Source organism: Streptomyces sp. NPDC058653 (assembly GCF_042716895.1).
Lineage (GTDB): Bacteria > Actinomycetota > Actinomycetes > Streptomycetales > Streptomycetaceae > Streptomyces.
The window spans coordinates 91,285-148,955 of record NZ_JBHXRM010000002.1 but is presented as its reverse complement, the minus strand read 5'-3'; the positions used below and the strand labels follow the sequence as shown (position 1 = coordinate 148,955).

Here is a 57,671-nt window from a genome sequence, read left to right as displayed (position 1 = left end):
CGGAGCATTCGCGCATTCCACGGACCTAATTCCGCAGGCGACGTTGGTCAACATCTTTGGCAGGACATGCAGGCTGGCCGACTTGCAATCGTCGACCTCTCTAGCGGAAATGACAAGGTCGCCAAGGTAATGTCCGAACGCGTAGTAACTCACCTTCTGAACAAGGCAAGCGAGCGATTTCGCGCCGACCACGAGCCAGTTGAAATGCAGATCATCGTGGAAGAGGCGCACAACCTCTTCGAACGCGGCGGACGCGAAGTGACCGAGGATCCCTGGGTTCGCCTATCCAAGGAAGCGGCCAAATATCGAATGGGACTCATCTACGCAACACAAGAGGTCACATCCGTCGACAAGCGAATGCTCTCCAACACCTCGAATTGGCTGATCTCCCATCTCAACTCAGACCATGAGACGCGCGAGTTGGCACATTACTACGATTTCAAAGTCTGGACTCCGAGTATTATCCGTGCAGAAGATGTCGGATTCGTGCGAATGAAAACCTATTCGGGTAAGTACATCATCCCGGTTCAGATTTCCAAGTTCGATCACGCCATGGTCAATGGGGCCCGAAATGCTGCCGGACTGGCAAGCATCGACGCAGCCATCGAGGGGGAGTAAACCGTGCCCTACGAAGGGGAAAAAGCTTCCAGGCTTGGCCATGTAGGGACAGTAAGAAACGAGGCAGTCAAGGCTGCTCTTCAGCGCTGGACCATCACTAGTGCTCGCCCCGATGGGAATGAAGGTATCGTCGATCTATGCTCTCCCCTCGAAGAACTGCCGCTTGTCGGCAAACTAGAGGAGGTAGATTTTTCGATCACAGTCGATGGCTCAGACACCGAGGTGGACACTACTCGCGATCACCCAACCGTGAAGGTTGGCTATCTCCGAGTTGCAGGATCTGTAGTAAAACTCGACGTCTTTCGCAGCCTTTCACGAGTGAAGCACATTGACCCGCGCGAGGTTCGCAAGTCTCACTCTGAATACGCCTTCGACGTTGCCCTTCCTGGGTCCCAACTGGCCCGACCAGGCATGAGCGGCGTTGAAACCTGGCGCACAGAACTCGAAGATTTTCTAAAGAGTTCACGCTTCGACTCCAACACTGAAATGACCCTCGCAGATGGACTCCTTGCGCTGCATGGCACTCGTGGCAATCCTGCGACCGAAATCGACCTACGCGTCTGCCCGGACTGCGGCCAGAAAGCGAGCAGTAGCTTCGCACTTCCCGCCGGCAAAGAGGGCGGCTCGTGCTCATCTTGCAACGCACGTCTCTATCTGGCAGACGTTCTGCGCACTCACGAGGAATATAACGTCGAAGGTTCCAACTTCACCCCGCTCGGGCGTGTCATGACTGTCGCCGAGCGGCTAATGTCCGTATGTTACTTGAACTTCTTTGCCGATACTGCGCCAGAAGTTCTCCGCCACACCCTATTCATAACGGATGGCCCGCTCGCATTGTTCGGCCCACTCGCTCCGCTAAAACGACGGTTTGAAGAACACCTCGGAGACCTAAGCAACTGGTGCGCCAAACAAAACATTGCCGCACCTCTAGTCGTTGGTATCGAGAAATCAGGTGCCTTCGTCGAGCATGCGGAAATGATCAAGGACCTGATTCCTCCGGGTCACGTCATGCGGCTTACGAACGCATATATCAATAGAATTTCAGGACGCCCGGAGAATAATCACTATGGCGTGGATGAATTCTATGGACGACGCTTCTTCTATCGCACTCGAACCGGAGACCCCCTAGTCATCACAGTGCTCCCTGCAAGTGGTGGATCGCCATATGATGGCGGCAGTCCCGAAGCCGAGGGATGGGAGGCATATCCAACACTTCGCCTGATATGTGAGGTTCTGGACTCCCTGAGAACTCGCATGTACCAGCACGCTGTCGTACCCATCGCTCTAGCGCACTCGGCGGCCGCACTGCCTCTCGGTGTGGGGCGTTCAGTCTTGACGATGATGGCACAGCAGAACATCCCTGGGCTGAAACCCCACCTTCAAGCGGTGCAACCACCAAAGTATTTCAAGGGGTAAGCACAGTCATGTTCCGGATCACTCGCTCATCCGGCAAGATAAGATGGTGAACCCTGTGACCTTGTCAGCGACTGCTACCGCCGCAAGCGGCCTTGTCCGGATTGCCACGCCCCTCGGTACCGACGAAGCAATCCATACCCAGACTCGCCCTCTGGTTGGCCAGCTTGAACCTATCTCGCACGCGCTCTCTCATGGTCGCTGGCAATCTCCGTTGCGCTATCCAGGAGCGAAGTCTTCACTATCTCCCATAATCTCACGAGTGATTACTACGGCGAAAAAGTCTCGGGAAGTTCCCGAGGTGAACCTTTTGGTCGAACCGTTCGCCGGGGGGGCATCTGCGTCACTACGGGCAATCGGCGAAGGTATTGTTGATCGCATCCTGCTCGCAGATGCCGACCCCCTTGTTACAGCCTTTTGGCAAGCAGCTGCTGCAGACACCGAGCAACTCATCGACCGAATGTATGAGGAATGGAAAAATTATGTTCGTGATGGCGGAAGCTCAGCCGTAGATCGATGGGACTATTGGCGCTTTTGGAGTCCTCTTCCGAACGCAACAGCACGCGATCGCCGCCTGAGCATCGCTACGCAATGCTTGTTCCTTAATCGAACCACCTTCTCGGGGATTTTGCACGGCAAAGCTGGCCCTATTGGCGGGCGCGCCCAGGCAAGTAATTATCCGATCGGATGCCGCTGGAATCCAGAGGCGCTCGCCGAGCGGCTCAGATATATTGGCCATCTCTACGAGATTGGGCGCCTCGTCGACGTATGGTGCAAGGATTGGCGACAAACGCTCGACGACGTCCCCGAGCATTATCCACAGCTCCTGCCCTCTCGAGTTGTCGCCTACCTTGACCCCCCATACATTGAAAAGTCATCTCTCCTGTACCGGACCTCATTCGACCCCCGTGGCGGTTATGGCGGCGACGGGCGCGGCTCGGCCACTTGGGCATCTGCAGATGCACTCCACCTAAGCCTTGCCGGCTATCTCCGAACAAAGGCCCAATTCAGGTGGCTACTTAGCTACGACAATCATCCCATGCTCATGCGAAGCAAATGGCTGTATGCGCAATCCAGAATGACCCCGTCAGAGGTTGACCGTGAGACTCTCGGCGTACGCCAGTGGCGCATTACTAAGCGGCTGGTCGCTACACGTTATTCGGCAGGTGGGCGGTCTGGAAAAAGATCTGCTGAGGAATTGCTAATCACGACACTCCCTCCCACGACCGTGCCACTGGACGAACAGCTACGCTTGCCCTAAGGGCTTGCAGATCATTGGCAATCGAAGCTCGCGCCAACCGTCGAGCGATACCTGGGGCCAATGGGTGAGGTACCGGTGGAGCGCACTCGCGGCGGTGTCCACGAACTCGCCGGGGATGGCATCGGCCCCAGCGCAGCAGACCTGGGCGTGCTTACGTAGCTCGCGGTTCTCGGGTCCGCCGGTCCACTCGTGGGGGGGCGAAGACGACGGTGAGGAAGCCGTTGGGGGCTTCGACGCCCCAGGCTCCGTGGATGATGTGGGCGACCTTCAATGACTCAGGTTTCACGGTCAGGCCGGTCTCTTCGTAAAGCTCGCGCATTGCCGTCTCGGTGACGGGCCCGCCAGGCTCACTCTTACCAACGGGAAGATCCCACGTCCAATGAGCGAACTTGGCGTTCTGGCTCCGCTGGACGAGCACAACCCGGTGATTGGCCTTGTCGTGGGCGATGACGGCGGCAGCCAGCAGGGTCATGGATCGAGGGCGGGCAATAGAGCTTTGGGCTTCGTCGGTGGCCCGCCGAGCCACGGCTAGTTTCCCCTTGGCCGGTTGGTGGGCGGCTTAAGCCAGTACTTCGCGTGCGCGGCGGGCGAGTTCGGCTGCTCCGCGCACTTTGCGGCGCTGGTAGATGGAGAGGGTGGAGCGGAGGGAGGTGATGGCCTTGCGGGTGCGGTCGGAGGTCATGCCCTCCATGAGGGTCATGGCCTGCGCCAGGGCGGCAACAGCCTGGTCGGCTTGAGTCTGCGTGCGCCCAGGCTGTCGCCCAGTCGGCGTAGGTGAGAGCGTGAACTCGCTTGTACTTGTCGGGGTCCCAGCGGATCAGGGCGTCTCGGTACTGTTGCTCGGTGCCGATGTGGTCGGCGAGGGTGCGGGCGGTGTTGCTACGACGGTGTCAGCGGCGGGTCCGCTGACACGGGAGTAAGTGGGCTGAGGAAGGTCGTCACGCAGGAGGGCGTCTTCGGCGGCGCGCAGGGCACGGACCGCTGCGGGTCTCTCGACTTCGTCGCCCCAGACGGGTTGTACGCCATGTGGCACCTGATCGCCTTCCGCGGCCTCCGACGCGGGCGAAGCATGCGGACAGCCCTGGTCGGAGACCAACCTCGACCGGCACACCCTCACCGTCTCCGGCCAACTCGTCCAGGACGGATGGGACGTCGAGGCGTCCGAACCGAAGACCGACAGCGGCTTCCGCGTCGTAGCCCTGGACGACGACACCGCCAACGTGCTCGAACGCCACCGCAAGCAGCAGAGGGCCGACCGCGCGGAATGGGGACCAGCCTGGGTCGAGACCGGCCTCCTCTTCACCCAGGAAGACGGCTCCTGGCTCCACCCCAGCAAGTCACCGACCGCTTCGAACGGCCCGTCGCCGCCTCCGGCCTCCCCCCGATCCGGCTGCACGACCTCCGCCACGGCGCCGCCACCCTCATGCTCGCCGCCGGCATCGACATCAAGATCGTGTCCGACACCCTAGGGCACAGCGACACCCGCATCACGCGCGACATCTACCAGAGCGTTCTGCCCCACGTCGGCAAGAACGCCGCCGAGGCCACCGCCAAGCTGGTCCCCCTCCAGCGCAAGACCGAGGCGAAGGAAGCCGCCCGCAAGGCGGAGAAGGCCCGGAAGGAGGCCCAGCGCCGTGCCAGGAGGAGTCAGGGTGAGGGCGCGAAGGAGACCGAACGCAAGAGGCCCAAGAAGTAGACGCTCACGCAGCTCCGCCCCTCACCATGGCTTCAGCTGCTTTTATTGACGTACATGCCGTTGCGACGGCATGTACGTCCGAGGGGGCTCACCCACGCAAGACTTCAGCGGCGCCGGCGACGTGCGCTGTTACGCGCAGATTGTGGTTGTTCCGGGCCGGTGAGGACTCCGGCCGTGAGCAGTCGGCCCTCTCGGACACTCCGCATAATCTGCTGTCGCACCAGCTCCGTGCTCGCCCCGGCGGTGCCGATCATGCCTGTCTCTACCAGCCGGGTGAACATGGTGTTGTCCAAGTAGCTGGGAACGTTCGAGTATCCGAAGCGCAACGCTCCGCCCCGGCCGTCTCTCAGCCTTGAGTCGTCGCGCAAACGCTGGAAGTGCTGGCGGGAAAAATACATTCCCGGCACCATGACGTCTGCCTGCGGGATCAGTCCTTCGGGCGGGCACAACTTGATCCAGCTTGGATCGGGATGCAGTCTGTGGTCGTCGTCCGCTTGCCGGAGACTGGCAGCAAAGGCATCCACATCTTGCATACGCTCCAATTCATCCGCCAAGTTGCCGTCGCTGTCCGGGTAATAATATCCACCCACTCTCTCCAGCTTCTTATACTGGACGAGAATGAGACTTCCGCGGCTCTGATGGTAGTAGAGAAGATCAGCACCGGAATTCCGCTCAACTGCGGTGCGGTTGACGTTGGCGATCAACAACGCCTGATCGTCCTGCCGGAAGTGCCGCCAGGCGACATGTCCGGTGAGCTCACCGATCCAGCCCAGGAATACCTCGGCATCCCGGCCAATTTGGTGATCTTCGATTGCGATGTCGTGCTGCAGAGGCACGGGACTTGCGCTCCCCGAAGGCGTCCCTGCCCTGCTCACGAGGTCTAGATACGCTGGCGGCGGCCTGTCGTCGTACAGTTCCTCGGCTGGCGGATCCCACCGAGCGAGCTGAGGGAGGGACATCCCTGCCATGCGCCCGATTCCCAGGACCGCATCGCGCTGGGTGGCCAGGGCCTGCCCCGCTTTCGAGTGCACGGCATAACCGGCAGATGCTGCCGTGAGTCGGCCGATCACGTGATCCGCGTGGGGCTGCAACTCAATCAACGCGGCGAGCAGAGCCTTGCCCGTCGCCTCTGTCTGCTGCCCTTCCTCAACTAGGTGCGTGCGATGCCGAGCGGCCAACAGCGCAATGATTTTGTCCAATTCGGCAGGATCTGGGAGCAAGGTGACGTGGGAGATCTCTAGCTTCTGCTGCAAGTCGGCGACCTGGCGCAGTCGTTTTGTGTAACCGAGCCTTCTCACCTGCAAGAGGCCATGCCTATCGGGAGTCGCAACCAACGTGATGTGGCTGCCCTTGGTCCAGAACCTCTTGAGCCGCGTGGTCGTCCATGTCCACTCACGACGTCCGGAGGCCGGGAACAGTCCCTCTTGCCATTCGAGGTGAGCCGCCTCGTCCCTCGTGCACCTGATGATCGCAACCATGTCGATCATTCTGTCTGTCGGGCTCACCGGCTGACGGCCTTCGGCAAAACAGGCATCTGGGCCCGACGCGAGCAGCACCTGCCACACCAGCGCCGGCTCGGGGCTGGATCACGCCGACCCGGAGGGCGCTGCACGCTGAGTTTGCTGGGCGATACAACAACCGAGCAGGCCGTTCCCAGCGACGAGTGCATGAGGCACTGGCCGGTCGGCCGACGCGCGGCTTCCCTCCACCGGCTCGGGTGACCAGAGAGAGGAGGCCCAAGAGCAGCAGCCGTCGACAGTCCGCTCACGCAAGCGAGCCCCTGCCGTCCCAGGCACATCCACGCCACACCCCCGGGCAGCACAAAACCCCAGGTCACGGGCTAAGTGACCTGGGGTTCGTCGGAGCCCCCTGTCGGATTCGAACCGACGACCTACGCATTACAAGTGCGTTGCTCTGGCCAACTGAGCTAAGGAGGCGCGCGGGAAAACTATAACCGGCGCGGATCACCGGGCAGACGGGAATTTCAGGGCGCCCAGCTACTGACAGATCTTGGATCGGGGGGGTAGCGTCACCTCAAGTTCATCCAGGTGGACTAGACCCTTCCTCCGTCCTACGGCGGAGGAGCCATTCCTTTACTCGGATCGTCCGGCACGTTCCTGCCGGTGAAGGGACCACATCACCATGGCCACTGTCTCGTTCGACAAGGCGACCCGTGTCTACCCGGGTTCCACCAAGCCCGCCGTCGACCAGCTGGAGCTCGACGTCGCGGACGGCGAGTTCCTCGTACTGGTCGGGCCCTCCGGCTGCGGCAAGTCGACCTCCCTGCGCATGCTCGCGGGTCTCGAGGACGTCAACGGCGGATCGATCCGCATCGGTGACCGCGACGTCACGCACCTGCCGCCCAAGGACCGGGACATCGCGATGGTGTTCCAGAACTACGCCCTCTACCCGCACATGTCCGTCGCGGACAACATGGGCTTCGCGCTGAAGATCGCGGGCGTCAACAAGGCCGACATCCGTAAGAAGGTCGAGGAGGCCGCGAAGATCCTCGACCTCACCGAGTACCTGGACCGCAAGCCGAAGGCGCTCTCCGGTGGTCAGCGCCAGCGTGTGGCGATGGGCCGCGCGATCGTGCGTGAGCCGCAGGTGTTCCTCATGGACGAGCCGCTGTCGAACCTCGACGCCAAGCTCCGTGTCTCGACCCGTACGCAGATCGCCTCGCTCCAGCGCCGTCTGGGCATCACGACCGTGTACGTCACGCACGACCAGGTCGAGGCCATGACCATGGGCGACCGGGTCGCCGTCCTCAAGGACGGTCTGCTCCAGCAGGTGGACTCGCCGCGCAACATGTACGACCGTCCCGCCAACCTCTTCGTCGCCGGCTTCATCGGCTCCCCGGCCATGAACCTGGTCGAGGTCCCGATCACCGACGGCGGTGTGAAGTTCGGCAACAGCGTCGTCCCCGTCTCCCGCGAGGCGCTCTCGGCCGCGGCCGACCGCGGTGACAGCACCGTCACCGTCGGTGTCCGCCCGGAGCACTTCGACATCGTGGAGCAGGGTGGCGGCGACGCCGCGAAGTCGCTCTCCAAGGACACCGACGACGCGCCGGCCGGTCTGGCCGTCACCGTCAACGTCGTCGAGGAGCTGGGCGCCGACGGTTACGTCTACGGCGACGCACAGGTCGGCGGCGAGCACAAGGACCTGGTGGTCCGCGTCAACGGCCGCGCCGTTCCCGAGAAGGGCGCCAAGCTGCACGTCGTGCCGCGTCCGGGCGAGACGCACGTGTTCGCGTCCTCCACGGGCGAGCGCCTCAGCGACTGACCTGAAGAACGTACCAACGGCCCCGCACTTCGGTGCGGGGCCGTTTGCCTTTGAACGCCCCCGCGCCCAAATACCCCGGCACTCCGGCCATTTCGAATCGTGTGCGTCAACACCCGATTCGAAAAGACCTGTCGAACCATCCCTCTGCCGAGTGACTAAATGTCGCCAAATCATCACTGACCGCTACGCTCGCCTGCGTGACCCACACAGCCCGCCGCATCGGCCGAACTCTCGCCCTCGTCCTGCCCGTCGTCCTCGTACTCTCCGGAACCCTCGCGGTCGCGACCGTCCCGTGGGCGGCGAAGAACTCCGAGGCACAGATTCTCACCGCTTCTTCGGACAAGGCGTCCGTACGCGCCAAGTCCCGCGCGCCGCAGGACGTTCTCCGCGACAAGCTGCTCGTGGAGCTCCAGGAGAAGGACCCGGGCATCGCCCTGACCCATCTCCAGCGCCAGATCGAGGAGCGCCCCTCGCTCGCCAAGCACTGCATGTCCCTGGCCCGCGCGCTCGGCCGCGCCGCTGTCGCGCACTACGGCCCCACCCGCGCGCAGTCGTTCTCCCGCCCCGTCTGCGACACCTCGTTCGCCTACGGGGTCTCCCAGCAGACCGCGGGGCACTGAGCGCCGGCTCCCCGACCGGCCCGCCTATCGTTCACGGCATGCAAACGTTTCCGACGCAGGCCGTGGTCCTCGCGGGCGGCCAGGGGTCGCGACTGCGCCCGTACACCGACGACCGTCCCAAGCCGATGGTCGAGATCCCCGGGACGGGGACCCCGATCATCGGCCATCAGCTCGCCTGGCTGGCCGCCGAGGGCGTCACCGACGCCGTGATCTCGTGCGGCCATCTCGCCGAGGTCCTCCAGGAGTGGCTGGACGACTCGGAACTCCCGCTGCGTGTCACGACCGTGGTGGAGAAGGAACCCCTGGGGCGCGGCGGAGGCCTCAACTACGCCGCCGCCCGGCTCCCCCACCCCGGCCTCCCCTGGTACGCCACCAACGGCGACATCTGGACCCGCTTCTCGCTGCGCGAGATGGCCGCGTTCCACGCCGAGCGCGATGCCATCGCGACCCTCGCCCTCGCCCGGCCGCGGATTCCCTGGGGGGCCGTGGAGACCGACGAGTTCGGCCATGTGCTGGACTTCATCGAGTCGCCGCCGTCGCCGTATCTGATCAACGCGGGTGTGTACGTGTTCTCTTCGGAGTTCGCGAGTCTGCTGCCCGAGCGCGGCGACCACGAGCGGACGACCTTTCCCCGGCTGGCGCGCGAACGGCGGCTGGCGGGCTTCCCGCTGCCGCAGGGCGCGTACTGGCGGGCCATCGACACCGCCAAGGACCTGACCGAGGCGGCCAAGGAGCTGGCGGCCCCCGCGCGTTGACCCCCGCGCGCTGACTCCTGCACGTCGACCCCCACGCGCTGGCCCCGTCGTCGAGGCGGCGTCGGCAGAGGCGCCAGTTTCCGCTCAGAGCGCTTCGGGCGGTCCCCCGCGCCCATCGGCGCCGTACCGGGCCCCCGGGCCCGCAGAGGGACGCACAGCGCGCGTACGAGGGCGGCCACCCGATCCCGCCGGGTGGCCGCCCTCGTACATGCTCCGGCTTCGCGGCCGGTCTTCGCTCCAGTCTTCGCGACCCGTCTTCGCGGCCGGTCTTCGCTCCAGTCTTCGCGACCCGTCTTCGCGGCCGGTCTGCGCTCCGCCTACACCGCCTGTCTTCGCGCCGCGCGTCAGCCGAGCAGGCCGCCGATCGGGTTCCTGGCGCCGCCTCCGCCGGTGCCGCCACCGCCGCCGGTCGACGAGCCGCCTCCGCCGCCCGTGGTGCCGCCGCCGTCGCCTCCGCCTCCGCCGGTCGTGCCGCCGCCCGAACCGCCGCCCGTCGAACCACCGCTCGTGGCCGGACCCTGGCTGCTGGAGGGCGGGGGCGCCTGCTGCGACGTCTGCGGGGGTGCCTGACCGGTGCCCTGGGACTGGCTGGGCTGCCCGCCCGTCCCGGTCCGGCCGGTCTGGCCGGCCGGCTGTTCCTCACCGGGCGCCGACCGCTCGGCCTCGGGACCGCTGGTCTGTCCGGCCGTCGGGGCCGCGCTGCTGTCCTTCTTCGGGGCCTCGCCGGTGGGCGAGCCGGACGCGCTGCTCTTGCCGGACTTCTGCGGGAGCGGCGATCCGGGCAGTTGGTTGACCGGGTTGTTCGGTCCGGGCACGGTCACCATGTCCGTGGACCGTACGGCTCCGCCGAGGATCGAGCCGATGAGCAGCGTCAGACCGATCACGACGGTCGCGACGACCGCGCCCCGGCGCAGGACGCGCCGCCGCAGGTCCCTGATGTGGGACCGGGGCCCGAGCTTGCGCCAGGCCTCGCCCGCGAGCCGGCCGTCCATCGAGTAGACCGGGGCGCCCGCGATGATCAGCGGGGACCAGGCGGCCAGATAGATGATGTCGGGCGCGTCGTAGGCGGGGACGGTGCGCCAGCTGACGGTGAGGATCAGCGCGGCCGAGAGCAGCGCGCCGAAGCAGGCGGCGAGCCGCTGCCAGAGGCCGAGGACGGTGAGGACACCGGCGACGACCTGGAGGAACGCGACGCTGAGCCCGGCGCCCACGGGGTGCGAGAGGGCGAAGTCGCGCAGCGGCTCGGCGAGGGCCCAGGGCTGGAGCGAGGTGAGCCAGGTGACCATGGAGCCGCGCTTGCCGCCGTCGAAGTAGACGGGGTCGCAGAGCTTGCCCATGCCGGCGTAGATGGAGATGAGACCGAGGAAGACGCGGAGCGGCAGGAGCACCACCCCGAGGTTCATGCGCCGGCCCGGGTAGTACGCGTGCCGTACGGCGGCGTCGGCGGCGGACTGCGCGCCCGGGGTGTCGTGCCGCCGCCCGCGCGGGTCGTCGTCGTAGTCACTCCCGTCGCGCCCGTCGCGGCCGAAGTCGCGCTCGTACTCGCGGTCGTCCCGGTCGTCGTGTTCGCCGCGGTGGCGCGCGCCGCCCGTGCCGTACAGGTCGACCGTGTCGCCGTACGTGTCGTACTCCGGCGCGTCGTACGCGCCCACGGCCCGTCGCATGGGGGGCAGCAGCGGTGTGTCGACTCCCGGGCCGCCGCCGTGGCGCGGCACGCGGGGCGTCGGCATGGTGTCCTCGCCGAGGTCGATCCGCGGGATGACCTGGGTGGAGCCGGCGGCCCCCCTGTCGTAGGAGCCGCCCGAGGTCTCGGCGAGGCTCGCGCCGGCCGCCGATGCCGAGGAGTTCCGTACGGCCTGGAGGAGCCCGGTGGCTCCCAGGTCGCCCGGTGCCGATCTGCCGCTCCAGACGACGGGGGCCCGGCGGCGTGCCGCACCGGTGCCGCCGCTCATCGCGGGGATCCGCGCGGTGTCCGCCGTGGCGCGTGCGGGGCTGGGGCGCTGGCTCGGTGAGAGCTTCACCCGAAAGCTGGCGTGGTTCACGATGACCTGCGCGGGATCGCAGTCCACCTTGACCATGCTCAGCGGGGGCTGTTCGTCGAACCCGGGCCGGGGCTTTCTGGTGTCCACACTCATCTAACCGAGTGACTTGTGTTTAGGACACTGCTTTGACGGGCCGTAAATGTCCGAGACCCGTCAAGAGTGGCGGGATAGGGACATTCGTACGAAGGCCGGGCCATCCGGCCCACACGCGGCCCTCGGCCCGGACGCCCCGCGCCGGGCGCACGCCCGGCCCGGGGCCCTCTCCGGCCCGGGGCCCCGCTCAGGCGCGGCGGCGCGCCGCCTCGTACAGCACCACTCCGGTCGCGACGCCCGCGTTCAGCGACTCGGCGCCGCCGGGCATCGGGATCCGCACCCGGAAGTCGCACGTCTCGCCGACGAGCCGGGACAGGCCCTTGCCCTCGCTGCCGACCACGATCACGACGGGTCCGCCGAGCGCCGGGAGGTCGCCGACCTCGGTCTCGCCGTCGGCGGCGAGACCGACGACGGTCAGCCCCGCCTTCCGGTAACTCTCCAGCGCGCGGGTCAGGTTGGTGGCACGCGCGACGGGCGTACGCGCGGCGGTGCCGGCCGAGGTCTTCCACGCGCCGGCGGTCATCCCGGCGGCACGCCGCTCGGGCACGACGACGCCGTGACCGCCGAAGGCGGCGACGGAGCGGACGACCGCGCCGAGGTTGCGCGGGTCGGTGATGCCGTCGAGCGCGACGATCAGCGGGTCCTCGCCCTCGTCGAAGGCGGCGGCGGCCAGATCGTCGGGGTGCGCGTACTCGTACGGCGGGACCTGGAGCACCATGCCCTGGTGGTTGAGGCCGTTCGTCATACGGTCGAGCTCGGGCCTGGGGGCCTCCATCAGATGGATGCCACCGCGGTCGGCGGCGAGCTGGAGGGCCTCGCGCACGCGCTCGTCGTTCTCGATGTACTGCTGTACGTAGAGCATCGTCGCCGGTACGCCGTCGCGCAGCGCCTCGAAGACCGGGTTGCGGCCGACGACCATCTCGCTCGTGCCCTTGCCGCCGCGGCGGGCCACCTGGCGGCGGGCGGTCAGCTTGGCCTTGGCGTTGGCGACACGGTTCTGCACATGGCCCTTGCGGGCGGACGCGGGCGGCGTGGGGCCCTTGCCCTCAAGTCCGCGGCGTCGCTTGCCACCGCTGCCGACCTGCGCGCCCTTCTTGTTGGACGTGCGGCGGTTCCTGCGTTGGCTGTTCCCGGCCATGACCTACCTGTTTCGTTGCTTTCGTCGGTTCGTGCGAACGTCACTTCGTTCACGCGAGTGTGCCGTCCGGCGGCCGGACAGCACAATCGGGGCCCTCTCAGGGCCCTTCGGCCTGCCCGCGACTCCGCCTCTTCAGGAGGTCGCGGCCTCGCTCCCGCTCAGCGCGGGCCGAGTGTCCACCGCGGGCCCGTCGGGCTGTCCTCGATGACGAGCCCGGACTGCTGGAGCTGGTCGCGGATGGCGTCGGCGGTGGCCCAGTCCTTGCGGCCGCGCGCGGCCTCGCGCTGGTCGAGCACGAGTCGTACGAGATTGTCGACGACCCCGTTCAGGGTCCCGACCTGCCCCTCGGGGCCCTCGTCGCCCGCGCCCGCCCCTGTCCAGTGTGCGTCCAGCGGGTCCAGACCGAGGACACCGAGCATCGCGCGGACCTCCGCGAGACGGGCGACCGCGGCTTCCTTGTCGTCGGCGCCCAGGGCCGAGTTCCCCTGCCGGACCGTGGTGTGGATGATCGCGAGGGCACCCGGGACACCCAGGTCGTCGTCCATCGCCTCGGCGAAGGCGGGCGGCACCTCGCCGGCGGGCTCGACGGTGTGCCCGGCCAGCTCGGTGGCGCGCTGGACGAAGCCCTCGATCCGCCCGAAGGCCGACTCGGCCTCGCGCAGGGCCTCCTCGCTGTACTCGATCATCGACCGGTAGTGCGGGGTGCCGAGGTAGTAGCGCAGCACGATGGGCCGCCAGTGCTTGACCATCTCGCTGACCAGCACCGAGTTGCCGAGCGACTTGGACATCTTCTCGCCGCTCATGGTGACCCAGGCGTTGTGCACCCAGTACTGGGCGAAGTCGTCGCCGTACGCCTTGGCCTGCGCGATCTCGTTCTCGTGGTGCGGGAAGACCAGGTCGAGACCGCCGCCGTGGACGTCGAAGGCGGTGCCGAGGTACTTGTGCGCCATCGCGGAGCACTCCAGGTGCCAGCCGGGCCGGCCGGGACCCCACGGGGTCTCCCAGAAGGGCTCGCCGGGCTTGGCCGCCTTCCACATGGCGAAGTCGCGCTGGTCGCGCTTGCCGGTCTCGCCCTCGGCGGAGGGCTGGCGCAGATCGTCGATGTCCTGGTTGGAGAGCTGGAGGTAGTCGGGGAAGGAGCGCACGTCGAAGTAGACGTTGCCCTCGCTCGCGTAGGCGTGGCCGCCCGCGATGAGGCCGCGCATCATCTCGATCATCTCGGGGATGTGGCCGGTGGCGCGCGGCTCGTAGGTGGGCGGCAGGCAGCCGAGGACGTCGTAACCGCTGTTGAAGGCGCGCTCGTTCTCGTATCCGATGGCCCACCAGGGGCGGTCCTGCACGGCCGACTTGGCGATGATCTTGTCGTCGATGTCCGTGACGTTCCGTACGAAGGTCACGTCGTAGCCGCGGTAGGCGAACCAGCGCCGCAGGATGTCGAAGTTGAGCCCCGACCGGATGTGGCCGATGTGCGGTGCGGCCTGCACGGTGGCGCCACAGAGGTAGATCGAGACGTGGCCCGCGACGAGCGGGATGAAGTCACGGGTCTGCCGGGCGCCGGTGTCGTACAGCCGAATGGTCACGCGACAAGGGTAGTGCGCCGGAGGCGGTGCCCCGGGCCTCTTGGGGCCACGGGACACCTAAGCGTGACGTTGGGCGCGCCGGACGGCCCTCGTCAGGGGCGGTCGGGGCGCCGCCGCGTGGCCACCGGGGCGCTGGCCGTCATCGGACAGCCGCGACGCGCCGTACGCGGGGGCGGGTGCCCGGTGGCGTCAGATGCGGCCGACGATCTTGCGCGGTGTGATCCGTATGGTGACGCGCTCGCCCTCGCGCGGGCCGTCGGGGTTGAAGTCGGCGTAGAGCTTGCCGGTGTACTTCACCGACAGCTCGTCGATGAGCTCCTGTCCGCCCTCCGTACTGAGGGTGGCCGAGCCGCGTATCTCGGCGTACGCGTAGGGGGCGTCGAAGGGCTGGAGCATGAGCGTCACTCTCGGGTCGCGGCGCAGGTTCTCCGCCTTGCGGCGGCCGAGGGCGGTCGAGACGAGGATGTCCTCGCCGTCACGTTTCACCCATACCGGCGAGACCTGAGGGCTGCCGTCGGGCTGGATGGTGGCTATCGCGACGAAGACGGGGCCGTCGAGAAGCTCCTTGAGCTGCTCGGAGAGAACGGCGGATGCCATGGGTGCTGCCTTCCTACGGAGGGATCACTTCGGTACGCCGGAACGCCGGTGTGCCGGTACACGGATCCGGCGATGCTCCGTCAACCGGCAGCGGGCGCGCGGTATTTCGGGGCGCGGGCCCGGGTGGACGTCTCGGCACGCGGACCGGTCCGGGCGGGTCGTACGAGCGGCACGCACACGTCGGCGGGCACACAACGACCGGCGCGAGGGGCGCTCCCCTCGCGCCCAGCCCTCCGTCGCGCCCAGCCCCCGTCGGGTCTCAGCCCGCGCGCACCAGCAGCGCCGTCGCGATCGCCGCCAGACCCTCGCCGCGCCCGGTGAGCCCGAGCCCGTCGGTGGTCGTGCCGGAGACGGAGACGGGCGCGCCGACGGCCTCCGACAGCGCCTTCATCGCCTCCGCCCGCCGCTTGCCGATCTTCGGCCGTACGCCGATGACCTGGACGGCCACGTTGCCGATGACGAAGCCCTCCGCGCGGACGATCCTGGCCGCCTCCGTAAGGAGGGTGACACCCGAGGCGCCGGACCACTCGGGCCGTGAGGTCCCGAAGTGCGCGCCGAGGTCACCCGCGCCGGCGGCGGAGAACAGCGCGTCGCAGGCGGCATGGGCGGCGACGTCGCCGTCGGAGTGCCCGGCGAGGCCGTAGCCGTCGTTCCCGGGCCCGTCCCACAGCAGACCGGCGCACCACAGCTCGCGCCCGGCCTCGAAGGCGTGCACGTCCGTACCGATGCCGATCAGCGGCAGACCGGCGAGCGGCGGAGCGGCCGGGGACGGCATGGCCCCCGGCCGGGAGACGGACTCAGAACCCATCGGTGGCCCTCCTGCGGGCGAGTACGGCCTCGGCGAGCAGCAGATCCAGCGGCCGGGTCACCTTGAAGGCCTCCTCGTGGCCCGGGACGACCACGACGGGCTCTCCGAGCCGTTCGACGAGCCCGGCGTCGTCCGTCGCGCCCTGGCCCTCCAGGGGCACGGTCAGATGCGCGCGTACGAGCGTCTCCCGGTCGAAGCCCTGCGGGGTCTGCACGGCCCGCAGCCTGGCGCGCTCGGGAGTGGCCACGACGGGCTCGGGCTCGTCCCGCCCGCCGGGCTCCACCTCCTTGACGGTGTCCGCGAGCGGCAGGGCCGGTACGACGGCGACCGCGCCGGCCCGTACGGCGTCGACCACCGCGTCCACCGTGTCGACCGGTACGAGCGGCCGGGCGGCGTCATGGACGAGAACGGTGGTGATGTCCTCCGGCAGGGCCTCCACACCGAGCCGTACGGACTCCTGGCGGGTCCCGCCGCCGGGCACGACGAGATAGTCGGTCCGCGCGGGCAGTGAGTGCTCACCGAGGAGCAGCTTGACCGCCGCCGTGTCCTCGGGCGGGGCCACCAGGACCACCAGGGAGACCGCGCGGGAGGCGGCCATGGCCCGTACGGCGTGGACCAGCATCGGGGTGCCCCCCAGGGCACGCAGCGCCTTGGGGGCGCCGGGGCCGAGCCGTATGCCACGGCCCGCCGCGGGGATCACGGCGGCGGTGCGGTGTCGGCTCGATTCGTCTGACATCGGTTGCACTCCGGCAGGTTTGTTTCCTCGGCCGACATGGGTATGGCCCCAACGTGCCGGGCGCGGCACCTTGACCGGACCCTTCCGTGACACTGGTTGAGACCAGCTGCGCCAGCTGCCCCGGGCCCGGCACACCAGGAACCGGCACAGGCGTATGTGCCGGATGTGAGTACGGACACGGGGACTGCGGGAAAATCGGTTGGTGTGACGGGGTGTCACAGCCGAGAGTAGATCTTAGGGCCAGAAGAGGCCGCCGAATGAGTTCGGAAACAAGATCCCGCTCATGTCCCGGCGGACGGGTCTCCCAGGGCATGCCGCAGTGCCCGGCGACGCAACGTGGAAATCACTGCTGGTGAAGTCACTGCTGGTCAGCGGGCACCGCGGCATTCGTGCATGGTCCTGTTCACGCCCGGCTGCTGGTCGGGGCAGGTGCGCACTGACGCGCATCGACCGTGTGGAACAGCCGGGACATCCGGGTCAGGCCCCGGTCAGGACGCGAGAACCTCGTCGAGCAGGGCCTCGGCCTTGTCCTCGTTCGTGTTCTCCGCGAGAGCCAGCTCGCTCACCAGAATCTGGCGCGCCTTGGCGAGCATGCGCTTCTCACCTGCGGAGAGTCCACGCTCTCGTTCCCGACGCCAGAGGTCGCGGACCACTTCGGCGACCTTGATGACATCGCCGGAGGCGAGCTTCTCAAGATTTGCCTTGTAGCGCCGGGACCAGTTCGTCGGCTCTTCTGCGTACGGCGCCCTGAGCACCTCGAAGACTCGGTCCAGCCCATCCTGACCGACCACATCGCGTACTCCGACGAACTCCGCATTGTCCGCGGGCACACGAACCGTCAGGTCGCCCTGGGCGACCTTGAGCACCAAGTAGGTCTTGTCCACGCCTTTGATCTGACGAGTTTCGATAGCCTCGATCAGCGCGGCCCCGTGATGGGGATAGACCACGGTGTCGCCAACCTTGAACGTCATGTGACAGGTACCCCTTCCGTGGCTATCCAGGGTAACACGGGAACGGCTTCTTCTGAATGGCGTTTTCGCAGGTCAGGACGGTTCTCGGGGCTTGACAACAGCAATAGGAACGTGCTGCGAGCGGCTTCCGGAAGCGGGTATTCGCAGGTGGGAGCGGCTGCGAAGCCGGACGGAAACACACGCGTTCCACCACCCGGAACCCCGTCCGGAGGGGGTGAACATCCCCATTTGTCTGGTTCCAAGGGCGGAACTTCCCATACTCCGTTCGGATGCCGGTCGCGCGTACGGGCAGAAGTGTGAACCCAATCCGAATTTGATCACCCGCGTCCTCAGGAGCGGCGTATCGGGTGGGTGGGAAGTGGCGTATCGCACTGCGTATGACGCGTGTTTCCGATGCGACGGGTCGCTAGTCGGGCGCTATTCGTAAGGAATGTGTGTCGGGTCGGGGAATTGATCACCGGACTTATGTGAACGCCGTACTAAACATGGACTCAACACTCACTTCCGTACGGCGCCGAGAAGAACGGGCGGCCCGGACCGCCCCGTGCCGGGCGCCGTTGAGGGCGGGTCGGGTGCGAAGGCGTGAGGCGGGCTCGGTAACCTGAGCCCGCTGAACCATCGTTGACCCGTCATTAGCCTGTCCGTACGTCCAAGGAGTTGCCGCCGCCGTGAGCCGCAGCCTTCGACGCGGCACCCTCGCCGCGTCTGCCATCGCGTTCTCGATCGCCTCGCTCGCCGCGTGCGGTGCCGGCAACGACGCGCAGACGCTCGGCGTCCGACCTGACAACGCCGCGACCTCGATCGGCGACATCACCGTCCAGAACGCCAACGTCGTCACCCAGCCGGAGGCCAGTGACGAGGGTCCCGCCATCGTCACGGCGAAGGTCTTCAACAACGGCCGCAGCCGGCAGACGCTCGACGCGATCACGCTGCCGGACAGCGGCGCCACGGTGAAGATCACCCCCGCAGAGGGCAAGGGGCCGCTCACCATCCCCGCGGGCGGCTCGGTCCTGATCGGCGGCGCGGGCAACGCGTCGGCCGTGATCGAGAGCGGCGACGAGGGCGCGCGCAACGGCGACGCCCAGCGGGTCGTCTTCCAGTTCAGCGACACCGGCGACGTCGCGCTCGACGCCTTCGTGGTGCCCGCGACCGGACCCTTCACCGACTTCGGGCCGAGCGCGCTGCCCTCGCCGACGGCCGGGGGCTCGGAACAGCCCGGCGGATCCCCTTCGGAGAGCCCCTCGGGCGCCGCCGCCGAGGGCGCGTCCGGCGCTCCCTCGGACGGGGAGACGGACGGGCCCGCCGACGGCGGGACGGACGAGGAGAGCGGTGCGCCCGGCGGCAACGCCGACGAGGAGGGCACCGTCGAAGGCGCGGACGAGGGCACCGAGCAGGACGACACCCCGGCGACGGACGCCGCGTCGGCGTCGAGCGACACCGAGCACTGACAGCGGGCCGGCGGTCGCGGCCCGGCCGTCGTACGCCAAAGGGCGCCGCACCGGGCATCCCGGTGCGGCGCCCTTGTACGCCTGACGTACGTACCCTGCGTGCTCGGCGCACGCGTGCGGACCGCATGGCCGGTTCAGTCCGGCGCATGGCGTGCCGCGTGCCCGGCCGACTCGTACCTACGACGCTCTACGGATACGGCCCCGCGCGTGACTCCGGGACCCGCGCTCGTGCCCGCGAGACACGCGGGTGACAGCGGGGCCCGGTCGGCAGGCAGGGGGAGGCAGGGTCGGTTTACGGCTCGAACTTGTAGCCGAGACCGCGCACCGTCACCAGATACCGGGGCGCCCCCGGGTCGGGCTCGATCTTGGCGCGCAGCCGCTTGACGTGGACGTCGAGGGTCTTGGTGTCCCCCACGTAGTCCGCGCCCCAGACCCGGTCGATCAGCTGCATACGGGTCAGCACACGGCCCGCGTTGCGCAGCAGCATCTCCAGGAGGTCGAACTCCTTGAGCGGCAGGTCGACCTTGCCGCCGGAGACCGTCACGACGTGACGGTCCACATCCATCCGGACCGGACCCGCCTCCAGGGCGGCCGGCGCGACCTCCTCCGGCTCGCCCCTGCGGCGCAGGACGGCGCGGATGCGCGCCACCAGCTCCCGCGAGGAGAAGGGCTTGGTCACATAGTCGTCGGCTCCTATTTCCAGGCCGACGACCTTGTCGATCTCACTGTCCTTGGCGGTCACCATGATCACCGGGACATTGGACTTGCCACGCAGCTGCCGGCACACCTCGGTGCCGGGCAGTCCGGGCAGCATCAGGTCGAGGAGGACGAGATCGGCGCCGTTGCGTTCGAACTCGTCGAGCCCCGCGGGCCCGGTGGTCGCGATGGCGACCTCGAAGCCTTCCTTGCGGAGCATGTAGGAAAGGGCGTCGCTGAAGGATTCCTCATCCTCGACGACGAGCACTCGGGTCACGGAAGGACCTCCGGGGCAGGGATCTCAGTCGATTGGTCAAGATCGTTGACGTCGTGAAAGCGGCGCTGGGCGACATCGTCCGGGCCGGTGGGTGTGCGGTCCCGTCCGGCGCCCGCCTCGGGGAGCCTCAGGGTGAAGGTGGAGCCCTGGCCTTCGGAGCTCCACATCGTGACCTCCCCGCCGTGCGAGGCGGCCACGTGCTTGACGATGGCCAGGCCGAGGCCCGTACCACCGGTGGCTCGGGAGCGGGCCGGATCGACGCGGTAGAACCGCTCGAAGACCCGCTCACGGTCTTTCTCGGAGATGCCGATCCCCTGGTCGGTGACGGCTATCTCGATCAGATCCCCGCCGGGCGCGGCGACATGCCGGGCCGCGATGCCCACACGTGTGCGGGCCGGGGAGTAGTTGACGGCGTTCTCGACAAGATTGCCGAGGGCCGCGGCCAGCTGACCGCGGTTACCCCAGACTCGCAGATCGGCGGCGCCGCCGGCAGCCATCGTGATCTGCTTTGTGGACGCGGCGTGCCGGGACCTGTCGATGGCCTCGGCGACCAGTTCGTCCACGCGTACCGGTTCGGCGTCCTCCAGCGGGTCGTCGTTCTGCACCCGCGAGAGGTCGATGAGTTCCTGTACGAGATTGGTGAGCCGGGTCGCCTCGATCTGCATACGGCCCGCGAAGCGGGTGACCGCCTCGGGGTCGTCCGAAGCGTCCATGACAGCTTCGGAGAGCAGGGAGAGCGCCCCGGTGGGGGTCTTGAGCTCGTGGCTGACATTCGCCACGAAGTCACGCCGGACCGCTTCGATCCTGCGCGCCTCCGTGAGGTCCTCGACCAGGAGCAGGACGAGACGGGAGCCGAGCGGTGCCACCCGGGCCGAGACGGCCAGGGCCTCGCCGCGGCCGGTGCCGCGCCTGGGCAGATCCAGCTCCACCTGACGTATCTCACCGTCGCGGCGTGTGTCACGCGCCATGTGCAGCATCGGGTCCACGGCCAGTTTGCCGCCTCGGACCAGGCCCAGCGCATACGCGGCGGAGCTGGCCTTGACCACCGAGTCGCTCTCGTCGAGGACGACGGCGGAGGACCGGAGGACGGAGAGGACGGTGTCGACACCGGGCGGAAGGCCGGCCTCCGTATGCAGTGAGCTACGGGTGGGCCTGGCCTGGTCGCGCTCGCTCCAGCGGAACGCCAGCATGGCGATCACGCCGGTGCAAGCCCCGGCGATCGCTGCCAATGCGGCGACTGCCGCGTTCACGTCCATGCACCCAGGTTATGCGGGCAGGTCAACCCTCTCCCAGCCGTACCGGTGTCTCCTGTGACACTCGTCGCCCAGAGTTCACTGTGGGGAAAGTGACGGTTCACTTGGGCGGGAGCATCCGGACTCCTGGCGGGCCGAACGTGGCACCGTGGGGGCTTGAAAGCACCCGCCCCTGGCGGTCCGTCGACGGTCGGTGTGACGAGGACGGCGCCGTTCCGGGGCCTTTACACGTACTCGGACACCCCGGACCACCAGCACGAGAATCCAGAGAGGGACACCCATGCGGGACGCGTACCACGAGGAACTTGACTCGATCGGCGAAGACCTGGTCGAGATGGCCCGGCTGGTCGGGTCCGCGATCGGGCGCGCCACCACGTCCATGCTGGACGCGGATCTGAAGCTCGCCGAGAGCGTGATCGCCGGCGACCAGAAGGTCGACGACCTCCAGCACGACCTGGAGGCCAGGGCCATCGCACTGCTGGCGCGGCAGCAGCCGGTCGCCACCGACCTGCGGATCGTGGTCACGTCGCTGCGGATGAGCGCGGACCTGGAGCGCTCGGGCGACCTGGCCCAGCACGTCGCCAAGCTGGCGCGCCTGCGCTTCCCGGTCCACGCCGTGCCGCACGACCTGCACGCGACCATCCTCGAAATGGGGCAGCTCGCGCAGCGGCTGATGGCGAAGGCGGCCGAGGTCATCATCACCAAGGACGTCGACCTGGCGCTCCAGCTGGAGCAGGACGACGACGAGATGGACCTGCTGCACCGCACGCTGTTCCAGCACCTGATGGACGACCGCTGGAAGCACGGCATCGAGACGGCGGTGGACGTGACGCTGCTCGGCCGGTACTACGAGCGGTTCGCCGACCACGCGGTGTCCGTGGCCAAGCGCGTGGTCTACCTGGTGACGGGTGAGCACGCGGACGAGATCCAGCCGGTCGAGGCCCCGGTCGAAGGAGCCTGACGGCCGGGCCCGGTCCGCCGGGCCCGGGGAGCTGGGGACTGGGGGCGCAGGGGGCGTGTCCGGGGAGCAGTGGGGGGCGCCTGCGCGCATGCGCCGTTGATGCGCCCGCCATGGTGGGGATGCAATGGGCGCAGACGCCACCCCCGCACTTCCGTGCACGCTTTCGAGGAGGAAACCATGGCCGAGTCCCCCACGACCGAAACCCAGCAGGAGGCACCTTTCGAACGGGCGTGGATGCTGATCCTCGGCGCCTGCGGATGCGGCTCGGGCTGCGGATGCGGCTGCCAGTCGGGCGGACCGTGCGCCTGCGGGGGCAGCTGCGGCTGACAGGACAAGGGCCCGGTCCGGTGGTGGACCTCCACCCGGACCGGGCCCTGCACAAAAAGGCCCCCCGCCCGAGAGCCAACTCCCGGGACGAAGGGCCTTCTTGGAGAACCGCTTCCCCTTGTACTGCTTGTACTGCTTCTTCTTGCGCTGCTTCTTCTCGTCCTACTTCTTCTTGCCCTGGTTCTTGCCGGCGATCTTAGTGAGCTGGGTTTTCGCTGCTCAGGGACGGTGGGCTCGCGGGCCTGGTGGTCGTCATTGGCCACTGTTGAGCTACCTCGGACGGCCCAGCGTCGGCCCGCTCGGCCGATGGCCGCACCTTCGACACACCCCGTCTAAGCCCCAGGCGCCGAAAGTCAGCTACGACGGTGCGCGCCGACCGACCGCGCGCCGTGCCTCGCTCTATCCCAGTAGCCTCAGCCACGCTGCCGGTGCCGTCGACCAGAGCAAGCTGTGACGGTTGGCCCGTGACGACAATGCCTGAACCATCAGCTTGGGAAGCTTGGGTTCTCAAAAGGTGGTTCGCACTCTGACCTGCTGCGGAACGCTGATGATACTTGGCGGTGCACGGGTGTGATATCTACCGTTCCCCGTGGTTCGCCGCAGGATCTGGCACGCCTGAGATTGCATCGGTGGAAACCTCATAGCGCTGCACCAGAGGACCGGTGATGATGCTGTGATGACAGAACCGGATCCTGGTGAAGGCTTGATTCGCCTTGAGAACTTGATCTCAGAGGACCTTCACGAACGCATCACCCCCACCAACCGTGCGACGGTGATCGGGTGGGGACTGTTCTTCACGGCAGTCCACCAAATCCGGGCGGTGCTCGTGCTGCATCAGGCTGGCGCCTGCGGGGCGGCGAGCCCGAATCGGCGCAGCGCCCTGGAGCACACCGTCACGCTGCGGTGGTGTGCGGATCAGGGTGATCGCATAGGCGATATCTACAACCGCAAGTTGGGGATGGACCAGATCCAACTTGCCAAGGCGATTCGAGCGGATGGCACGGCTGGCCGTCACGCAGACGCCTACCAGGTGATGGCAGCGACCGTGAAGACAGTGAAGGAGTCGATCGCACCCGACCCCAACGAGCGGCTGGCGAAGATCCAACACTTGATGACTGGCTACGGCCTGACGAAGGAGTGGAGCTACTACACAGTTGAATCTCGCTTCACACACCCCACGCTCACTGGAACTCAGATGTTCTTCCAGGACGACGGCGAGGACTTCCGAGTCAGTCAGATGCCGATCCACGAGGAACTCGTATCCTGCCCTCTGTTCTGTCTTTGGATCCTCCACGCAGCGATGCTGTGCTTCAACAAGCTCCTGACTGGTAGTCCCTGGACGCCAGAGCTTGAGAAGGTTGCCCAGGAGTACGGATTCATGTCCACGCTGCCCATATGGCAGGATCCCGGAAGCCCAAGCGGACAGTAACTGGGAGCCGATGCGTCACATTCGTGGCACCCTCGTGGCACCTGAAGGCAAGGACGTCTTCGTCCCGAAGCAACTTGGTTGGGGCTTGTGCCTTGGGCTGGCGTGCTCGTCACCTGCGCTGCTGGTCCGCTGGCATCCGTGCTCGTCCGCCGGTGTACATCGGCGTTGTCACGCAGTTAGAAACTCACTTGGCAACCTGTCGGACCAGCCGTCCACTCATCAAGCCTGATCTTGACCTGGTGATTGTGACCTGCGTGGTCAATGACCCACCCGCCGACTTCAGCTCCGAGCTGAGGCAACTCCATGTGGTGGGGCATGTTCCCTCCGACCTCTGCGAGGCCGACAGCGTCGGCGTGGCCCTCGATCTGGACGAAGAAACCGAACCTCTGTCGCCCGATAACTCGCCCCGTGATGTGGGTGCCGACGGGGAGAGCTACCACGGTCTTGGGCCAAGACTGACGAACTTCCACAGGTGGTGGAAGCTTCAGAAGCCAGACGAACTCGGACATGAGTCCGATGATGGCGCAGCCCCGGGAACGCCATCAGCTTGGGAAGCTGCGATCATTTCGCAGCGGGCTGCGCGCTGACCTGGGCGAACGGGTGGTGGGCGATCTCTTCGGGGCTGGTTGCTTTCACCATGGTTCCCCGCTGTTCCCCTCTCGATCTGGTGCGCTTGTGACGCGCCCTCTGTGATGAGCACACGCTTGCTGCCCGATGGGTGGGGAGCGCTGCCCATCGGGCAGCCGGCTGGTGCACGGGTTTCCCGCACCTGAGATGGTCAGTTGTGGCACCTGCGCTGTCAGTGCTGTGCGCTAGCTTTGAACTGCCTCTGATGCAGGAGGTGGTCTAGCTGACGAAGGGCCAAGATGACACCAAGCTCCGACGCAAACAAGATCATCCGAGAGATGAAGGCTGCTCAACGCAAAGCTGAGCAACAGATGCAGCGAGAACTGAAGAGGGCAGCAGATCAGGCAAACCGCGAGATCGACCAGCACAACCGCAAGGTCGAAAAGAAAAATCGTCAGGCGGTAGCCGAATACAACAGGAAGGTCGACGCACACAATCGCGCTGCCGATCGCCACAATAGGCAGGAAGTCAGCAGAGTGAATCGCGAGTTGCGGAAGGCCGCGTCCCAACCCACGGTTAGCTACACCGAATCGGAACGCCAGCTTGCCCAACGGGTTCAGGAGACTGTCACAACCCAAGAAACTCGCGAATATCACGTTTTTCTCAGCTATGCACGTATCGATGGCTCTGAAATTGCGTCCTCATTGCGGGATAATCTTGAAGGCATGGGGGTATCCGTCTGGTTTGACGAGGTGGCCATCCGCCCCGGGAAGAGCCTAGCCCTCCAAATGGATCAAGGGCTACGACGTGCTCACGCAGGTGTGGCCGTACTCACCGCAGCTTATCTCACCGGAAGATTCTGGACAGAACGAGAGCTTGGCGTGTTGCTGCACAAGTCCACGCTTATCCCCGTACTACACAACGTGACGTTCGAAGACGTCGCACAGTACAGCGGAATCCTCCCCGACCTCGCTGGATTTAGCACCGAACATGATTCTGTGCGCGAGATCGCCGAGAAGATTGCTGCGGCGGTGTTGGTCACCGAATCTTCGTAAACGCTGCTGCGACCGCTGTTTCACGTTCTCCCTCTGCGCTGCGTATGGTTCGGCAATGTCCCGAACGGGGACGGGGGTTACGTGTGCGGGCACATCGCCACATCTCGGATACTGGTGGTCATGGCGAAAAAGAGCATAGAAGACGTGCGTCAGGCGCTACGTGATCGCAGGTTCGATGAACTGTTGGGGTTGCGGGAGTGTAATTGGTTGGACGTAAAGAGTGGGCCCTATCAGTTCACAAATCCAGCAGGAGCCGAGGAACTAGTCAAAGATGTTGCCGCGTTCGCCAACGCTGCGGGAGGCGGCCTGTTGCTCATCGGCTTCAAGACCATCGCAGATCACGATAGCGAGATCATTTCGGAGCTTCGGCCCATTCCCCGCTCTCTAGTCGACCTTGATCGATACCGCAAATTGATCTACGAACGAATTATCCCAACCATGCGAGACTTGCACGTCGAATGGATCGTCTGCGAAAACCAAAAGGGCGTGCTATGCATAGACATTCCTGCTCAGCCCGTCGGCTCAAGACCATTCGCGGTTCCGGGACCTAACGGCGGCAGGGGAAAGCCGAACGATACATCAGTCGCCGTACCCTTGCGGGTGGGTGATGGGACGCACTGGCTAACGCAAGGGGAGTTGCAGCGTCTACTGGCTGCGGGATGGGCAGCGACCGGTGGTCCCGGCGCAGCACTCGCGACTCAGAATCACGCACCGGACCGGACTAAGGCCGCTCGACTCATTGACGCGATCCCCGTGGACGCCCTATGGATCAAGGCGCAGAAAAACGTCTCTATGCATCGAGTCCCAGCCTGGGTGAGCGAAGCTGCATTCGCGGCAAAGCAGAGGGTCGCCGATGACATCGTCGATTTCCTCGATCCCGATGTGGCGGCGGCATATGAAGCACTGACAACAGCACTTGATTCCCTATGCGGTGAGTTGACTGGTATGTTTCCCCCGATGGCGGGATCCTCTCATCAGTCCAGCAAATACACTGAAATTCCGCCAGAATGGAAGAGGACTGACCCCGTACGTTACCGAAAGGCATTGGATGACCTAACGTCTGCCAGCGACAACTTCCTGGATAAATACCAGCAGTGCGTAAACCTGCTGAACAAGAAAGGGCTGCTGCTTCCTTCTTGATAACCTAAGAGCTGTCCCGCTACTGCGTCCCCGACAGCATGCGGGTCGATCAGCCAGGGAGGGAAATGGCCACTGAGCTCCTCAATTCCATGGCACCCAAATCTCGCCGGCAGGGGTCATGCCATGGAATCGGCCTTGCCGCCCAGCAAGGGTCAGACTCACAGGCAGCAGTCACGTATCAAGAAAATCCCATTCATCCCCAAGGGCCCAGCGTAGAGCAGATAGCTTGCCATGCATAAAGCCCCATTCCCAGTCGGTAACTGGGGGGGGAGTTCTTCGGAAGAAGATTTCTCCTCCGTTCGCCGTCTCGCGGCCAAGATCGTACGCTTCAAGGACTCAAATATTCGTGGTGTAGCTTCATCACTCAACCAGGAGGCGTGGAAGCGAGCGCTGGCCGGCGCCGGTGTGATTCCGGTCCCCGAGCATGGCCAGCCCTACGCCGAGTCACGCGAGAACGGCATGCACGCGCTGCGGAACTTCTACCCGTCGGTGCTCCTGGACGCCGGGGAGAACGTCAAGGCTCCCGCCGAGTACCTGGGGCACTCCGACCCGGGGCTGACACTCCGCGTGTACGCGCACCTCATGCCGTCCAGCAAAGAACACACCCGAAAGGCAATCGAGCACGCATGCGAAGCCTGGAAGCCGCCGAACTGAGCAGCCTCATGGGGAGCCAGGTCTAGAAATGAGCACCCTGCTTACTTCCTGCCTAGAAAGCAAGCTTCCTACCTAGGCAGGAAGCTTGCTGATGCCTTAAAAACAAGCATGTGAGGGCTTGCATCTCGGAAGCACAGGACCGCCCCGAACAGGGAAACCTTGCTTGCTAGGGAGAAATTTTCATCGTTCAGCCGATGGAACGAGTCATTCATCTCACAGAATGTCTCGCCTGTGATACGGGTAATCTTCCACTTTTCTACTGTGAGAGTAGAGCCCACTTCTATCTGCACGTTTGTCTCTGTGAAGCCGCGTTATGCGAAAGTCTCATCACACGCGAATGCAGCCCGTACAGGGGCGGCATTCGTTTCCATTTCCGCGCTCGGAAGCCCTAACAAGGAACCGACCACAAATGGAAGCCACGTGGTCCCACGCACAGGTGTCACCGTCGACATCTGTCCCCGCGGCGTGCCGATCGCGCTCATCGGTACAGCCGACGGTGCGCTTGCCCTGTGGGCCAACGCTCCCGCCGATATCGCCATCCCCGTGGCCATGCTGATCGTCTTCGACATCTGCATCCGCCGTTGGCGCCGTCGCACCTGACGGCCCAGAGACAGCCCAGGCCCACTAGTAAGCCCCCTGCCCGCGGAGAACCTGCAGGTAGGGGGCTTACTGACGTCGCGTTACTTCTTCTTGCCCTGGTTCTTCACGGCCTCGATCGCCGCTGCCGCCGCGTCCGGGTCCAGGTAGGTGCCGCCCGTCTTCAGCGGGCGGAAATCCGCGTCCAGGTCGTAGGCGAGCGGGATGCCCGTGGGGATGTTGAGGCCGGCGATGTCCGCGTCCGAGATGCCGTCCAGGTGCTTGACCAGCGCGCGCAGGCTGTTGCCGTGCGCGGCGACCAGGACCGTACGGCCCGTGAGCAGGTCCGGGACGATGCCGTCGTACCAGTACGGCAGCATGCGCACCACGACGTCCTTCAGACACTCGGTGCGCGGGCGCAGCTCCGGCGGGATCGTCGCGTAGCGCGGGTCCTCGCTCTGCGAGAACTCGGCGCCGTCCTCCAGCTCCGGCGGCGGGGTGTCGTACGAGCGGCGCCAGAGCATGAACTGCTCCTCGCCGAACTCCGCGAGCGTCTGCGCCTTGTCCTTGCCCTGGAGCGCGCCGTAGTGGCGCTCGTTCAGGCGCCAGCTGCGGCGGACGGGGATCCAGGAGCGGTCGGCGGACTCCAGCGCCAGCGTGGCGGTGCGGATCGCGCGCTTCTGCAGCGAGGTGTGCAGGACGTCGGGCAGCAGACCGGCGTCCTTCAGCAGCTCACCGCCGCGCACGGCCTCCTTCTCGCCCTTCTCCGTGAGATTGACGTCCACCCAGCCGGTGAACAGGTTTTTCGCGTTCCATTCGCTCTCGCCGTGGCGGAGGAGGATCAACTTGTACGGTGCGTCGGCCATGGGTCCGAGCCTAATCGAACGTTCGCGATTGACGCCTGCCGTCAATTGACTGGCGGCTGCGCGACGCGCGTACGTAAGTTGCGGTTGACCATTCGGCCACTTACACCGCCACCGCCGGTCCGAGGGACCGGTCCGTCGGCCCTCGGGGGGAATGACGCGTGTCCATCGCCGGACTGAGACGTGCCACGGCCGAGGGCGTCCGAAGTAGCGTCTCGGGGCTGCCCCGTGAGTTCTGGTGGCTGTGGACGAGCACACTGGTCAACCGGCTCGGCGCCTTCGTCGCCACCTTCATGGTGCTGTATCTCACGCTGGAGCGCGGCTACTCGGCCTCGTACGCCGGTCTCGTCGCCTCGCTCCACGGACTCGGCGGGGTCATCTCCTCGGTCGGCGCGGGCGTGCTGACCGACCGGCTGGGCCGGCGGCCCACGCTGCTGATCTCCCAGTCGTCGACGGCAGCTTCGGTCGCGCTGCTCGGTTTCATGCACGACCCCGCGGCCATCGCCGCCGTCGCGTTCCTCGTCGGACTGACCTCCAACGCCTCGCGCCCCGCGGTGCAGGCGATGATGGCCGACATCGTGAAGCCCGAGGACCGGGTGCGCGCCTTCTCGCTCAACTACTGGGCGATCAACATGGGGTTCGCGGTCTCGTCGGTCGCCGCGGGCTTCATCGCGGAGTTCAGCTATCTCGCCGGCTTCCTGGGCGAGGCGGCGATGACGCTGGCGTGTGCCGTCGTGGTCTTCCTCAAACTGCCCGAGTCCCGGCCGGAGCGCGTCCTCGTGGACGGGAAGAGGCAGCCGGAGATCGGGATGCGGACGGTCCTGCGGGACGGCCGCTTCATGAGCGTGGTGGGGCTGTCGTTCGTCGTGGCGCTGATCTTCCAGCAGGGGTTCGTGGGGCTGCCGGTCGCGATGGGCACGGACGGGTTCAGCAGCTCCGACTTCGGGATGATCATCGCGTTCAACGGTGTGCTGATCGTGGCGCTCCAGATCCCCGTCAGCCGCTTCATCGAACACCGCGACACCCGCGGGCTGCTGATCCTCTCCTCGGCCCTCGCGGGATACGGCTTCGGGCTGACGGCCTTCGCGGGATCGCTGGCCGTCTACGCGCTGGCCGTGTGCGTGTGGTCCATCGGCGAGATCATCAACGCCCCGACGCAGACCAGCGTCGTGGTCCGGCTGTCCCCGGTCCACGGGCGGGGCCGCTACCAGGGCATGTACACGATGTCGTGGGCGGTGGCGGGTCTGGTCGCGCCGCTGATGTCCGGCTTCCTGATCGACCACTACGGCGCCGACTGGCTGTGGGGGACGTGTGCGGTGCTGGGGACGGTGGCGGCCGGGGGTTACTGGCTGCTGATGCGGGGGGTGGGGGAGGACGGTTCCGGCGCGGGCGGCGGGGGCGACGACGGTGTGGCGGCGTCCGGTGCGGGGGGCTCCGGTACGGCGGGGTCCGCTGTGGCGGGCTCGGGTACGGGGGCGTCCGGTACGGCGGTGTCCGGAGCGGCCGGGTCCGACCGCGCGGCGTCGGCGCGGCCGGAGCCCGTTCAGCCTCTCCTGCGGGTGGAACTGGCGAAGCACGTCAAGCCGGTGGAGCCGACGCCCTAGACCTTCAGCTCGCGCTGCGCCTCGTACAGGTTGCCCGGCCGCATGTCCTGCGGCCTGCCGTACGACTCCAGCCGTGCGTTCAACTCGCCCTGGAAATCCGGCACATCGATCTGACCGAACTCGCGCACCTCGCTGATGCCGGCCGTCGCGCTGTACGGCGCGATCCCGTCGATCTTGATCAGGCCGGCGCGCTCGTTGCGCACGGTGACGTTCCAGTGGGTGAACCGCGCCCCGTAGAGCGGTCCGGCGGACGCGTCTCCGCCGTGCGTCCCGTTGTTGTCGATCGTGATCTCCGTACGGAGGTTGGCGAACGGCAGCCCCCGGTGGGTGTCGAAGGTGCCCATCTCCATCACGCCGCGCGACCAGACGTTGTAGCTGGAGAGCCCTTCGACGTTGATGCCGTGCAGTTGGGTGCCGGCCGGGGCCGGGACGGTCCGCGCGCCGATGAAGAAGTCCTCGATGAGGTTGTCGTGCGAGGCCTCACGGCAGAAGTACGGGTGGTGCGAACCGCGCCCCTCCACACGCGTACGGCGCAGCGTGCAGGCGGACGCGGCGACGAGGCCGAAGCTGTTGTCGGCGTGCCGGACGGTGACGTCGTCGGCCCAGCAGTCGTACGCGCACTGGAAGGTGACGCCGTTGTGGCCCTTGTCCAGGAGGTGCACCGACTGCGGTGTCTCGACCGCTTCGAGCGTCAGCCCTTCCACACCGGAGCCGGTGAGCGGTGTGACGAGGGTGGTGATCATGGTGTTCCACTCGGGGCGGATGTCCACCGGGAGCGGGCGTTCCAGGGTGAGTTCGCGTCCTCTTACAGAGGTGACGCGGACGGGCCACTCGTACGGCACGTAACTCAGCAGCTTCGACTTGTCGGACCAGTCGTACGCCTCGGTCGCCGGGCCGCCGCCCGACATGTGTTCCAGGAGGGTGTGGTCGGCGTCGTCGGCGACCCGGAAGAGGACGATCTCGCCGCGCTCGATCCTCGACGCGTCCTCGACCGTCACGGTGCGGTCGCCCCGGCGGGCGGGCGCGACGGCGGTGAGGGGCTCGAACTCGGTGCGTTCGTTGCCCGTCCACCCCTCCACGGGCCAGCGCTTGGCCTGGATGGCCTCGATGAGCGAGTTGAGCCGCGCCTCCGGCGCGAGCCAGATGAGACCGCCGGCCCAGGACCAGCTCGACTTGTCGCCGCCGAAGCGGCTGCCGTAGGGGCCGATCAGCTCGGTGAGGTTCTTCGTCGCGTACAGCTTGGTGCGCTTGCTGCCCGCGCCGCGCAGCACCACGTTGCTGTGGGAGATACGGATGAAGTCGTCGATGCGGTAGGTGCCGGCCGGGACGAGGACCGTGCCGCCGCCGCGCCTGCCCGCGTCGGCGATCGCGCGGTTGATGGCGGGGGCGGCGTCGGCCGAGCCGTCGTTCCTGGCGCCGTACGTGCGGACGTCGGCGACCACGCGCGGGCGCGGGAAGCGGTGGGACCCGGCTCGCTGGCCGGCCCGGCCGACGTACGGGATCTGGGGGTGGGTGAAGGGCGAGGCGGCGAACTCGCGCCAGAGCGGGGAGGTGCGCGGCGCGGAGGCGCGCGGGGCGCCCGCCGGTCGCGGGGGCGCGGCGGACGGGACGGTCGCGGCGGACGCCCGGCCGACACCGAATCCCGTGCCCGTGGCCGCGGCGCCGGCCGCCGCGACGGCGATGGCACTGGCGAGCAGGCCTCGTCTGCTGATGGTCCGTCGAACGTTCCCCACGATCATCAACCTCCACATATGTGAACCATGTTCATGTCTGCGGTCATCGTGAGCATGCCATGGCCCGGCGGAGGTAGGGAAGGGTCGTGCAGGGGGTGGTGGCCCGGCTCAGCCCGTCGAGGGCCGGGTCAGATGTGTGAAGGCGTCGAGATTCCTCGTGGACTCACCACGGGACACCCGCCACGCGTACTCCTTGCGGATCGCGGTCGCGAACCCCAGCTCCAGCAGCGTGTTGAAGGAGCTGTCGGCCTCTTCGAGTACGGACCCGAGCAGCCGGTCCACCTCGTCCTCGGTGACGGCCGCCAGCGGCAGCCTGCCGGAGAGGTAGATGTCGCCCATCCGGTCGACCGCGTACGCCACCCCGTACAGCTTGAGGTTGCGCTCCAGCAGCCAGCGGTGGATGCCCTGTTCGTTCTCGTCCGGGTGGCGCACGACGAAGGCGTTGACGGAGAGGGAGTGCCGGCCGACGCGCAGGGAGCAGGTCGTGGAGAGCTTGCGCGTGCCGGGGAGCATGACGACGAAGGAGCCCGGCTCGGGGCTCTCCCACTCCAGGCCGGAGTCGAGCGCGGCGGACCTCAGGCTCCGCTCGACGAGGTGGGCGGCCCGGCCGCTCTCGTCCGCGGGCGACGCCGCGGGGTGCGTGCCGTCGGTGCTCCCGCTCGCTTCGGCTCGCGCTTCGTCAGCCATGATCCGAGCGTACGCGAACGTGGTGATCATGCATGGCGGCCGTATAGACCTCCGCCGTCCCGGACGCCGCCGTGTCCCAGCCAAAGGACTGGGCGTGCCGCGTGGCCGCCTCCCCCATCCGCTCCACCAGCTCGGGCCGGTCGATGTAGCGGGTGAGCGCCTGGGCGTACGCCTCCGGCTCGTGCCCGGGGATCAGAAAGCCGGTCTTCCCGTTGCGTACCGCCACCGGGAGACCGCCCACCGCCGCCGCGACCACCGGGGTCCCCGTCGCCTGCGCCTCGATGGCGACGAGGCCGAAGGACTCGCTGTACGACGGCATGACCAGCACGGACGCCGCGCGGAACCAGTCGGCGAGCGCCTCCTGGCCGACCGGCGGACGGAACCGTACGACATCGGCGATACCCAGCCTGGCCGCGAGCTTGTGCAGCCCCTCCGGCCTCGCCAGGCCGCTGCCGCTCGGGCCTCCCACGACCGGAACGACCAGCCTCTTACGGAGGGCGGGTTCGCGGTCCAGCAGGACGGCCACGGCGCGCAGCAGCACATCGGGGGCCTTGAGCGGCTGGATACGGCCGGCGAAGAGCGGGACGAACGCGTCCTGCGGCAGCCCGAGCCGGGCGCGCGCGGCGGCGCGGCCGTCGGCCGGGCGGAAGAGATCGAGGTTCACGCCGGGGTGCACGACCGCGACCTTGCCGGGATCGGCCTCGTAGAAGCGGACGAGTTCGTCGGCCTCCTCGGAGGTGTTCGCGATGAGCCGGTCGGCGGCGCGCACGATCTGCGTCTCGCCGATGACACGGGCCGCGGGCTCGGGGGTGTCCCCTTCGGCGAGCGCGGCGTTCTTGACCTTGGCCATGGTGTGCATGGCGTGGACGAGGGGCGTGCGCCAGCGCTCGGCAGCGAGCCAGCCGACATGGCCGGAGAGCCAGTAGTGGGAGTGGACGAGGTCGTAGTAGCCGGCGCGCTGGCCGGCCCACGCCTGCATCACACCGTGGGTGAAAGCGCACAGCTGCGCGGGCAGCTCCTCCTTGGCCAGCCCTTCGTACGGACCGGCGTCCACGTGCCGTACGAGCACGCCCGGCGCCAGCTCGACGCTCGGGGGGAGCCCGCCGGTCGTCGAGCGCGTGAAGATCTCGACCTCGATGTTGATGGCGGCCAGCCGCCTGGCCAGCTCGACGATGTAGACGTTCATGCCGCCCGCGTCGCCCGTCCCGGGCTGGTGCAGCGGCGAGGTGTGGACGCTGAGCATGGCGATACGCCGCGGTTTGCGGGGATGGCCGGGAATCCGGAGCCGGGGTGGTGACACCAGGGTGCCGGCAAGCCTGGACACGTACTGGCTCACGTCGACGGCCTCTCGCTCGGAGCATGACTAGGAGAGGGTGTGGGGGCCCTCTATAGGCGCGTAACACCGGTGGGGGGCCTGTTCATTTCCGGCTTTGCCGAATCGTTAATCTCGGCCACTCAACCATCGGAGCGGGTCACGGGTCCGCGCGGTCGCCGGCCGACCGCGCCCGACCGCCGTCTGCCGTGCGGGGTCGGCTGCCACCCGCCGGACGGGGCCGGCCGGGTCGTTAGGCTCACGCGCATGCCCGCGCGCCAGCCCCCCTCCCCCCGCCGCCCCGTGGGCACGGTCACGCGCGGCACGACCAACCCGAACCGGCTGCGCCGTATGGACCGCTGGATCGCCGCCGTACACGGACCCGTACTGCGCCGCTCGGCCGACCCCGTGGCCGTCGACCTCGGATACGGCGCCGCGCCCTGGACGGCCGTCGAGCTGCTGCGGCGGCTTCGGGCGGCCGAGCCGCGCACCGAGGTGGTGGGCGTCGAGATCGATCCCGCGCGGGTCGCGGCGGCGCTTCCCTACGAGGAGGACGGACTCGCCTTCGTCCACGGCGGCTTCGAGATCCCGCTGCCGGGGACGGCGCGGCCGGCGGGCGGCGACCGCGCGCCGCTGCTGATCCGGGCGGCGAACGTCCTGCGGCAGTACGAGGAGAGCGAGGTCGCGGACGTCTGGACCCGGCTCCGCGCGCGCCTCGCCCCCGGCGGACTCCTGGTGGAGGGAACGTGCGACGAGATCGGGCGGCGCCATGTCTGGGTCGCCCTCGGTACGGAGGGTCCGCGCACCGTCACCTTCGCGACCCGGCTCGGCTCGCTGGACCGCCCCTCGGACCTGGCGGAGCGGCTGCCGAAGGCGTTGATCCACCGCAATGTGCCGGGGGAACCGGTGCACGCGTTCCTGCGGGACTTCGACCGGGCGTGGGCGGCGGCGGCCCCGTACGCCTCGCTGGGCGCGCGGCAGCGGTGGATCAGGGCCGTGGAGGATCTGTCGGCGGACTGGCCGCTGGCCGGCCCGGCGGCGGGTGGCGGGCGGAGCAGATGGCGCCAGGGTGAAGTGACGGTGGACTGGGCGGCGCTGAAGCCGAACTCTGGCGAAACGGACGCGTTCAAGGGAACGTGAGCGACGGGCTGTTCGTCCCTGACGGGTAGACGTGGCCGTCAACCGGCGGTGCCCTCTGTCGTTCCGGGGGCCGGCATGGCACGATCGCGTCGGCGCAGAACAGTTACTGACAGTTAGTCAGATGAATGGACCGGCCGACCTCGGCCGTCAACACAGGACGAGTTGTCGACAGTTGCCCGGAGGGGGAGCTTGTGAACCGACGCTGCTGGGTCACAGCCGCGATCACCGTCGTCTGCGCTCTGTCGGTGCTCACGTCACCGGCGTTGCTGAACCAGGCGTACGCGGCGCCGGCGTCTCCCGCCGATCCCGCGGGCCCCGCCTCGCCGAGTGACCCGCCGGTCGCGCCCCGGCCGTTCGACCGGTCCCTGCCGCCGGGAGCCGACGACCAGGTGACGGGCGCGGACGACTCCAAGCTCGAAGCGACGCGCCGGAAGATCGACGGCCTGTACGGCAAGGCGGCGTCGGCCACGGACGCGTACAACCTCGCCGAGGCGCGCGCCGACAACCAGTCGGCCGAACTGGTCAGGCTGGCCAGCCAGATGGTCAACGGCCAGGTCCGGATCGACAGGCTCAAGCGCCAGGCGGGCGCGGCGGCCCGCGCGCAGTACCGCGCGGGGGGTCTGCCGCCCGAGGCCCAGCTGATGCTCACCGACGACCCGCAGCTCTTCCTGGACGGGGCCGGCCGGGTCCAGCGGGGCCAGAAGGCGACGAAGGACCTTCTCGGTCATATGACCAGGGCGCAGAAGGACTTGACGGCGTACACAAAGAAGGCCGGTGTCGAGTGGACCAAGCTCGAGGCGAACCGGGTCAAGCAGGCCAAGGCGAAGAAGGAGATCAGCCGTCAGATAAAGGCCGCCAGGAAGATCGAGGCGGGGCTGGAGAAGGAAGAGCGTGACCGTCTGCTGATGCTGGAGCAGCAGGAAGCGGCCAAGGCGCAGGCGGCCTGGCTGGGTTCGGGCGAGCTCAAGGCGATCAACGGCAAGGCGAGCGCCAGGGGCAGGGCGGCGATCGCGTACGCGACGGCGCAGATCGGCAAGCCGTACGTGTGGGGTGCGGAGGGGCCGGGGTCGTTCGACTGCTCGGGGCTGACCTCCGAGGCGTGGAAGGCGGCCGGCACGGTCATCCCGCGTACCTCGCAGGAGCAGTGGCGGCTGCTCCCCCGTGTGCCGATCGCGGACATGCGGCCGGGCGATCTGATCATCTACCACGAGGACGCGAGCCATGTGGGGATGTACGTGGGCAATGGATCGATCGTCCACGCGCCGCGACCTGGCCGCCAGGTGACGCTGACGGGCGCGGGCTCGATGCTGATTCTCGGGGTCGTACGACCGGACAAGTAGACCGGCGCCGCCGCTGCCTGCCACGTGATGTTTGTCATGGCCGTTTCGAGCGCTCCGAGCGGGCCGATCGTGCCGGATGCGTGGTGGGAAGCGGCATATGGCGCGGGATCTTCTCCGTACGGCCTTCCGTACGGCATTCCTTTCGGGCGTCGGCTACCGCTAGGGTCCCGGTCGGTGGGGCGTCGATCGTCGCCCGACCGCGCCCTCGGGGGGAGGGAAGGACTCACAGACCGATGGCAGTACCCGTACCTGTGCCGCGACAGCGCACCGCCACGACAGTCGCGAGTGCGCCCGCCCCGGAGACCTCCGGCGGAGGCGGCGACCTCACGCTCCTCGTGATCGAGGACGATCCCGCGGGCACCTTCAGCACACCGGAACTCCCCGACGCGGCCGGCACCCGGGTCCGTGTCCGCACCGCGCGCAACCTCACCGAGGCCGAGCGGCTGCTCACCGACGACATCCAGTGCATCCTCGTGGACCTCGCCCTGCCGGGCCGGGACGGCGGCGACAGCGACGGCCTCGCGCCGCTCAAGGACGTGCTGCGGCTCGCGCCCCGACACGCCGTACTCGCGCTGGCCGCCGAGGGCGACAGCGAGCGCGCCGCCGCGGCCGTGCGGGTGGGCGCGCAGGACTACCTCTTCCGCGACGAGCTCGACAGCAGGCTGCTCAGCCGTGCCATCCGTTACGCCGTGGAACGCAAGCGCGCGGATGTCGCCCAGCGCCAGCTCACCGAGTCCCGGCTGCGGGCCCAGGAGAACGCCCGGCTGGAGCGCGGGCTGCTGCCGACGCCGCTCCTCCAGGGCTCGAACCTGCGGTTCGCCTCCAGATACCGGCCCGGCCGCTCCCGCGCGCTGCTCGGCGGGGACTTCTACGACACGGTCCGTACGCCCGACGGCACGGTGCACGTGATGATCGGCGACGTCTGCGGCCATGGCCCGGACGAGGCCGCGCTGGGCGTGGAGCTGCGGATCGCCTGGCGGGCGCTGACCTTCGCCGGGCTCAGCGGGGACGTCCTGCTCACCACGCTCCAGAAGGTCCTGGAGCACGAGCGGGAGAGCGAGGAGATCTTCGCGACGCTCTGCACGGTCGACATCGCGCCGGACGGGCGGCGGGCCGGGCTCTGCCTGGCGGGCCATCCGTCACCGCTGGTCATCCGCGAGGGCCGGGCGCCCGAGCTGCTGCCGTACGACGAGGGCGGCCCCGCGCTCGGCCTGCTGCCGCGGGCCCGCTGGCAGCGGCGTGAGGTCGAGCTGGGCGAGGCGTGGAGCCTGATGATGTACACGGACGGGCTGATCGAGGGCCGCGTCGGTGACGGTACGAAGCAGCGGCTCGGCCAGGACGGCATGGTCGAGATGATCACCGCTCAGCGGGCGCGGGGCCTGAGCGGCGAGGAGCTGCTGGAGGCCGCGGTGGCTCAGGTGCGGGAGCTGAACGGCGGCGAGCTGACGGACGACGTGGCCGTACTGCTGCTGGACCGCGTGCACGCGGTCGAGCCGGCGCCGGTCACCGTCTGAGCGGAACGGGCCCCGGCCCGGCCCCGGCCGCTCGCCTCGCCGTGGCTCAGCGACCGCCGTTGTAGGGCCCGTACGGCCCGTCGCTGCTGGAGCCGCCGCGCCTGCCGCCGCCACCGCCGCCGACCTGCTTGATCGCGGGGCGCACATCGACGAAGTACACGATGATCGCGATCAGCCCGATGATCGGCAGGAAGCTGAGGATCGGGAAGATCAGGCTCACCACGAAGGCGATCGCGAGAATGATCAGCCAGAACGGCTTGGTCTGCTTGTCCGCCGCGCGGAAGGCGTCCTCGCGCCGGATGAACGCGTCGACCAGCGCGAAGCAGCCGAACACGCTCAGCGGAATACTCAACAGCGCCACGAGCCCGTCGAAGCCGGCCATCAACACGTTGCCCACCGCCCCTTTCTGTCCCCGTCATCTGCCGCCAACGTACCCGTACAACGGACCGGACACCCGTGTGGTGCCCGGTCCGTTGTCATCGCTGTCCACTTGGCGACTGTTCGCCTACTTGCCCGCGGGAGGTGTGGCCTTCTTCGCGGGGGTGCTCTGCTTGCGGGCGGTGGCCGTGCTGGTGGACTTCCGCGCGGCCGGCTTCGTACCGGTGGCCTTGGCCTCCGGCTTGGCCTTGGTCTCGTTCTTGACCGTGGACCTGGCGGGGGCGGGCTTGGCGGGCGCGGGCCTGGCCGGAGCGGGCTTGCTCTGCTTCGACGCGGACCGGGGCTCGACGGCGACGGCGATCTCCGCCACCCCGTCCGCGGCGTCGCCGCGCCAGGTGCGTACGGACTGCTCGCCGCGCTCGGCGACCTTCTCGTACGTCTCACGGGCCTTGACCGCGTACTCCGCGGCCACACCGACGCTCCGCAGCGCCAGGTCCTGCGCGGTCTCGCCGAGCTTCTTCAGGTCGGTGTCGAGCGACCCGAGCACCTCGTTGACCTTGGACTGAACGGTCGTCTGCGCTTCCTTCGCCTGTGAGGCGACCTTGTCCTGGACGCGCTTGGGGTCGGCGTTGCGCACCGCGTCGATACGGCCCGGGGCCTCGGCGCGCAGCTGCTCGATCAGCCCGGGCACCTTCTTCGCCTGCTCGACGGCGAGATCCGCCGTGCCGGCCGCGAAGTAGAGGGGGGTCGGGTCGCTGAACGTCTTGCGCAGGTCATCGGCGATTGCCATGACTGTGGTCCTCCGGATCAGTGTGAGGGTGGGGTGGCGGCACCGCGGCCGTCGTCACCGGGCGTGTCCCCGTCGGCGTCCCCGTCACCGGTACCGGCGCCCTTACCGGCCGGTCCCGTGGTCGCCTTCGCTTCCGTGTTCTCGGTCCCGAGCCCGTTCTCCTTGCGGAAGGACTCGTAGATCTGCAGGAGCACCTGCTTCTGCCGCTCGTCTATCGACGGGTCGGCGAGGATGACGGCACGCGTCTCCAACTCCTCGCGCTCCCGCTCGTCGAGCATCCCGGCCTGCACGTACAGCGTCTCGGCGGAGATCCGCAGCGCCTTGGCGAGCTGCTGCAGGATGTCCGCGCTGGGCTTGCGCAGACCGCGTTCGATCTGGCTGAGATACGGATTGGACACCCCGGCGGCCTCGGAGAGCTGCCGCAGGGACAGCTGCGCGTTGCGCCGCTGTTCGCGCAGGTACTCACCGAGATTGCCGACGTTGAGTGATGCCATGACTCCAGGGTGCCCACACTTGCTAACTTTTGCAAGCACCCGCTTGCAAAAGTGTTCCAGACAACAGGGTCCCGGTCGGTGGTGATCGCCCCCGCCGGGAACTGGTCGTCACGGCTCGGTGAGGGCGCGCGCCCGGCAGCCGGGCGGGTGGGTCGGGTCAGGCGTTCTGTTTCCGCGGGTGCAGGTCGAGGGTGATGTGCGGGTGGAGCGCGTGCAGGAAGTCGGGGGCGTCGAAGATCTCGCCGGCGGAGGCGACGCCGACGGTCTTGGTGCGGCCGGTCAGGACGCGTTCGAGGGCCTCGGCGACGAGGGGCGCGGTGACGGCGTAGATGTCCTGGCCGCCGGCCGTGGCCCGGCGTTCGGCTCCGCCGGAGCGGACGACGACGTCGACGAGGAAGGTCTGGTCCGAGCGCCCGCTCTCGTCGGTGGCGGTCGGGGCCGGCGTGTGGGGGGCGGCGACGTCCCGGGCCGCCTCGACGGTCATGTAGGTGGTGACGTCGGGGATGTGGAGGTGCTGGGGGACGGTGACGACGTCCGCCATCGTGAACTCCCCGATCACCGGCCGGGGTCCTGTCGGTTCCGGGAAGGTCCACTCCAGGGTGGGCGCGGCGTCGGTGCGGTGTTCCCACTGTCCGCCGCTGTAGCGCAGGCGGTGGTCGCCGCGTCGCTCGCGGGAGACCGCGCCCGAGAGCCGGGTACCGGCGGTGGGGTGCCAGTTGCTGAGCGCATAGGCGATGTGTGCCTCGTCGGCCTCGGTCCAGTCGCCCATCGCCGCGGTGGCCAGTAGGTCGCCGAGGCCGCCGAAGAAGGCCATGGCCGGGACGATCACCGCTCCCGCGTCCCGGGCCCGCTCGCGGTAGTGGGCGAAGGTGTCGAGGTTTGCCTCAAGCTCGGCGGCCACATCCAGGTAGGGGATCCTCGCGCGGAGCGCGGCCTCGATCACGGGGCCGACTGTCGACGCGAAAGGGCCGGCGCAGTTGACGACCGCCGCCGTTCCCGCCAGGGCCCGGTCCAGCGAGGCCGGGTCGTCGACCGACGCCGCCCGGGCCTCCAGCCCGTGCTCGCGGGCCAGTTCCCCCAAGGTCCGCGCATCGCGCCCGGACAGCACCGGGACGAATCCACGCGCGGCCAGTTCGGCGACCACGAACCGCCCGGTGTGACCGTATGCGCCGAACACCGTCACCAGCTGACGAGACACCATGAGACCGCTCCCTGCACTCGAACGCCCGCCGCGAGGTCAATCCGCTACGGCCTGACACCCACATCCTGTCCGTCCGGGGGCACTCCGCGTGTGTGTCGGAAACGACATGCCGCGTACAGTTTCAGACATGTCCGCTGTCGCCCTGGCCGTCACCGACGGCATGCTCCACTACGAACTGTCCGTGGCCGTCGAGGTCTTCGGGGCCGACCTGACCCATGTCGTTGATCCCTGGTACGACTTCTCCCTCTGCGGGAGCGGTCCGGTGCGCGTCGGCCGCTTCAGCGTGGAACCCGACCACGGACTCGACCACCTCGCGAAAGCGGACACAGTGATCGTCCCCGGCTGGGCCGACACCGACAGCGACCCGCCCGCCGAGCTGGTCGAGGCGCTGCGTGCGGCCCACGCGGCCGGTGCCCGCGTGGCCTCGCTGTGCACCGGCGCCTTCGTCCTGGGCGCGGCAGGACTGCTCAACGGCAGGCGCGCCACCACCCACTGGGCCCACACGCGGGAACTGGCCCGGCGCCACCCGGCGGCCACCGTCGATCCGGACGTCCTCTACGTCGACGACGGCGACGTCCTCACCTCCGCGGGCAAGGCCGCCGCCATGGACCTGTGCCTGCACCTGGTCCGCCTCGACCACGGCTCGGCCAACGCCAACAAGATCGCCCGACGCCTGGTCATCCCGCCCCATCGCGACGGCGGCCAGGCCCAGTTCATCGCCACCCCCCTCCCCGCCCCGGGCAACCACCCCCTGGGCGAGCTCTTCCCCTGGGCGCTGGAGCGGCTGGACCAGCCGCTGACCGTGGAGGACCTGGCCCGCCGGGCCCGCATGAGCTCACGCCACCTCGGCCGCCACTTCAAGCACCTCACCGGCACCACGCCACTGCAGTGGCTCCACACCCAGCGCATCCGCCACGCCCAGGAACTGCTGGAGACCACCGACGCCACCGTGGACGCCATCGCCGCGGCCGCCGGCATGGGCACCGCCACCACCTTGCGCCGCCACTTCCACCGCAGCGTAGGCGTTCCACCCGACACCTACCGCCGCACCTTCCGTCCCTGACGAAGGAGCAGTTCCAAGACCCCGGCGGCCGATCGAGCAGTGCCAAGGCACGGTGCCGTCCGCAGTGGTGAGCGAACGCTGCCCGAACTCGTGAACACCGCCACTCGTCGGGCGGCTGATCCGAGCTGCCCTCGACGCGCCCGAGTGGCGTCGGATGCGCCTCAACAGTGAGACGGCCTTGCGAAGCGCGTCTCAACTCACATGCGGGCACCGCAGGTTCGGGGACCACCTCATCCGGACCTGTCCGAGACCGATCGGCATTGACAACCGCCCTCGCACCCCTCCATCATCATTCCACTAATCAAGTAGTGGAATGGTGGTGGTGATCGTGGAGTACCGCATCGACAGGCGGAGCGGGGTCCCCGCCTTCCAGCAGATCGTGCAGCAGACCAAGCAGGCCCTCCGGCTGGGCGTACTCGTGCCGGGTGACCGGCTGCCCACCGCGAAGGAGGTCGCCGAGACCAGCACGGTCAATCCGAACACCACCCTCAAGGCGTATCGCGAGCTGGAGCGTGAAGGCCTGGTCGAACCGCGACCGGGCCAGGGCACCTTCGTACGCCGCACGCTGGGCCGCCCCGAGACGGGCACCGACTCACCGCTGTACGCGGAGCTGGTGGCGTGGATGTCGAAGGCGGCCGGGGCCGGTCTGGAGCAGGAGGACGTGGCCGCGCTGGTCGCGTCGGCGATGGAGAAGCAGTACGCCGCCGGGAACGTGGCGGCGACGGGGTCCACAGAGGACACGACAACCAGGAGCACAGGTGAGTGAAGGTATGTACGCGGGGGAACCGGCGATCGAGGCGTACGGGCTGGGCATGCGCTACCGGCGGGGCTGGGCGTTGCGGGACTGCTCCTTCCGGCTCCCGGCGGGACGGATCTGCGGCCTGGTGGGACCCAACGGGGCGGGCAAGACCACGCTGCTGAGCATCGCGGCCCATGTCCTTCAGCCGACGAACGGCTCGATCAGCCTGTTCGGTGAGGCTCCGGGCTCGGTGGAGTCCGGTCGGCGCACGGCGTTCCTCGCCCAGGAGAAGCCCCTGTTCCGCCGTTTCACCGTGGCGGAGACCCTGCGCCTGGGCCGGGAGCTGAACCCCGGCTGGGACCAGCACGCCGCCGAGAACATCGTCCGCGCGGGCGACGTGCCCTTCGACGCGAGGATCAGCACCCTCTCCGGAGGCCAGCGCACCCGCGTCGCCATCGCCCTCGCCTTCGGAAAGCGCCCCGACCTGCTGATGCTGGACGAGCCGATGTCGGACCTCGACCCGGTCGTGCGCCACGAGATCATGGGCACCCTCCTCGCCGAGGCCGCCGAGCGCGGAACCACCGTGCTGATGTCCACCCACGTCCTCGCGGAGCTGGAGAACGTGTGCGACTACCTCGTCGTCGTCTCCGGCGGCGGAGTGCGCCTCGCCGGTGACGTGGACGAGCTGATGTCCGCGCACACCCTGGTCAGGGGCGCCAAGGAGGGTGACGGCATCCCTCGCGCCCTCGCCCTCGGGCACCACACCCTCGTCGAGTCCCGTACCAGCGGACGGCAGTTCACCGCGCTCGTCCGCCCCCACGGCCCGGTCACCGGCCCCTGGGACATCAACGCCCCGAACATGGAGGAACTCCTCCTCGCCTATCTCCGCTCGGCGGACGCACCGCCGCTGATCACCCCCACCGCCCAGGTCCACGGCCAGGGGTTCGGCGCCGAGGTGGTGGCGGCATGAGCACCTTCACCCGCGGTTCGACCAGCACCTCGACCAGCACCTCGACCGGCTCCACGAGCGACGGCAGGAACGGGACCATGAACGGGACCATGAACGCGACCACCCCGGAGGCCAAACTGCGCCCCCGACTCAGCGGTATGACCTGGCTGGTCTGGCGCCAGCACCGGGCCGGGTTCTGGACGATCCTCGCCGCCACCGCGCTTTCCGTGGCCTGGATCGTCCACCAGCGAGGCCAGTTGGTCGACTTCCTCGACGGCCACGGCTATCCCGGCAAGAGCCTCGACGAGGCGGGCGGCACGTTCTCGCAGTACGCCGACGCGTTCTCCTTCGTCTCCATCGGTCTCCAGGCGATACCCGTCCTGCTCGGTGTCTTCCTCGGCGCCCCGCTCATCGCCGGCGACCTGGAGAACGGCACCGCCAAGCTCGTCGCCGCCCAGTCCGGGAACCGGACCCGCTGGCTCACCACGAAGCTGGCGCTGGCCGGACTGGTGGTCGTGGTGAGCACCGGCGTGTTGTCGGCGGTGTTCGGCTGGTGGTGGAACCCCGTCAAGTCCGAGTCCCTGGCGATGGAATGGACCTCGGCCGAGGCGTTCAACACGACGGGCCCGGTGCCTGTCGCCCTCACCCTGCTCTCCGTCTTCGGCGGGGTGGCGCTGGGTGTGGTGCTTCGGCGCACGCTGACGGCCATGGTGGTCACCTTCGGTTTCACCGTCGCCCTCCAGCTCGTCTGGGGCTACTTCCTGCTGTCGCTCGGCAACGTCGTCACGGTCACGACGAACAAGGGTGTGATGGGCGAGAGCGGGCCCCCGCCGCTGCCCCACGGCGCCTACGAGATCGACCAGTCGTTCGTCACCGGCAGCGGGGATCTGCTGGGCTGGGGCACCTGTTCGGAGTCGGGGGCCGACGCGGCACGGCAGGCGTGCCTGGACAAGGCCGATGTCGTGGGCTGGTCGACGGATTACCTCCCGCTGTCGCAGATGAACGCCATGCAGTGGTTCGGGTCGTCGATCCTGTTCGCCCTGACCGCCGGTGTCGTGGCGTTCCTCTTCCTCTGGGGCCGTAAGCGGCTCGTCTGAGTCCGTACCCCCGCGCCCCTTCGCGAAGGGGCGCCTCCTTCCCCTCTGTTTCCCCGATCCGTCCGCCGGGCCGCTCCGCCATGCCCGAAGGTCCGGAGAGAAAGGCATGCCGTGAATCACCGTAGGAGGCGGGCGAGCGAGACTTCCGCTCTCGCCGTGCTCGTCGCCGCCGCCCTTGCCTCTTCCCTGCTCGGTGCCCCGGAATCCGGGGCCGCGGAGTCCGACAGCGGTACGGCAGGTACGGCCCGCGCCCTCGGCAAGGCCACCCCCGGCAAGGCCAGGACAGTCACCCTCGTCACCGGTGACCGGGTCACGCTGGACGCCACCGGACAGGTCACCGATGTGCGGCCCGGCAAAGGCCGGGAAGGCACCACCTTTCGCATAGCGCGGAGCGCCGGCGGCACCCACGTCGTCCCCCGTGACGCCGAGCGGCTCGTCGCGAACGGCACCGCCGACCGGCGGCTGTTCGACGTGACGCGGCTGGTCGAGTGGGGTTACGACGACGCGGCCCGCCCCGACCTCCCGCTGATCGTGACGTACGCCAAGGGCCGCACCCTCGCGCCGGGCGCGCTGTCCGCCGCCGGGGCCCGGGTCGGCCGGGACCTGCCCAGCGTCAACGGGGACGCGCTCAAGGCCCGTAAGTCCGAGGGCGCCGACCTGTGGGAGACGCTCACCGGCAGCGGGGGGACGGCCCGGGAGAGGTCGGCCGCCGCCGACCGGGTCGAGAGGATCTGGCTCGACGGGAAGGTCGAGGCGGCCCTGGACCGGAGCACCGCGCAGATCGGCGCCCCCGGGGCCCGGGCTGCGGGGTACGACGGCACGGGCGTCACGGTCGCCGTGCTGGACACCGGGGTCGACGACACGCACCCGGATCTGAAGGGCCGTGTCGACGCGGCGAAGAACTTCTCCGCGGCGGCGGACACGGTCGACCGGGTGGGTCACGGCACGCATGTGGCGTCCACGGTCGCGGGGTCCGGCTCGCACTCCGGGGGCATGTACAAGGGGGTCGCGCCGGGCGCCCGGCTGATCAGCGGCAAGGTGCTCGGCGACGGCGGCTCCGGCGAGGAGTCCGGGGTCATCGCCGGCGCGCAGTGGGCCGTCGCGCAGGGTGCCGACGTGGTCAACCTCAGCCTGGGCGGCCCCGACAGCCCCGGTGACGACCCCGTCGAGCAGGCGGTGAACGAGCTGTCCGCCTCCTCGGGCGCCCTCTTCGTGATCGCCGCCGGCAACGAGGGCCCGAGCGCCGGAACCGTCGGATCGCCGGGCAGCGCCGCCGCCGCGCTCACCGTGGGCGCGGTGGACCGTGCCGACGCGATGGCCGAGTTCTCCAGCCGCGGCCCGACGGCGGACGGTTCCCTCAAGCCCGACCTCACCGCCCCCGGCGTCGACATCGTCGCCGCGAGGGCCGCCGAGGGCACGGAGGGCGACCCGGCCGCCGACGGCTACGTGTCGATGAGCGGTACGTCCATGGCGACCCCGCATGTCGCGGGCGCCGCCGCGATCCTCGCCCAGCGTCACCCCGACTGGACCGGTGAGCGCCTCAAGGCCGCGCTCACCGCGTCCGCCGAGCCGGCCTCCGGTGTCTCGGCGTTCGCGCAGGGCACGGGCCGTACGGACATCGTCCGCGCCCTCGGCCAGCGGCTCACCACCAGCCCGGCCACCCTCGGCTTCCCCACCCAGCGGTGGCCGCACACCGACGACAAGCCGGTCACCAGGACCGTCACCTACCGCAACGACGGTGACCGCCCCCTCACCCTCGGCCTCACCACCGAGGTGTACGGCGAGGACGGAAAGCCCGCCGCCGAGGGCATGTTCGAGGTCTCGCCGAAGCGGCTCACCGTCCCGGCGAGCGGCATCGCGACCGCCCGGGTCACCGCCGACAGCGGCGCGGGCACGGCCGACGGCGGCTTCGGCGGCTCGGTCATCGCGACGGACGGCGCCGACAGCACCGTACGGACCGGTGTCGGCGTACAGCGCGAAGCCGAGTCGTACGACCTGACCGTGAGGCATCTCGACCTCAAGGGGAAGCCCGCCGGGCGGTCCCAGACCGGGGTGCAGGGGCTGGACAACGAGATCTGGAGCGACTACTCGGACGACACGGACGGCGAGTTCACCGTGCGGCTGCCCCGGGGCCGTTACAGCCTCGAAGGCCGTATCGAGACGGGCGCGACCCCGGACGCCGGGGACCTGGCCCTCCTCCTCCACCCCAAGTTCTCGCTCACCCGTGACACCACCCTCGTCATGGACGCCCGCAAGGCCGAACGGGTCCGGATCACCGTGCCGGACGCCAGGGCCAAGCACACCGACGCCACCCTGAACTACGGGTTCGACATCGACGGGACCCAGAGCGTCACCACGTACGAGATGGGCGGCTTCGGCAAGCTGCGCGTCGGGCAGTTGGGCGCCCGGCTGCCCGCCCGCGAGGCGTTCGCGCAGTACAACGGCACCTGGACACGCGGGAGTACGAGCTACCGGCCGGCGATGAACCGTACCGGCGATCTGGCCGGCTTCACCGCGAACCTGAAGCGCTCGCAGTTCGCCGAGGTCACCATGCCCGTCGGTGAGCCCGCCAGAGACAAAAGGGGGTCGCTCATCGCTGCGCCCCTCACACCGGGGGGCGGATTCTGGGCCGACTTCAACCCGACCGAGTTCTCCCTGCCCGCCACCCTCACCGACTACGTCCTGCCGGGCGTGCGGTGGCAGTACTCCGTGTGGCAGGAGAGCGGCCCGGACGCGGACGGCGAAACCGTGAACGACGCCGGCCAGTGGACCGTGAACCCCCGGGCGTACGGCGCGGGCAAGCAGTACACCGAACGCTTCAACACCGGTGTCTTCGGCCCGCGTCTCACGGGCCCGACGACCGGCAGCGAGGACCGTCCGGGCGCGGTCCGCGAGGGTGACACCTTCACGGCCTACCTTCCGCTCTTCTCCGACGGCGCCGGGCACGTGGGCGAATCCCGTTACAGCAAGGCCAGGAGCACCCTCCACGCGGACGGCACGAAGATCTTCGCCACGGACACGGACCTGGACGGCGTCTCGTACGAACTCCCCGCCGCCGAGCGCGCGTACCGCCTGACGACGGACGTCTCCCGCCCGGCCTCCCTCTCGGCGGTCTCCACCCGGGTCACCGCCGAGTGGACCTTCACCTCCGCGCACGTCACCGGCGCCGAGCGGCGGCTGCCGCTGTCGGTGGTCCGCTTCACGCCCCGGCTGTCCACGGCCAGCACGGCCGAGGCGGGTACGCGCTTCTCCGTCCCGTTCACGGTCGAGGGCGCGGCCACCGCGCGCACCGCCCGTAAGGCCGCCTTCTCCGTCTCGTACGACGACGGCCGGACCTGGCACCCGGCGAAGGCGGTCGACGGCAAGCTCCTCGATCTGTGCCACCCGGCGAAGGCGGGCACGGTCTCTCTGCGCGCAACGCTCACGGACGCGGCGGGCAACACCCTGAAGCAGACGATCCACCGGGCCTACCGGACCGTCACGTAGCCCTCTGTGCAGGTGTGCTGATGGGACGGCCCCAGGGCCGGCGCGCACGAGCCACAGGGGGAGTCGCCCGGGCCGGGTCGCGACTCCCCCTGTGGTGCGTAGGCACCAGGCCCGCCCACGGGGCTGGTCCCGGGGCACCAGGGGAAGACGGCGGGCGAGCACGATGGCAGGGGCGGGGCCGGGAGGAAGGGTGGGAGGTGCGGAAATTCCGCGCGTTCTGCCCTTCTAGCGGTGTCTGGAGTGATCAGAAAGTGGCGACAGCTCTTTACCGGATCGGACGGTGGGCCTTCCGACGGCGGCGGCTCGTGGGCGGTGTCTGGCTGGCGGCGCTGGTGCTCGCCGTCGTCGCCGCGGCCGTCGCGCCGGCCGGGGAGGAGGAGGACCTCTCCATGCCCGGCACCGAGTCGCAGAAGGCGTTCGACCTGCTGGACGAGAGGTTCCCCGAGAGCGACTCCCAGGGGGCCGAGGCCCGCCTGGTGTTCCGTGCCCCGGACGGGCAGCGGGTGACGGCCGCGGAGCACCGGGCCGCCGTCGAGGACACGCTCGGCTCGCTGGACGGGGGCGGCCAGGTCGCGTCGGCCACCGACCCCTACGAGACCGGCGCCGTCAGCGAGGACGGCACCGTCGCGTACTCCACGATCACCTACACCGTGGACGCCCTCGATCTGACCGGGCCGACCAAGAGCGCCCTGGAGGACGCCGCGAGCCGGGCCCGGGACACCGGACTGACCGTCGAGATCGGTGGCTCCGCGCTGGAGGCCGAGGAGGAGATGGGCGGTACGACGGAGATCATCGGCGTGGTGGTGGCGGCCGTGGTGCTGGTCATCGCCCTCGGGTCGCTGGTCGCCGCCGGGCTGTCGCTGCTGACGGCGTTCGTCGGCGTGGCCATCGCCTTCGGCCTGGTCTCCGCGCTGGCCGTGCCGCTGGGGCTGACGTCCACCGTCGCGATCCTGGCGCTGATGCTGGGCCTGGCGGTCGGCATCGACTACGCGCTCTTCATCACCTCCCGTTTCCGCGACGAACGCGCCCGGGGCTACGACCCGGAGGAGGCCGCGGGCCTCGCGGTCGGCACGGCCGGATCCGCCGTCGTCTTCGCCGGCGCCACCGTCCTCATCGCCCTGGCCGGCCTCGGGGTCGTCGGAATCCCCGAGCTGACCAAGATGGGCCTCGGCGGCGCGGGCGCCGTGGCACTCGCCGTACTCGTCGCGCTGACGCTCGTCCCCGCGCTGTTCGGCTTCGTCGGCCGGCGGGTGCTCTCCCGCGCCGTCCGCAAGACCGCCCGGCCGGGAGGCGGGCGCCCGCACGCGGTGCCCGCCGCGCCCGGCCGGGACGGGCTCGGCACCCGCTGGGCGCGGTTCGTGCTGCGCCGGCCCGTGGCCGTGCTGGCGGTCGCCGTACTCGGTCTCGGAGCCGTCGCCCTGCCGGCACTCAGCCTCGAACTCGGGCTGCCCGGCGACGAGTCCAAGTCGGTGGAGACCACCCAGCGCCGGGCCTACGACCTGCTGTCGGAAGGGTTCGGGCCCGGTTTCAACGGCCCGTTGACCGTGGTCGTGGACACGTCGGAGGCCGCCGACACCCGGGCCGCCACCGACCTGGTCGCCCGGACCGTACGGGAAGTGGACGGGGTCGCGTCGGTCGGTGACCCGGTTCTGAGCCGGGGCAAGGACACGGCCGTCCTCACCGCCATCCCGCGGACCGCCCCGAACAGCGGCGAGACCAAGGATCTGGTGCACGAGATCCGGGGCGCGGTCTCCGGCGTCGAGGCCGGGACCGGCGCGGTCGTCCTGGTGACCGGCACGACCGCGCTGAACATCGACATCTCCGAAGCCATGTCCGACGCCCTCCTCCCCTATCTGACCGTGGTCATCGGCCTGGCGGTCCTCCTGCTGACGGTGGTCTTCCGCTCGGTCCTCGTCCCGGTCAAGGCCGCCCTCGGCTTCCTGCTGTCGGTGGGCGCCGCCTTCGGTGTCCTCGTCGCCGTCTTCCAGTGGGGGTGGGCGGGGGACCTGCTCGGCATCGAGCAGACCGGTCCCGTGATGTCGCTGATGCCGATCCTGATCATCGGCATCGTCTTCGGCCTCGCCATGGACTACGAGGTCTTCCTCCTCACCCGTATGCGGGAGGCGTACGCCCACGGCGCGTCCCCCGGCGACGCGATCGTCAACGGTTTCCGGCACAGCGGACGCGTGGTGGCCGCCGCGGCGATCATCATGATCAGCGTCTTCGCCGGATTCATCGGGATGACCAGCCCCACCATCCGGACGATGGGCGTCGGCCTGGCCGCCGCCGTCGCCTTCGACGCCTTCGTGGTCCGGATGGCGATCGCGCCCGCGGCCCTGGCGCTGCTCGGCCACCGGGCCTGGTGGCTGCCTCGTATCCTGAACCGCGTGCTGCCGAATGTGGACGTCGAGGGTGAGGCACTGACCCGGCATGCCCCGGCCGCCGAAACCGGACCGGACGCGGCGGTACCCCGGCTCCCCGTCGGCAGGTACTGAGCCGTCATGACGAACACCGGTGGCGGCGGCCCGCGACCACGCGTCGACCGGTGGCGGGAGGCCGCGGTCACGGGGACGGCTTTCGCGCTCTGCCTGCTCGGCGGGGTGGTGCGGGTCGACGACACACTGTCCGCGCCCCCCGTCGCCGCCTACCTCGTCGCCCTGGTGTCCTGTGCCGTACTTCCCGTACGGCACCGGGCACCGCTGGCGATCATGGTGGTGACGACCGTGTGCGGCGTACTGGGTCCGGCCCTGGGTCTCCTGCTGAGCCCGCTCATCGTGGCCCCCGCCGTGGTCGCCGCCTACACCTACTCGCTCACCACCCGCACCGAACGGCGGGCCGCGACCGCGGTGCTGTTCACGTCCGCGGCGCTGATGGTCGCCTCCACGCCCCTGTTCGGGGGCCTCTCGTGGCAGGACGCGAGCAGGATGGGAGCGGTGGCGGCGTTCCCGCTGATGGCGGGGGTTCTCGGTCACTCGGCGCGTAACCGGCGGGCCTATCTGGCGGCCGTGGAGGAGCGGGCGCGCCGGGCCGAGGAGAGCCGGGACATCGAGGCGCGCCGGCGCGTGGCCGAGGAACGGCTGCGCATCGCGCGGGAGTTGCACGACCTCGTGGCCCACCAGATCACCCTTGCCAACGCACAGGCCACGGTCGCGGCCCACCTCTTCGACACCCGCCCGGAGCAGACCCGCAAGAGCCTCGGCGAACTCGTCGAGACCACGGGGCACGCGCTCGACGAACTACGGGCCACCGTCGGTCTGTTGCGTCACTCCGGCGACCCGGCCGGCCCCGCCGAACCGGCGCCGGGACTGTCCCGGCTCCCCACCCTCCTTGAGTCGTTCCGCCGCGCGGGCCTGGAGGTGTCGCTCCACGAGGAGGGCACGGCCAGGCCGCTGTCGCCGGGGGTGGACCTCACCGCGTACCGCATCGTCCAGGAGGCCCTCACCAACGTGACCAAGCACGCCGGGACGGGGAGCGCCCGGGTGCGCCTCGTCTGGAACGGCGACCGGGTGACCCTCACCGTGGCCGACGACGGGGGCGGAGTCCGGGACGGCCGTACGGCTCCGTCCACGCGGCCGGGTACGACCACACTGCCCGAACGGCCGCCCGGCTACGGTCTGATCGGGATGCGTGAACGCGCCACCGCCGTCGGGGGGCGGCTCTCCGCCGGCAGACGCCCGGAGGGCGGCTTCCTCGTCTCCACCGAGCTGCCCCTCCCGCCCGCCAAGGACCCGGCGCGCGGGACCGGCCGGGCGGCCGTCCCCGGGGGGCGGACGGCGCGGGCCGCGGCGGACGGAGAGACAGGGGCCGCGCTGTGACACTCCGTGTGCTGCTCGCCGACGATCAGGCCCTGCTGCGCCAGGCCTTCCGGCTGCTCCTCGACAGCGCCGACGACATCACCGTGGTCGGCGAGGCCGCCGACGGCCGGGAGGCGGTGAGGCTCACCCGTGAACTGCGCCCGGACGTCGTGATCATGGACATCCGGATGCCCGAGGTGGACGGTCTCACCGCCACGTCCGAGATCTGCGGTGACCCGGACCTGCGCGCCAGCCGCATCCTGATCCTCACCACGTACGAGACCGACGAGTACGTCGCGCAGGCGCTGCGCGCGGGGGCCGGCGGCTTCATCGGCAAGGGCATCGGGGCGGAGGACCTGCTGGACGCGGTGCGTACGATCGCCGCCGGCGACACCCTGCTCTCCCCCGCCGCGACCCGCTCCCTGGTCGCCCGCTTCCTCGCCACACCGGACGAGGCCCCGGTGCAGGGGCCCGAACAGCTCGCCGTGCTCACGCCGCGCGAACGCGAGATGGTGGCTCTGGTCGCGACCGGCCTGTCCAACCACGAGATCGCCGAGCGGATGTTCCTCAGCCCCTTCACCGTACGGGCCCATGTGCAGCGCGCGATGACGAAGCTGGACGCGCGCGACCGGGCGCAACTCGTCGTCATCGCCTACCGGACGGGCCTGGTCCACGCCGCCGCCCCCGACGGGGGCAGGGGCCCGGGCAGGGGGAACGACGGGGGCACGGACCGCCCGCGGTGATCCGGCCGCCCCGTCGGAGGTCGTCCCATCGGAGGTCGTCCCGTCGGAGGTCACCGCACCGGAGGTCACCGCGTCGTCGGAGGTCACCGCACCGGGGCGAACTCCGGCAGCGTAAGCGCCGAGTGGGCGGGCCGCTCGGGCGGCGAGGGCATCGTGACCAGACCCCGCAGCATGGTGTCGCGCCGCTCCAGGGCCCGCGCCGTGGTGGGGAACAGCGTCGCGCCACCGTTGTCGACCAGCGCCTGGTTCATGCCCACGAACCCGCGCAGGCCGCTTTCGTACGCGGCGAAGGCCGAGGCGTGGTCCCGGTTCGTGGCAAGGGCGTTGGCGAGCATGTAGGCGCCGGCCAGCGCGAGGCTCGATCCCTGTCCGGTGAGGAACGAGGGCGCGTACGCGGCGTCTCCGACGAGCGCGACGCGACCGCTGGACCAGTGGGGCATACGGATCTGGCCGGCCGTGTCGAAGAACAGGTCGTCCGCGTCGCGCATCGCGTCGACCATGCCCGGGACCTCCCATCCGGCGTCGGCGAAGACCGTGGTGACCAGGTCCCGCTGGGCGCCGGGGTTCCGGAGGGCGTACAACGGCGGTTCCGGCCGGTGGAAGGTCAGGAAGGCGTGCAGTTCGTCGCTGTCCCCGACGGCGTAGAGGGCCGCCGCTCTTCCCGGGGTGTTCCAGAGCACGACCTCGTGCGAGAGCCCGAGGGTGTTCGGCACGGTGAAGATGGCGAAGCAGTGGCCGAGATGGCGGTGGAACTGTTCTTCGGGCCCGAACAGCGACTCCCGGGTGTCCGAGTGCATACCGTCGGCGCCGACCACCAGGTCGAACGTGCGCCGTCGCCCACCGTGGAACGTGACGTCGACCCCTTGTTCCGACTGGTCGAGCGTGTCGACGGAATCGCCGAAGAGGAACTCGACGTCGTCGCGTACCAACGCGTGGAGGACCGCGGCCAGATCGCCCCGGCGCACCTCCAGGTCCCGCCCCTCGACACCTCCCGCGACGGCGCTCGGGCTGACCGAGGCGACCTTGCGGCCGTCGGCGTCGAGGAAGGTGCAGCGGCGTGAGTCGATGTGCGCCTCCCGCAGCCGTGGCAGTATCCCCATCCGCCGGACCACCTCCGTCGCGCTGCCGCGGATGTCGATCGGGTAGCCACCGCCGCGCGGCGCGCCCGCCTTCTCCACCACGGTGACCGCGAATCCGGACCGGTGCAGCCAGTACGCCAGCGCGGGCCCGGCGATACTGGCCCCGGAGATCAGAACCGTGCGCCTGGCGGCACCGCTCACATGTGCCGAGGGACCGATCGGTGTCATGCCTGGACTCCATTCGTCGTCATGCGGATTTCTTCGTCATACGGACTACGAGCAGTGAGAGCGCGGCGACGAGACCGGCGACGGCGAACCCGGTGACGAAGGCCGACTCGGCGGGCAGGCCCGTGCCCGGGTCGTGGCCGGCGGCGAGGATCGCGCCGCCGAGCTGGGCGCCGAGGGCGACGCCGATCACGCGGGTCACCACGAGCAGGCTGGTGGCGATGCCGATGTCCTTGGTCCCGACGGCGGTGGCCGTGCCGACGAGCAACGCCGTTGTCCCGACGCCCGCGGCGAACGCGGCCAGCGCCCTGGCGAGCACGAGCTGCCATGCCGCGCTGTGCACGGACGCCAGGGCGAGCATCGTGACGGCGGTGACGACGGTGCCGACGACGACGACGGCACGCGGGCCGTAACGCCGCGCCGCGATCCCGCCGACCGAATCGCTTACGGCTCCGGCGACGGCGGCGGGCAGCAGGAACAGTCCGATGTCGGTGGTGCTCGCCCCGAAGCCGTAGCCGTCGGCCGATATCGCGAACAGCTGGGGGAGCAGGAAGACGACCATGCCCGACGTGGTGGTGATGACGAGGGTGAGCACACTCGCGTGCCACATCGCGGGCCGTGTCAGCATCCGCAGATCGACCATCGGCGAGGCCGCCCGGCGCTCGACGGCCACCCATCCGGCCGCGAGCGCGGCCACGGCCACGGCGATGGCGCCGACCGCGAGCGGGGGCAGGCCGCCGCTCGTCACCGTCACGAGCCCGAGCATGAACGCGAGCAGGGTGGCGCTGAGCAGGGCGACGCCGGGCCAGTCGATCGCACCGTCGGACTCGACCGGCGGATCGTGCGGCATCAGCCGGGCGACGACCAGCGTCGTCGCGATGATCGCGATCGTCGGCAGCGCGAACATCCAGTGCCAGGACAGTCTCTCGGCGGTCGGCCCGGCGATCAGCGTCCCGACCATGCCTCCGCCCGTGAACAGCGCGACGACCAGCCCGATCGCCACCTGCGACTCGCCCGTCGGAAGGTGCTTGCGCACCAGGATGAAGGAGAGGGGCAGTGCGCCGACCATGACGCCCTGGAGTACCTGACCGAGCAACAGCACCGGCAGATTCGGCGCCAGGGCGGCCAGCAGCCCACCGGCCGACACGATGGCCATGAGCCGGACCAGCACCCGTTTTCCGCCGTAGCGGTCACCGAGTTTGCCCGCGACGGGCGTGACGACCGCGCCAGTGATGAGCAACGTGTTGCCGATCAGCGCCCCTTCGGCGGGACTGACCCCCAACTCGCGTTGCAGGAGCGGGAGCGCGGGCTCCACGACCGACTGCAAGGTGCCGAGGGCGAGGGCCAGGATGCCGAGGGCACCGATCGACAGCCTCCCGATACGCACCGGGGAGGCCACAGCTTCGGACATGGACGTCCTTTTCTTCGGAGACCGCGCGGGTTTTCACGCGCCCCCAACCCTTCCGCCCGGCGCCCGGCCTGCCATCGTGCTCCGCCCCCGTCTTCCCCTGGTGCACCGGGACCAGCCACCCGCCCGCGCTGGTGCCTACGCACCACCGGCGGAGCCCGGCCGCTCCCGGGGCCCCCGCGCGAGGATGTGGAGGAGAAGGAGCGCCATGACGGCGACGCCCGCCCACATCGCCTGCTGCCAGCCGTCCACGAAGGAGTCCTGGGCGGCGCGGATCAGGGCCTCCGTGTACGGGGTGGCCGTGCCGGCGGCTTCGAGGGCGTTGGCTATGCCCTCGCGCGCGGTGTCGGCGGTGTCCGCCGGGACCGGGAGCGCGTCGAGCCGGCCGTCGACGGCGGCCCGGTAGCCGGAGGACAGGAGCGCTCCGAGGAGGGCGACGCCGAGCGCCGTGCCGAACTCCCTCGTGACGTCGTTGAGCGCGGAGGCGACGCCCTGGCGTTCCCGGGGCAGCGAGGCGGTTATCGCCTCGGTGGCCGGGGTCATCGTCAGTCCCATGCCGACGCCCATGGCGAGCATGCCGGGCAGGACGGAGGGATAGCCGCCGTCGACGGAGACGAGGGTCGCCATGAGGGCCAGGCCCGCCCCGCCCAGCAGGATTCCGATGGCCATGGTGAGGCGGCTGCCGACGCGTTCGGCGAGGCGCGGCGCGAGCCCGGAGGCGGCCATCATCAGTACGGCCATGGGCATGAGCGCGAGCGTGGAGCGCAGCCCGGACCAGCCGAGTACGGCCTGGAGGAAGGGGAAGAGCACCACGAAGATCCCGGCCTGGACACCGAAGACCACGAGCAGTGCCACCGAGCCGCCGGCCAGACCGCGTTCGCGGAAGAGGCGGACGTCGAGCAGCGGCGCGGGCCGGCGCAGTTCCCAGGCCACGAAGCCGACGGCCGCGAGGACACCGGTCGCCAGGCTCATGAGTGTGACGGGTGCGGTCCAGCCCCGTTCGGGTCCTTCCTGGAGGACGAAGATGAGCCCGACCACGGCGATGACCGAGGTCAGCGCGCCGACCGTGTCGAAGGCGTGCTTCGAGGGCTCCCGCGAGTCGGGGACCGACCGCACCGTCATCACCCCGGCGACGAGCACGAGCGTCACGGGGAGCACGAAGAGCCACCGCCAACTCGCCACGTCGACCAGCGCGGCCGACAGGAACATCCCCAGGACGCCGCCACCGCCCGCGACTCCGGTCCACACCCCGATTGCCCGGCCGCGTTCGGCCTCGGGGAAGGTGGAGGTGATGACGGCCAGGGTGACGGGCATGATCATCGCCGCCCCCACGCCGCTGAGGACGCGTGCGGCGAGCATGACCTCGGTCGACGTGGCGAGCCCGGCCGCCGCGCTCGCGAGGCCGAAGACGACAAGACCGGTGAGCAGTACGGGCTTACGGCCCCAGCGGTCGCCCAGGGCGCCGAGCGGCAGGAGCAGCGCGGCGAGGCTGAGGGTGTAGCTGTTGATGATCCACAGGATCTCGCTCTGGGAGGCGTCGAACGCGACGGCCATGTCCGGCTGGGCGACGTTGAGCCCGGACACCGAGGCGATGACCGCCATCAGCGCGATACAGACCGTGATCAGGATCGCGCGACGCCGGCGCGGGTCCTGGACTCCCGTATCGGGGACGGTCGGGGCACTCGGCCGCTCGGGCTCGTTCGCACGCGTCGGAGGGGTACTCATGGGGCGGGGCCTCTCGGTGAAGGGGAGGGAAGAGGGGGCGGCGAGCGCCCTGTCGTGGCGGGGCCGATCGTGGCCAGGGGCCTGCCGGACGGGCAGAGTTGTCTGCCGATCGGCAAACTGGCGGGTGCGTGCGGCGACGGGGCGTGGTGGACGTGGTGCTCGGCCGGAGAACCGATAGCTCGGGCCGGGTCAGGCCTGCGTGGCCGCGAGCGCCGCGTGGGGTGCGTGCGGCGACGGGGCGTGGTGGACGTGGTGCTCGGCCGGAGAACCGATAGCTCGGGCCGGGTCAGGCCTGCGTGGCCGCGAGCGCCGCG

At 69.0% G+C, this 57,671-nt stretch carries 47 protein-coding genes, 1 tRNA gene and 4 pseudogenes (1 of these 52 running past the window's edge); 27 read left to right on the top strand and 25 right to left on the bottom strand.

The window, feature by feature from the left end:
* The 3 genes in view from ACFWU9_RS02375 to ACFWU9_RS02365 are tightly spaced (at most 43 nt apart) and all read left to right on the top strand, a layout consistent with a single transcriptional unit that may run on beyond the window.
* On the top strand, positions 1-618 hold the final stretch of the coding sequence (locus ACFWU9_RS02375) for an ATP-binding protein (protein ID WP_384314048.1). Its footprint begins 1,386 nt before the window's first position; only the last 618 of its 2,004 coding nucleotides appear in the window; its start codon lies off the left edge, out of view; its stop codon occupies positions 616-618.
* A gap of 3 nt (positions 619-621) precedes the next feature.
* A complete protein-coding gene (locus ACFWU9_RS02370; RefSeq protein ID WP_384314047.1) occupies positions 622-2,034 on the top strand; it encodes a hypothetical protein in 1,413 nt (470 codons plus the stop codon).
* 43 nt (positions 2,035-2,077) lie between these two features.
* Positions 2,078-3,292 carry a DNA adenine methylase gene (locus ACFWU9_RS02365; RefSeq protein WP_384314045.1) on the top strand — a complete coding sequence of 405 codons (1,215 nt, stop codon included), beginning with the start codon at positions 2,078-2,080 and terminating at the stop codon, positions 3,290-3,292.
* On the opposite strand, the pseudogene ACFWU9_RS02360 reads toward ACFWU9_RS02365, so the two are convergent.
* Together ACFWU9_RS02360 and ACFWU9_RS02355 are read right to left on the bottom strand one after the other, a co-directional pair.
* Positions 3,278-3,781 (bottom strand): annotated as a pseudogene (locus tag ACFWU9_RS02360) (NUDIX domain-containing protein). The gene ACFWU9_RS02365 and the pseudogene ACFWU9_RS02360 sit on opposite strands and share 15 nt — an antisense overlap.
* A gap of 70 nt (positions 3,782-3,851) precedes the next feature.
* Positions 3,852-4,286, bottom strand: a pseudogene (locus ACFWU9_RS02355) (tetratricopeptide repeat protein); the annotation flags it as partial.
* Here ACFWU9_RS02355 and ACFWU9_RS02350 point away from each other — a divergent pair.
* Positions 4,284-4,988, top strand: a pseudogene (locus ACFWU9_RS02350) (site-specific integrase); the annotation flags it as partial. The pseudogenes ACFWU9_RS02355 and ACFWU9_RS02350 sit on opposite strands and share 3 nt — an antisense overlap.
* Positions 4,989-5,092: 104 nt before the next feature.
* On the opposite strand, the gene ACFWU9_RS02345 reads toward ACFWU9_RS02350, so the two are convergent.
* Positions 5,093-6,544, bottom strand: coding sequence for a hypothetical protein (locus ACFWU9_RS02345; protein ID WP_384314043.1), 1,452 nt, complete (start codon positions 6,542-6,544; stop codon positions 5,093-5,095).
* A gap of 307 nt (positions 6,545-6,851) precedes the next feature.
* A tRNA-Thr gene (locus ACFWU9_RS02340) sits at positions 6,852-6,925 on the bottom strand.
* Between the two features lie 205 nt (positions 6,926-7,130).
* Between ACFWU9_RS02340 and ACFWU9_RS02335 the strand changes: the two genes are divergently transcribed.
* The 3 genes from ACFWU9_RS02335 (at position 7,131) to ACFWU9_RS02325 (ending at position 9,645) form a co-directional block, all read left to right on the top strand.
* Positions 7,131-8,270 carry an ABC transporter ATP-binding protein gene (locus ACFWU9_RS02335; protein ID WP_384314041.1) on the top strand — a complete coding sequence of 380 codons (1,140 nt, stop codon included), beginning with the start codon at positions 7,131-7,133 and terminating at the stop codon, positions 8,268-8,270.
* 197 nt (positions 8,271-8,467) lie between these two features.
* Positions 8,468-8,890, top strand: a complete 423-nt coding sequence (locus ACFWU9_RS02330; protein WP_078076561.1) for a hypothetical protein — start codon at positions 8,468-8,470, stop codon at positions 8,888-8,890.
* Between the two features lie 38 nt (positions 8,891-8,928).
* The gene (locus ACFWU9_RS02325; RefSeq protein ID WP_384314039.1) at positions 8,929-9,645 is read left to right on the top strand and encodes an NDP-sugar synthase; all 717 of its coding nucleotides are present in this window, start codon (positions 8,929-8,931) and stop codon (positions 9,643-9,645) included.
* A 344-nt stretch (positions 9,646-9,989) separates the two neighbouring features.
* Here ACFWU9_RS02325 and ACFWU9_RS02320 read toward each other — a convergent pair whose 3' ends face one another.
* From ACFWU9_RS02320 to ACFWU9_RS02290, 7 genes are all read right to left on the bottom strand, one after another.
* Positions 9,990-11,780 (bottom strand): DoxX family membrane protein, encoded by a 1,791-nt coding sequence (locus tag ACFWU9_RS02320; RefSeq protein WP_384314037.1) that lies wholly within the window; start codon positions 11,778-11,780, stop codon positions 9,990-9,992.
* A 187-nt stretch (positions 11,781-11,967) separates the two neighbouring features.
* Positions 11,968-12,918, bottom strand: a complete 951-nt coding sequence (gene rlmB, locus ACFWU9_RS02315) for a 23S rRNA (guanosine(2251)-2'-O)-methyltransferase RlmB (RefSeq protein WP_384314036.1) — start codon at positions 12,916-12,918, stop codon at positions 11,968-11,970.
* 158 nt (positions 12,919-13,076) lie between these two features.
* A complete protein-coding gene (cysS, locus tag ACFWU9_RS02310) occupies positions 13,077-14,498 on the bottom strand; it encodes a cysteine--tRNA ligase (protein ID WP_384314034.1) in 1,422 nt (473 codons plus the stop codon).
* Positions 14,499-14,687: 189 nt separating this feature from the next.
* Entirely contained in the window at positions 14,688-15,095 is a 408-nt protein-coding gene (locus tag ACFWU9_RS02305) for a PPOX class F420-dependent oxidoreductase (protein WP_384314033.1), read from the bottom strand.
* A gap of 259 nt (positions 15,096-15,354) precedes the next feature.
* Entirely contained in the window at positions 15,355-15,903 is a 549-nt protein-coding gene (gene ispF, locus ACFWU9_RS02300; protein WP_384314031.1) for a 2-C-methyl-D-erythritol 2,4-cyclodiphosphate synthase, read from the bottom strand.
* Complete coding sequence (gene ispD, locus ACFWU9_RS02295) at positions 15,893-16,639, bottom strand: 2-C-methyl-D-erythritol 4-phosphate cytidylyltransferase (protein WP_384314029.1); 747 nt, start codon at positions 16,637-16,639, stop codon at positions 15,893-15,895. The genes ispF and ispD overlap by 11 nt, the downstream gene beginning before the upstream one ends.
* Positions 16,640-17,127: 488 nt before the next feature.
* Positions 17,128-17,610: a CarD family transcriptional regulator gene (locus ACFWU9_RS02290; protein ID WP_003953493.1), complete on the bottom strand. Its 483-nt coding sequence runs from the start codon at positions 17,608-17,610 to the stop codon at positions 17,128-17,130.
* A gap of 668 nt (positions 17,611-18,278) precedes the next feature.
* On the opposite strand from ACFWU9_RS02290, the gene ACFWU9_RS02285 reads away from it, so the two are divergent.
* A complete protein-coding gene (locus tag ACFWU9_RS02285; protein WP_384314027.1) occupies positions 18,279-19,058 on the top strand; it encodes a DUF461 domain-containing protein in 780 nt (259 codons plus the stop codon).
* Between the two features lie 292 nt (positions 19,059-19,350).
* Here ACFWU9_RS02285 and ACFWU9_RS02280 read toward each other — a convergent pair whose 3' ends face one another.
* Positions 19,351-20,031, bottom strand: a complete 681-nt coding sequence (locus ACFWU9_RS02280) for a response regulator transcription factor (RefSeq protein WP_189110519.1) — start codon at positions 20,029-20,031, stop codon at positions 19,351-19,353.
* Complete coding sequence (locus tag ACFWU9_RS02275) at positions 20,028-21,287, bottom strand: sensor histidine kinase (RefSeq protein WP_384314025.1); 1,260 nt, start codon at positions 21,285-21,287, stop codon at positions 20,028-20,030. Before ACFWU9_RS02275 ends, ACFWU9_RS02280 begins: the two co-directional genes overlap by 4 nt.
* Before the next feature lie 277 nt (positions 21,288-21,564).
* Between ACFWU9_RS02275 and phoU the strand changes: the two genes are divergently transcribed.
* The 3 genes from phoU (at position 21,565) to ACFWU9_RS02260 (ending at position 24,001) form a co-directional block, all read left to right on the top strand.
* Positions 21,565-22,245 carry a phosphate signaling complex protein PhoU gene (gene phoU, locus ACFWU9_RS02270; RefSeq protein ID WP_384314023.1) on the top strand — a complete coding sequence of 227 codons (681 nt, stop codon included), beginning with the start codon at positions 21,565-21,567 and terminating at the stop codon, positions 22,243-22,245.
* 177 nt (positions 22,246-22,422) lie between these two features.
* Complete coding sequence (locus tag ACFWU9_RS02265) at positions 22,423-22,572, top strand: hypothetical protein (RefSeq protein ID WP_384314021.1); 150 nt, start codon at positions 22,423-22,425, stop codon at positions 22,570-22,572.
* 676 nt (positions 22,573-23,248) lie between these two features.
* Positions 23,249-24,001 (top strand): DUF5677 domain-containing protein, encoded by a 753-nt coding sequence (locus ACFWU9_RS02260; RefSeq protein ID WP_384314019.1) that lies wholly within the window; start codon positions 23,249-23,251, stop codon positions 23,999-24,001.
* A gap of 176 nt (positions 24,002-24,177) precedes the next feature.
* Here ACFWU9_RS02260 and ACFWU9_RS02255 read toward each other — a convergent pair whose 3' ends face one another.
* The gene (locus ACFWU9_RS02255) at positions 24,178-24,510 is read right to left on the bottom strand and encodes a hypothetical protein (RefSeq protein WP_384314017.1); all 333 of its coding nucleotides are present in this window, start codon (positions 24,508-24,510) and stop codon (positions 24,178-24,180) included.
* A gap of 357 nt (positions 24,511-24,867) precedes the next feature.
* On the opposite strand from ACFWU9_RS02255, the gene ACFWU9_RS02250 reads away from it, so the two are divergent.
* The 4 genes and pseudogenes from ACFWU9_RS02250 to ACFWU9_RS02235 all read left to right on the top strand — a co-directional run bounded on the left by ACFWU9_RS02250 (position 24,868) and on the right by ACFWU9_RS02235 (position 28,017).
* Complete coding sequence (locus ACFWU9_RS02250; protein WP_384314015.1) at positions 24,868-25,623, top strand: toll/interleukin-1 receptor domain-containing protein; 756 nt, start codon at positions 24,868-24,870, stop codon at positions 25,621-25,623.
* 120 nt (positions 25,624-25,743) lie between these two features.
* On the top strand, positions 25,744-26,763 hold the full coding sequence (locus ACFWU9_RS02245; protein WP_384314013.1) for an RNA-binding domain-containing protein: 1,020 nt from the start codon (positions 25,744-25,746) through the stop codon (positions 26,761-26,763).
* A gap of 357 nt (positions 26,764-27,120) precedes the next feature.
* Positions 27,121-27,417, top strand: a pseudogene (locus ACFWU9_RS02240) (site-specific integrase); the annotation flags it as partial.
* Between the two features lie 420 nt (positions 27,418-27,837).
* A complete protein-coding gene (locus ACFWU9_RS02235) occupies positions 27,838-28,017 on the top strand; it encodes a hypothetical protein (RefSeq protein WP_384314011.1) in 180 nt (59 codons plus the stop codon).
* 80 nt (positions 28,018-28,097) lie between these two features.
* On the opposite strand, the gene ACFWU9_RS02230 is transcribed toward ACFWU9_RS02235, so the two are convergent.
* Positions 28,098-28,859, bottom strand: a complete 762-nt coding sequence (locus tag ACFWU9_RS02230) for a phosphoglyceromutase (RefSeq protein ID WP_384314009.1) — start codon at positions 28,857-28,859, stop codon at positions 28,098-28,100.
* 158 nt (positions 28,860-29,017) lie between these two features.
* Between ACFWU9_RS02230 and ACFWU9_RS02225 the strand changes: the two genes are divergently transcribed.
* Positions 29,018-30,460, top strand: a complete 1,443-nt coding sequence (locus tag ACFWU9_RS02225) for an MDR family MFS transporter (RefSeq protein ID WP_384314007.1) — start codon at positions 29,018-29,020, stop codon at positions 30,458-30,460.
* On the opposite strand, the gene ACFWU9_RS02220 is transcribed toward ACFWU9_RS02225, so the two are convergent.
* From ACFWU9_RS02220 to mshA, 3 genes are all read right to left on the bottom strand, one after another.
* Positions 30,457-32,199: a glycosyl hydrolase family 28-related protein gene (locus ACFWU9_RS02220; protein WP_384314006.1), complete on the bottom strand. Its 1,743-nt coding sequence runs from the start codon at positions 32,197-32,199 to the stop codon at positions 30,457-30,459. The genes ACFWU9_RS02225 and ACFWU9_RS02220 overlap by 4 nt on opposite strands.
* Positions 32,200-32,301: 102 nt before the next feature.
* Complete coding sequence (locus tag ACFWU9_RS02215; protein WP_384314004.1) at positions 32,302-32,880, bottom strand: YbjN domain-containing protein; 579 nt, start codon at positions 32,878-32,880, stop codon at positions 32,302-32,304.
* Positions 32,873-34,216, bottom strand: a complete 1,344-nt coding sequence (gene mshA, locus ACFWU9_RS02210) for a D-inositol-3-phosphate glycosyltransferase (protein ID WP_384314002.1) — start codon at positions 34,214-34,216, stop codon at positions 32,873-32,875. Before mshA ends, ACFWU9_RS02215 begins: the two co-directional genes overlap by 8 nt.
* A gap of 243 nt (positions 34,217-34,459) precedes the next feature.
* On the opposite strand from mshA, the gene ACFWU9_RS02205 reads away from it, so the two are divergent.
* From ACFWU9_RS02205 to ACFWU9_RS02195, 3 genes are all read left to right on the top strand, one after another.
* Positions 34,460-35,332, top strand: a complete 873-nt coding sequence (locus tag ACFWU9_RS02205) for a class I SAM-dependent methyltransferase (protein ID WP_384314000.1) — start codon at positions 34,460-34,462, stop codon at positions 35,330-35,332.
* Between the two features lie 191 nt (positions 35,333-35,523).
* A complete protein-coding gene (locus tag ACFWU9_RS02200) occupies positions 35,524-36,672 on the top strand; it encodes an NlpC/P60 family protein (RefSeq protein ID WP_384313999.1) in 1,149 nt (382 codons plus the stop codon).
* Positions 36,673-36,905: 233 nt separating this feature from the next.
* Positions 36,906-38,186, top strand: coding sequence for a PP2C family protein-serine/threonine phosphatase (locus tag ACFWU9_RS02195; RefSeq protein WP_384313997.1), 1,281 nt, complete (start codon positions 36,906-36,908; stop codon positions 38,184-38,186).
* 46 nt (positions 38,187-38,232) lie between these two features.
* Here the strand turns inward: ACFWU9_RS02195 and ACFWU9_RS02190 are convergent, their stop codons facing one another.
* The 4 genes from ACFWU9_RS02190 to ACFWU9_RS02175 all read right to left on the bottom strand — a co-directional run bounded on the left by ACFWU9_RS02190 (position 38,233) and on the right by ACFWU9_RS02175 (position 41,049).
* Positions 38,233-38,568, bottom strand: coding sequence for a DUF2516 family protein (locus ACFWU9_RS02190; protein ID WP_384313995.1), 336 nt, complete (start codon positions 38,566-38,568; stop codon positions 38,233-38,235).
* Between the two features lie 123 nt (positions 38,569-38,691).
* A complete protein-coding gene (locus ACFWU9_RS02185) occupies positions 38,692-39,354 on the bottom strand; it encodes a hypothetical protein (protein WP_384313993.1) in 663 nt (220 codons plus the stop codon).
* Between the two features lie 17 nt (positions 39,355-39,371).
* Positions 39,372-39,848: a helix-turn-helix domain-containing protein gene (locus ACFWU9_RS02180; protein ID WP_384313991.1), complete on the bottom strand. Its 477-nt coding sequence runs from the start codon at positions 39,846-39,848 to the stop codon at positions 39,372-39,374.
* 157 nt (positions 39,849-40,005) lie between these two features.
* Positions 40,006-41,049, bottom strand: coding sequence for a saccharopine dehydrogenase family protein (locus ACFWU9_RS02175; protein WP_384313990.1), 1,044 nt, complete (start codon positions 41,047-41,049; stop codon positions 40,006-40,008).
* Positions 41,050-41,176: 127 nt separating this feature from the next.
* Between ACFWU9_RS02175 and ACFWU9_RS02170 the strand changes: the two genes are divergently transcribed.
* The 8 genes from ACFWU9_RS02170 (at position 41,177) to ACFWU9_RS02135 (ending at position 52,920) form a co-directional block, all read left to right on the top strand.
* A complete protein-coding gene (locus ACFWU9_RS02170; protein WP_384313989.1) occupies positions 41,177-42,112 on the top strand; it encodes a helix-turn-helix domain-containing protein in 936 nt (311 codons plus the stop codon).
* A 313-nt stretch (positions 42,113-42,425) separates the two neighbouring features.
* Positions 42,426-42,878, top strand: coding sequence for a GntR family transcriptional regulator (locus ACFWU9_RS02165; protein WP_384313987.1), 453 nt, complete (start codon positions 42,426-42,428; stop codon positions 42,876-42,878).
* 4 nt (positions 42,879-42,882) lie between these two features.
* Complete coding sequence (locus ACFWU9_RS02160; RefSeq protein WP_384314393.1) at positions 42,883-43,821, top strand: ABC transporter ATP-binding protein; 939 nt, start codon at positions 42,883-42,885, stop codon at positions 43,819-43,821.
* Positions 43,818-44,897 (top strand): ABC transporter permease subunit, encoded by a 1,080-nt coding sequence (locus ACFWU9_RS02155; RefSeq protein ID WP_384313985.1) that lies wholly within the window; start codon positions 43,818-43,820, stop codon positions 44,895-44,897. Before ACFWU9_RS02160 ends, ACFWU9_RS02155 begins: the two co-directional genes overlap by 4 nt.
* 111 nt (positions 44,898-45,008) lie before the next feature.
* A complete protein-coding gene (locus ACFWU9_RS02150; protein WP_384313983.1) occupies positions 45,009-48,383 on the top strand; it encodes a S8 family peptidase in 3,375 nt (1,124 codons plus the stop codon).
* A 251-nt stretch (positions 48,384-48,634) separates the two neighbouring features.
* Positions 48,635-50,878, top strand: coding sequence for an MMPL family transporter (locus ACFWU9_RS02145; RefSeq protein ID WP_384313982.1), 2,244 nt, complete (start codon positions 48,635-48,637; stop codon positions 50,876-50,878).
* 6 nt (positions 50,879-50,884) lie between these two features.
* The gene (locus ACFWU9_RS02140; protein WP_384313980.1) at positions 50,885-52,198 is read left to right on the top strand and encodes a sensor histidine kinase; all 1,314 of its coding nucleotides are present in this window, start codon (positions 50,885-50,887) and stop codon (positions 52,196-52,198) included.
* Positions 52,195-52,920, top strand: coding sequence for a response regulator (locus tag ACFWU9_RS02135; RefSeq protein ID WP_384313978.1), 726 nt, complete (start codon positions 52,195-52,197; stop codon positions 52,918-52,920). The genes ACFWU9_RS02140 and ACFWU9_RS02135 overlap by 4 nt, the downstream gene beginning before the upstream one ends.
* A gap of 83 nt (positions 52,921-53,003) precedes the next feature.
* Here the strand turns inward: ACFWU9_RS02135 and ACFWU9_RS02130 are convergent, their stop codons facing one another.
* From ACFWU9_RS02130 to ACFWU9_RS02120, 3 genes are all read right to left on the bottom strand, one after another.
* Positions 53,004-54,227: an FAD-dependent monooxygenase gene (locus tag ACFWU9_RS02130; RefSeq protein WP_384313976.1), complete on the bottom strand. Its 1,224-nt coding sequence runs from the start codon at positions 54,225-54,227 to the stop codon at positions 53,004-53,006.
* Between the two features lie 19 nt (positions 54,228-54,246).
* Positions 54,247-55,635, bottom strand: a complete 1,389-nt coding sequence (locus tag ACFWU9_RS02125; protein ID WP_384313974.1) for an MFS transporter — start codon at positions 55,633-55,635, stop codon at positions 54,247-54,249.
* Positions 55,636-55,770: 135 nt separating this feature from the next.
* Positions 55,771-57,357, bottom strand: a complete 1,587-nt coding sequence (locus tag ACFWU9_RS02120; RefSeq protein WP_384313972.1) for an MFS transporter — start codon at positions 57,355-57,357, stop codon at positions 55,771-55,773.
* Positions 57,358-57,671 lie beyond the last annotated feature (314 nt).

Bases quoted from the DNA above. Each gene is read 5' to 3' on its own strand.
- ACFWU9_RS02130 (WP_384313976.1), bottom strand. From the start codon at position 54,227: ATGACACCGATCGGTCCCTCGGCACATGTGAGCGGTGCCGCCAGGCGC.
- ispD (WP_384314029.1), bottom strand. From the start codon at position 16,639: ATGTCAGACGAATCGAGCCGACACCGCACCGCCGCCGTGATCCCCGCG.
- ACFWU9_RS02275 (WP_384314025.1), bottom strand. From the start codon at position 21,287: ATGGACGTGAACGCGGCAGTCGCCGCATTGGCAGCGATCGCCGGGGCT.
- ACFWU9_RS02290 (WP_003953493.1), bottom strand. From the start codon at position 17,610: ATGACGTTCAAGGTTGGCGACACCGTGGTCTATCCCCATCACGGGGCC.
- ACFWU9_RS02155 (WP_384313985.1), top strand. From the start codon at position 43,818: ATGAGCACCTTCACCCGCGGTTCGACCAGCACCTCGACCAGCACCTCG.
- ACFWU9_RS02320 (WP_384314037.1), bottom strand. From the start codon at position 11,780: ATGAGTGTGGACACCAGAAAGCCCCGGCCCGGGTTCGACGAACAGCCC.
- ACFWU9_RS02185 (WP_384313993.1), bottom strand. From the start codon at position 39,354: ATGGCAATCGCCGATGACCTGCGCAAGACGTTCAGCGACCCGACCCCC.
- ACFWU9_RS02365 (WP_384314045.1), top strand. From the start codon at position 2,078: ATGGTGAACCCTGTGACCTTGTCAGCGACTGCTACCGCCGCAAGCGGC.
- ispF (WP_384314031.1), bottom strand. From the start codon at position 15,903: ATGGGTTCTGAGTCCGTCTCCCGGCCGGGGGCCATGCCGTCCCCGGCC.
- ACFWU9_RS02245 (WP_384314013.1), top strand. From the start codon at position 25,744: ATGGCGAAAAAGAGCATAGAAGACGTGCGTCAGGCGCTACGTGATCGC.
- ACFWU9_RS02165 (WP_384313987.1), top strand. From the start codon at position 42,426: ATGGTGGTGGTGATCGTGGAGTACCGCATCGACAGGCGGAGCGGGGTC.
- ACFWU9_RS02305 (WP_384314033.1), bottom strand. From the start codon at position 15,095: ATGGCATCCGCCGTTCTCTCCGAGCAGCTCAAGGAGCTTCTCGACGGC.
- ACFWU9_RS02230 (WP_384314009.1), bottom strand. From the start codon at position 28,859: ATGGCCGACGCACCGTACAAGTTGATCCTCCTCCGCCACGGCGAGAGC.
- ACFWU9_RS02120 (WP_384313972.1), bottom strand. From the start codon at position 57,357: ATGAGTACCCCTCCGACGCGTGCGAACGAGCCCGAGCGGCCGAGTGCC.
- ACFWU9_RS02335 (WP_384314041.1), top strand. From the start codon at position 7,131: ATGGCCACTGTCTCGTTCGACAAGGCGACCCGTGTCTACCCGGGTTCC.
- ACFWU9_RS02260 (WP_384314019.1), top strand. From the start codon at position 23,249: ATGACAGAACCGGATCCTGGTGAAGGCTTGATTCGCCTTGAGAACTTG.
- ACFWU9_RS02170 (WP_384313989.1), top strand. From the start codon at position 41,177: ATGTCCGCTGTCGCCCTGGCCGTCACCGACGGCATGCTCCACTACGAA.
- ACFWU9_RS02255 (WP_384314017.1), bottom strand. From the start codon at position 24,510: ATGTCCGAGTTCGTCTGGCTTCTGAAGCTTCCACCACCTGTGGAAGTT.
- ACFWU9_RS02160 (WP_384314393.1), top strand. From the start codon at position 42,883: ATGTACGCGGGGGAACCGGCGATCGAGGCGTACGGGCTGGGCATGCGC.
- ACFWU9_RS02265 (WP_384314021.1), top strand. From the start codon at position 22,423: ATGGCCGAGTCCCCCACGACCGAAACCCAGCAGGAGGCACCTTTCGAA.
- ACFWU9_RS02175 (WP_384313990.1), bottom strand. From the start codon at position 41,049: ATGGTGTCTCGTCAGCTGGTGACGGTGTTCGGCGCATACGGTCACACC.
- ACFWU9_RS02325 (WP_384314039.1), top strand. From the start codon at position 8,929: ATGCAAACGTTTCCGACGCAGGCCGTGGTCCTCGCGGGCGGCCAGGGG.
- ACFWU9_RS02140 (WP_384313980.1), top strand. From the start codon at position 50,885: ATGACGAACACCGGTGGCGGCGGCCCGCGACCACGCGTCGACCGGTGG.
- ACFWU9_RS02205 (WP_384314000.1), top strand. From the start codon at position 34,460: ATGCCCGCGCGCCAGCCCCCCTCCCCCCGCCGCCCCGTGGGCACGGTC.
- ACFWU9_RS02195 (WP_384313997.1), top strand. From the start codon at position 36,906: ATGGCAGTACCCGTACCTGTGCCGCGACAGCGCACCGCCACGACAGTC.
- ACFWU9_RS02220 (WP_384314006.1), bottom strand. From the start codon at position 32,199: ATGATCGTGGGGAACGTTCGACGGACCATCAGCAGACGAGGCCTGCTC.
- ACFWU9_RS02190 (WP_384313995.1), bottom strand. From the start codon at position 38,568: ATGGCCGGCTTCGACGGGCTCGTGGCGCTGTTGAGTATTCCGCTGAGC.
- ACFWU9_RS02180 (WP_384313991.1), bottom strand. From the start codon at position 39,848: ATGGCATCACTCAACGTCGGCAATCTCGGTGAGTACCTGCGCGAACAG.
- ACFWU9_RS02215 (WP_384314004.1), bottom strand. From the start codon at position 32,880: ATGGCTGACGAAGCGCGAGCCGAAGCGAGCGGGAGCACCGACGGCACG.
- rlmB (WP_384314036.1), bottom strand. From the start codon at position 12,918: ATGGCCGGGAACAGCCAACGCAGGAACCGCCGCACGTCCAACAAGAAG.
- ACFWU9_RS02125 (WP_384313974.1), bottom strand. From the start codon at position 55,635: ATGTCCGAAGCTGTGGCCTCCCCGGTGCGTATCGGGAGGCTGTCGATC.
- phoU (WP_384314023.1), top strand. From the start codon at position 21,565: ATGCGGGACGCGTACCACGAGGAACTTGACTCGATCGGCGAAGACCTG.
- ACFWU9_RS02250 (WP_384314015.1), top strand. From the start codon at position 24,868: ATGACACCAAGCTCCGACGCAAACAAGATCATCCGAGAGATGAAGGCT.